The 47,854-nt window shown below is 34.5% G+C and carries 27 protein-coding genes (1 of these 27 running past the window's edge); 2 read left to right on the forward strand and 25 right to left on the reverse strand.

The genetic code is table 11. From position 1 onward, the window contains the following. From EV144_RS23105 to EV144_RS23185, 17 genes are all read right to left on the reverse strand, one after another. Positions 1-501, reverse strand: the start of a protein-coding gene (locus EV144_RS23105) for a glycoside hydrolase family 28 protein (RefSeq protein WP_243854738.1). Its footprint begins 939 nt before the window's first position; 501 of the gene's 1,440 nt are visible here — the first part of the coding sequence; the start codon lies at positions 499-501; the stop codon falls past the left edge of the window. A 178-nt stretch (positions 502-679) separates the two neighbouring features. Next, complete coding sequence (locus tag EV144_RS23110) at positions 680-1,495, reverse strand: SDR family oxidoreductase (RefSeq protein WP_134151511.1); 816 nt, start codon at positions 1,493-1,495, stop codon at positions 680-682. A 268-nt stretch (positions 1,496-1,763) separates the two neighbouring features. Continuing rightward, a complete protein-coding gene (locus tag EV144_RS23115; protein ID WP_243854739.1) occupies positions 1,764-3,326 on the reverse strand; it encodes a glycoside hydrolase family 28 protein in 1,563 nt (520 codons plus the stop codon). 83 nt (positions 3,327-3,409) lie between these two features. After that, on the reverse strand, positions 3,410-5,047 hold the full coding sequence (locus tag EV144_RS23120; RefSeq protein ID WP_134151512.1) for a sodium/sugar symporter: 1,638 nt from the start codon (positions 5,045-5,047) through the stop codon (positions 3,410-3,412). 121 nt (positions 5,048-5,168) lie between these two features. Beyond that, positions 5,169-6,317, reverse strand: coding sequence for an acyltransferase family protein (locus EV144_RS23125; protein ID WP_134151513.1), 1,149 nt, complete (start codon positions 6,315-6,317; stop codon positions 5,169-5,171). A gap of 273 nt (positions 6,318-6,590) precedes the next feature. Then, complete coding sequence (locus EV144_RS23130; RefSeq protein ID WP_134151514.1) at positions 6,591-9,728, reverse strand: glycoside hydrolase family 2 TIM barrel-domain containing protein; 3,138 nt, start codon at positions 9,726-9,728, stop codon at positions 6,591-6,593. A gap of 282 nt (positions 9,729-10,010) precedes the next feature. Further along, complete coding sequence (locus tag EV144_RS23135) at positions 10,011-10,883, reverse strand: inositol oxygenase family protein (protein WP_134151515.1); 873 nt, start codon at positions 10,881-10,883, stop codon at positions 10,011-10,013. 387 nt (positions 10,884-11,270) lie between these two features. Then, on the reverse strand, positions 11,271-15,308 hold the full coding sequence (locus tag EV144_RS23140) for a hybrid sensor histidine kinase/response regulator transcription factor (RefSeq protein WP_134151516.1): 4,038 nt from the start codon (positions 15,306-15,308) through the stop codon (positions 11,271-11,273). Positions 15,309-15,521: 213 nt separating this feature from the next. Then, positions 15,522-17,360, reverse strand: coding sequence for a metallophosphoesterase family protein (locus EV144_RS23145; protein WP_134151517.1), 1,839 nt, complete (start codon positions 17,358-17,360; stop codon positions 15,522-15,524). 60 nt (positions 17,361-17,420) lie between these two features. After that, positions 17,421-18,275 carry a DUF4861 family protein gene (locus EV144_RS23150; protein WP_134151518.1) on the reverse strand — a complete coding sequence of 285 codons (855 nt, stop codon included), beginning with the start codon at positions 18,273-18,275 and terminating at the stop codon, positions 17,421-17,423. Between the two features lie 81 nt (positions 18,276-18,356). After that, positions 18,357-20,153, reverse strand: a complete 1,797-nt coding sequence (locus tag EV144_RS23155; RefSeq protein WP_134151519.1) for a hypothetical protein — start codon at positions 20,151-20,153, stop codon at positions 18,357-18,359. Between the two features lie 84 nt (positions 20,154-20,237). Beyond that, positions 20,238-20,795 (reverse strand): hypothetical protein, encoded by a 558-nt coding sequence (locus EV144_RS23160; RefSeq protein WP_134151520.1) that lies wholly within the window; start codon positions 20,793-20,795, stop codon positions 20,238-20,240. Between the two features lie 6 nt (positions 20,796-20,801). Continuing rightward, positions 20,802-23,072 carry a GH92 family glycosyl hydrolase gene (locus EV144_RS23165; RefSeq protein WP_134151521.1) on the reverse strand — a complete coding sequence of 757 codons (2,271 nt, stop codon included), beginning with the start codon at positions 23,070-23,072 and terminating at the stop codon, positions 20,802-20,804. A 205-nt stretch (positions 23,073-23,277) separates the two neighbouring features. Continuing rightward, positions 23,278-25,581 (reverse strand): GH92 family glycosyl hydrolase, encoded by a 2,304-nt coding sequence (locus tag EV144_RS23170; protein WP_134151522.1) that lies wholly within the window; start codon positions 25,579-25,581, stop codon positions 23,278-23,280. Between the two features lie 256 nt (positions 25,582-25,837). Then, positions 25,838-27,451 carry a RagB/SusD family nutrient uptake outer membrane protein gene (locus EV144_RS23175; RefSeq protein WP_134151523.1) on the reverse strand — a complete coding sequence of 538 codons (1,614 nt, stop codon included), beginning with the start codon at positions 27,449-27,451 and terminating at the stop codon, positions 25,838-25,840. Between the two features lie 18 nt (positions 27,452-27,469). After that, positions 27,470-30,481, reverse strand: coding sequence for a SusC/RagA family TonB-linked outer membrane protein (locus EV144_RS23180; protein WP_134151524.1), 3,012 nt, complete (start codon positions 30,479-30,481; stop codon positions 27,470-27,472). 251 nt (positions 30,482-30,732) lie between these two features. Beyond that, entirely contained in the window at positions 30,733-32,832 is a 2,100-nt protein-coding gene (locus EV144_RS23185) for an alpha-N-acetylglucosaminidase (protein WP_243854740.1), read from the reverse strand. Between the two features lie 475 nt (positions 32,833-33,307). On the opposite strand from EV144_RS23185, the gene EV144_RS23190 reads away from it, so the two are divergent. Then, positions 33,308-34,102 carry a PhzF family phenazine biosynthesis protein gene (locus EV144_RS23190; protein WP_134151526.1) on the forward strand — a complete coding sequence of 265 codons (795 nt, stop codon included), beginning with the start codon at positions 33,308-33,310 and terminating at the stop codon, positions 34,100-34,102. 213 nt (positions 34,103-34,315) lie between these two features. On the opposite strand, the gene EV144_RS23195 is transcribed toward EV144_RS23190, so the two are convergent. The 6 genes from EV144_RS23195 to EV144_RS23220 form a co-directional block, all read right to left on the reverse strand. Further along, positions 34,316-36,724: a glycosyl hydrolase 115 family protein gene (locus EV144_RS23195; RefSeq protein ID WP_134151527.1), complete on the reverse strand. Its 2,409-nt coding sequence runs from the start codon at positions 36,722-36,724 to the stop codon at positions 34,316-34,318. A gap of 196 nt (positions 36,725-36,920) precedes the next feature. Further along, positions 36,921-38,249 carry a hypothetical protein gene (locus EV144_RS23200; protein WP_134151528.1) on the reverse strand — a complete coding sequence of 443 codons (1,329 nt, stop codon included), beginning with the start codon at positions 38,247-38,249 and terminating at the stop codon, positions 36,921-36,923. A 208-nt stretch (positions 38,250-38,457) separates the two neighbouring features. After that, the gene (locus tag EV144_RS23205) at positions 38,458-39,789 is read right to left on the reverse strand and encodes a glycoside hydrolase family 105 protein (RefSeq protein WP_134151529.1); all 1,332 of its coding nucleotides are present in this window, start codon (positions 39,787-39,789) and stop codon (positions 38,458-38,460) included. A 16-nt stretch (positions 39,790-39,805) separates the two neighbouring features. Then, positions 39,806-40,135: an L-rhamnose mutarotase gene (gene rhaM, locus EV144_RS23210; RefSeq protein WP_134151530.1), complete on the reverse strand. Its 330-nt coding sequence runs from the start codon at positions 40,133-40,135 to the stop codon at positions 39,806-39,808. A 265-nt stretch (positions 40,136-40,400) separates the two neighbouring features. Continuing rightward, the gene (locus tag EV144_RS23215) at positions 40,401-42,347 is read right to left on the reverse strand and encodes a RagB/SusD family nutrient uptake outer membrane protein (RefSeq protein ID WP_134151531.1); all 1,947 of its coding nucleotides are present in this window, start codon (positions 42,345-42,347) and stop codon (positions 40,401-40,403) included. A 19-nt stretch (positions 42,348-42,366) separates the two neighbouring features. After that, positions 42,367-45,504: a SusC/RagA family TonB-linked outer membrane protein gene (locus tag EV144_RS23220; protein WP_134151532.1), complete on the reverse strand. Its 3,138-nt coding sequence runs from the start codon at positions 45,502-45,504 to the stop codon at positions 42,367-42,369. Positions 45,505-46,052: 548 nt separating this feature from the next. On the opposite strand from EV144_RS23220, the gene EV144_RS23225 reads away from it, so the two are divergent. Next, entirely contained in the window at positions 46,053-47,105 is a 1,053-nt protein-coding gene (locus EV144_RS23225) for a GntR family transcriptional regulator (RefSeq protein WP_134151533.1), read from the forward strand. Positions 47,106-47,111: 6 nt separating this feature from the next. Here the strand turns inward: EV144_RS23225 and EV144_RS23230 are convergent, their stop codons facing one another. Both EV144_RS23230 and EV144_RS24295 read right to left on the reverse strand, forming a co-directional pair. Next, on the reverse strand, positions 47,112-47,360 hold the full coding sequence (locus EV144_RS23230; RefSeq protein WP_134151534.1) for a hypothetical protein: 249 nt from the start codon (positions 47,358-47,360) through the stop codon (positions 47,112-47,114). A 311-nt stretch (positions 47,361-47,671) separates the two neighbouring features. After that, positions 47,672-47,854, reverse strand: a 183-nt coding sequence (locus tag EV144_RS24295; RefSeq protein ID WP_208326876.1) for a hypothetical protein, incomplete at its 5' end; no start/stop codon positions are given.

A 47,854-nucleotide genomic window follows, 5' to 3' on the forward strand; every position in this document is an offset into this window, starting at 1 on the left:
TATTCTGATGTTTTTTCCGCCAATAATCGTTAACACGTGAGGTCTTGGATCTAAAATAGTAAAAGGTTTTAAAACATAAGAATCTGCTAATTCTTCGCCCATAAACGAAATTCCATTACCGTCTATTTTTCCGTTGCCACTGATAGTGAAATTTTCTACATTTTCGCCTCCAATCCAGATTGTGCCTTCTCCGGGATTGGTCCTAAAAGCACTTTTTGTATATAATTTTTCATCTGGACTTGCTAATAATTTTGCTCCCGCTTCTATATGTAATTCAATATTTGATTTTACATCAAAAGGTCCGGCCAAAAAAGTAAACGGCGCCGGAATCAAAACTTGTCCGCCAGTTTTACTGCAGGCATCTATTGCTTTTTGAATTGCTGTGGCATCGTTGGTTTTTCCGTCTCCTTTGGCTCCAAATTTCTTTACATCATAGACTTTTTGTGCCGAAGCTGTCAGCGAAATACAAAAAATAAATACGGTAATTATTAGCTTTTTCATCATTATGTTTTTTTACTTTGTCTAGTTTTAGAACACGGATTAAACGGCGATTCGCTTTCGCGAAAACGCAGATTTACACTGATTTTTTACATCTAATTTTCACATTCAGTTTTATTCAATATTTAAAGAGAAAAAATCCGTTTAATCCGTGTCATCTGTGTTCTAATTTTACACCATTTTAAACCCCGCTATAAACAGAAAATCCTCCGTCTAAAGTGATTTTTGATCCTGTAACAAATTTTGAGGCGTCGCTTAGTAACCAAACCAAAGCACCAATTAATTCGTCTGGATTTCCAAATCGGCTAAAAGGCGTGTTTTGAATAATTAAATTTCCTCTTTCTGTTAGACTTCCGTCTGTATTGGTTAAAAGTGTTCTGTTTTGTTCTGTCAGGAAAAATCCCGGCACGATTGCGTTTATTCTAATTTTATCTCCAAATCTTTTGGCTGCTTCTACGGCAAACCATTTTGTATAAGAATCAATTGCCGATTTTGCCATACTGTATCCTAAAACTCTGGTTACGGCATGATCTGATGAAACGGAAGAAATATTGACAATACTTCCTGTTCCAACATTTTTTATCACTTCACCAAAAACCTGCGTTGGTAAAATTGTTCCGAATAAATTAAGGTTCATTACCTGCTGTAAAGCTTCCATATTCAATTGAAAAATATCTTTTCCGGGCTGAATCACAGCGTCTGGCATATTTCCTCCTGCGGCATTTACCAATCCGTCTATTTTTCCGTATTTAGAAACTATTAAATCACGTGCGTCAATTAAATCCTGTTCTTTTGTTACATCGGCAATTAAGGCAATGGCTTCTCCTCCATTTTTTACAATTGCCGCTGCTCTTTCTGTGGCTACTTTTTCGTTGCGTCCTAACACACCTACTATGCCGCCTGCCTCTGCAATTCCGTTGATAAAAGCTTCTCCTAATATTCCAGTAGCTCCGGTTACTACTATTACTTTTCCTTTTAATGAAAAATTGTTTTCCACGTGTTGTTTATTTAAAATTTAGTAAATCAGTTTTTTTCAAATTTAAAACTACTTACTGGGGAATTAAAATGTATTTTACTTTGGTTTGTTAACTTTTTAATCTGAATCAATTTTAGACGCGGATGACACAGATTCACTATCGCGAAAACGCGGATTTCAACTGATTTTTTATTCCTGTTTTAATTCAATGCTAAAAAGAAAAATCCGTTTTTTTTCAGCGTCTTTACGAAGTAAATCCGCGTCATCTGTGTTCTTATTCCTCAATCTTTTATTTTTTAGGCAATTCAAATGTATTTTGCTTTGGTTCATTCACTTTTTTCAAACTCTCCGTATCAAGATTGGCAGACAGTACCTCTTTAAAAATAATCTGCTGTATTTTATCCGAGGGAACATTAATATTTTCCATAACCAAATCTTTTACATCATCAAAAACAAAGGCTGGACGGAAATCTTCTTTTTCCAGAATCAATTTTATGTTTTTCATCTGAATACCATTTACGTGGCGAACATAAAATCCCCACGATGGCAATTCTCCAAACATGGTAAATTCCGGATATCCTTTTATATTTTCTAAAACGTCTTTTAATCGGCTTAAAGGCAAATATGCCATTCCTTTTGTGGCTCTTCCGGGATAGGTGATTTCGATATTTTCTAACGTTACATTTTCGATTGAATATCCCGGAATTCCTGCAATAGAAGCCGGAAATGGATTGTGAAAATAATCTACTTCGGGCCCGCGCATATCATAATCGATATCGGGACGACCAAATGGAATCTGAGCTTTTACATCTTTTATACTTACATTCTTGATATAGCCCGGTTTGTCTCCGTTTCGATGTCCTAACCGAATCAAAATTGCGTTTCCTGTATTTACGGCTGTAATATTCGAAACTTTAATATTCTCAATTTCAGCACCATCTACAGATTCAATCGCAATTGCCGATCTAAAAGTGTCAAAAACCTGAATATTTTCTATGGTCACATTTTTAAAACTTCCGTACGAACCTGTGCCAAATTTTAAGGCATTTGCACTCGATCTTACCGTGCAGTTTGCGATATAAATATTGTTGTTCTGCAATCCCGGAGTTTCCGATTTTAAACAGATTCCATCGTCTGCCGAATTTACGTCGCAGTTTGTAATTCTCACGTTTTCGCAACCGTCAATATCAATTCCGTCATTGTTCCAATAGGCTCTGCTGTCTACTTTTATGGCATCAATTACAATATTTTTAGACTGATCAAAACATTGCACCCAGCCGGAACTGTTTTTGAGTGTGATGTTTTTCATTGTTATGGAATCACATTTTACAAACGAAACCAATTTTCCTCTTCCGTCACTTGAGCGAAGTCTTCTATAATTGTAATTCGGATCTATTTTTACTCCTGTATGATGAAGACTGTCGACTGCTAAAGCCAATTCTCTTCCTTGTCCGTCGATAATTCCTTTTCCGGTTATGGCGATATTTTTTGAGGCATTTGAAATAATCAAAGCTCTGATTTCTCCAAACTTTGGATAATCTTCCGGATTTGTACTTCCTAATAAAACTGCATCTTCTTCAAAAAATAAATTGACACCGCTTTTTATTACAATACTTCCAGTTAAAAATTTTCCCTTCGAAAAAACAACTCTTCCGCCTCCATTTTTATTCGCTGCATCAATTGCTTTTTGAATTGCTTTTGTGTTTAATGTTTTACCATCGGCCACTGCACCAAAACTGGTTACGGGATAATCTTTCTTTTTGCCAGCGTACATTTCTACATTGAAACTCAACTGCAAAAGGAAAAGTAACATTACAGCAAACTTGAAAGTTTTATTATTACTACTAATCATTTTATTGTTATTTCTTAATTTAAAAATCCGTGAAAATCCGCGTTTTTGCAAAGCAAATCCGTGTCATCCGCGTTCTAATTATTTTACCAAAACACCGTATATAAAGCAACCAAAATACTGCAGATAATAAAGGAACCAACCACAAATTCTGAAGATACTTTAAACATGGAAGTATCCACTTCTATGGTATGATTTTCATGTTGTTCTTTTGGTTCTGATTTTAACAAACTGACTGCTATCATGATAAAGACTATGATAAAAAAAGCGATTGTCATTCTATCTAAAAACGGATAATCAGGAAAAGCGCCATTGGTCCACATTGGCAGAAATTTTAAAACTGCTGCAATCGGCACAGTCAGCATTGCGCCGGCAAGTCCTGCTGATGCCGTTGTTTTTTTCCAGAACATTCCCAACAAGAAAATCGCCAAAACTCCCGGTGAGAAGAAGCCAACATATTCTTGTATAAATTGATACGCCTGATCTAATGTTTTTAATTGAGGTGCAACAAGCGCAGCAATTATCATACAAACTACTACGCACCATCTTCCGGTAAGCACTAATTTTCTTTCTGATGCGTCTCTGTTGAAATATTTTTTATAAATATCTAATGAAAAAATAGTCGAAATACTATTCGCTTTTCCTGCTAAAGAAGCAACAATTGCCGCTGTTAAAGCTGCTAATGCTACACCTTTTAGTCCCGCAGGCAAAAGATTCATTAAAGTTGGATACGCATGATCTGGTTTTAAAACTCCGGCTGCATCCACCATTTCTCTTTGAAACATTCCGTTTTGGTGCATTACATACATCGCAATTCCGGGTAAAACGGCAATAATTGGCACTAATAATTTTAAGAAAGCAGCAAATAAAATTCCTTTACGGGCCGTTTTTAAATCTGCTCCTAATGCTCTTTGCACAATGTATTGATTACAACCCCAATACGCCAGATTATTAATCAGCATTCCGCCAACGATTACAGAAAGTCCCGGTAATTCTGCATAATGCGGACTTGATTTATCAAATATCATGTGAAGATGATCGGGCGCTTCGTCTTTTATAATAGAAAGCGCTTTTAGAATGTCTTTGCCAAAACCAAATTGTTCTGATAATAAGGTCAGGGATAAATAAGTCGTTACCAAACCTCCCAATATCAATACTACTACCTGAAAAATATCGGTATAACCAATTACTTTCATACCGCCTAAAGTTACTATTACGGCAAATAAACTCAAACCTACAATGCAAAATTCGAAACTAATTGGTGCTATGGATGAAATCGCCAAAGCGCCTAAATAAATGATCGAAGTAAGATTTACAAATACGTATATCAATAACCAAATGATTGCCATTATGGTACTTACGGTGCCGTTGTATCTTTTTGCCAAAAACTGAGGCATGGTAAATATCTTGTTTTTTAGATATACGGGCAGAATAAACATCGCAACCAAAATTAAGGTTGCAGCAGACATCCATTCGTAAGATGCTATGGCTAAACCAAGTGCAAAACCAGAACCGCTCATGCCAATAAAATGCTCTGCCGAAATATTGGATGCTATTAAAGACGCTCCAATGGCCCACCAAGTTAGCGAACCTTCTGCCAGAAAATATTCGTTGGAACTGGTTACTGCATTTTTCTTACTTCTGTAAATATACATTCCGTAGGCTGTAACTAAGATGAAGTAGATGAGGAAAACAATGTAATCTGCGGATTGTAAGACATTCATAATTGGTGTGGTTATAGTTAGTATTTTTAGTTATTTAGAAGAAAATATCCTGACTAAATAAATTTTGAAAGCAAAGGTTTTTTTGTGGTTATTGAGGTTAGAACCTTTTGCGTTTCTATTTTTAAACTTTCAAAAGCAATTTCTTTTTATAGAGAAAATAAAGTAAAATGAGCTGTACAATTGTGACCGAAAGCGTTGTAAAAACGGGCTGCCAAATGATTGGGGCAAATTTGATAAGTCCGCCAAATACAAATCCGGCTGTGTGCGCAAAACTTACTAATCCTTCTGATGCCATATATATTAAAATGGAATTTGAGCCAATTAATATTAAAGGAAATGCCCATTTGTGATATCCTAAAATATCCATTATGACATAAAAAAAGACAAAAAATAAAATACTGCAGCCACCAACAAAACATACAAATGAGCTGGACCACAAATGTTTATTGATCGGGAAATCAAAATCCCAAAGAAGTCCAATTGTTATTAAAATAAGAGCCGAAGCGATTATTATTACGACTTTGTTATTTCTTGAAAAATAAGGACTTTCGGTTTTTAAAAATGTTCCTAAAAACATTCCTAATAATGCTGTGGCAATGGCTGGTATTGTAGAAAATAATCCTTCTGGATCATAGACTACGCTGTGTAATCTTCCCGGCAGGAAAAGTCTGTCTATGTAACCTTCTAACGATCCTTCTTTGGTTAAAATACCGGCTCCAAAACCCGGAACCGGTATTAGTTTCATAGCCAAATAATAACCAATCAAAATACCTATGAACCAAATTATCTGTTTTTTTAAATCGAAATTTAAATAGATTAATCCGGCAAAAAACCAAGCCAGACCTATGCGTCCTAATACGCTGGCAAAACGCGTTTGATCAAAACCGTCAAAACGTAATAATCCGTTTACTATAAAACCCAGTACGATTAAAATACAGGTTCTCTTTAGCATCGATACATATATTTTTCGTTTTTCTTTTGCGGGTAATTCTCTTGGTGTTTTTACTCCTGCTAGAGCCATTTTCTTTTCAAAAGAATACGGCATAGAAACTCCTGCAACGAATAAAAATATCGGAAATATCATGTCGTAAAACGTAATACCTTCCCATTCTGTATGATGCAATTGCGATGACATCCACACAAAAACCGGAATTGGCGCAGCTTTAGCCAAAGCATGAATGATATGCTCGCCGCTCATAATCCAAAACATAACAAAGCCTCGCAGCGCGTCTAAAGAAATTAATCTTCCAGATGTAATTGTTTTACTCATACTTTATTGATTTATAAGCATATTTTTAGTGTTGATGCTTTTTTAAGCATCAATAATTTTGTTGATTTTTTTAATGAAATGTAACGTTGTTTACGCTTCAACTTTGTCAAAGTTTTAAACTTTGACAAAGATTATACGGTTGAATTTTCCATGCATTTTGTCATTTCGACGGAAGAGAAATCTTCACTAGAAGCTCGACAAAGTTTGATTTTGTTAGTGAGATTGCTTCGTTCCTCGCAATGACCAATCTTTGTCAAACTCATAACTCATAATTTACTCTATCGGCTTAATAACAAACCCATAACTATATTCACTTTGTTTTAATAAATAGGGTTCGTGCGGCGGTAATCCCCAGCTGTTGTCGCCGCCTAAGCCGCGCTGCGTAAGGTCAACACAAACTACTACTTCTTTTCTTGGTGTAATATCGCTGGCGTGAATGTTCTTTTTTGATAATCCAGCGTCAAAATCACTTGGATAATTGTTTAAAGTACTTATTCCCAAAGGCTGTAAACCTTTTATTTCTAAGCCTTTTCCGGCATTATTTAAAAGTGTAAACCAGCGAACATCCGTTTTATATCCGTTTTCCTGCGGACGTGTGTACGGCACATATTGATCTGCTACTTTACTTTGATAAATTCCTTTTAATGCCGAAGTATTTCGGTCTGGATAATTTTCTAAAGGGCCTCTTCCGTAATAATCCAGATTTTCTAATGCTTCTTTCAAAGTAAAAATCATTCCGAAACGTGGTATTTCCGATACTTTATTCTCCCCTTTTTTATAAGAAGACTGGATTTCTAAACTCCCATCATTATTAAGTGAATATTTAATCGAATATTCAGAGAAAACATCATTGAGTTTCATTTTTGCAACGACATAACTTTTCCCGTTTTCCTGCACCATTTGAATGTTTTCTACAGTCAAATTATCACCAGCTGTTCGCCAAACATTTGCTTTTATATCCATTTTGTTTCCGTAATCATTATCTGTTGGCGCTCTCCAAAAGTTAGGTTTGGGATATTGTTTAAAATATTCTTCGCCTTTTAAACTGTAATAGGAAATCAAACCAGTCGTTTTGCTAATCTTAACGGTAACATTTGCAGTACTTAAAATAAATTCTTTTTGTTCTTCTTTACTATTTGAAGATGAATTTGCCTGCTCACTTTTTGCAAAATAATTTTCATTTTGAAGAACAAATTGTTCTTTGGCAATTTCAAAATTTTCGGGTATTAATTCTGTACTTGTTTTAGTACAAGCAAAAACATTCAATAAATATTCTACTCCTGATTTTGATGGTAATTGAGGAAGATTAATTTTAAACTGTTTTTTAGATTTTGGACTTAGTACAACCTCAATTGTTCCTTCTTTTATACTTTTTCCGTTTTCTAAAACCTGATATTTGAAGTTGTAATTACTCAAATTTGTAAAACCAAAATCGTTTGTAATTTCGATAAGTCCATTTTTAAGATCTACGGCACTAAACAAAATATCCTGATATACTTTTTTCACTTCAAATGCTCCGGGATGCGGTGTACGATCCGGCCAGACTAATCCATCATTACAACCGTTTTCGTCATTTGTATCATTTTGACCGCCCATATCACCGCCATACGCCCAATATTCGCGTCCGATTTCATCTTTCATTTTAAAACCCTGATCTACCCAGTCCCAAATAAAACCGCCCTGCATATTTTTGCTTCCGCGAATGATATCCCAATATTCCTGAAAATTACCGTTGCTGTTCCCCATTGAATGTGCATACTCACACATAATATACGGACGCGTTACTTCTTTGCGCGCTGCATATTCTTTCATGTAAGCAATTGTCGGGTACATTGGACAGACAATATCAGTGTTTTCATTTTCTTTGGCTTGTTCAAACTGTACCAAACGCGTGTTATCTCTGTTTTTTATCCATTTGTAAGCATCATGAAATACAGGCCCGTTGGCACTTTCATTTCCTAAAGACCAAAGGATTACAGAAGGTGCATTTTTGTCTCTTTCTACCAAACTGTAAATTCTGTCCATGTGAGCGGCATGCCATTCTGGAAGATGACCCGGATTCGTTTTTGGATTCATCCAAATTAGAGGCTGTCCTTCTACTCCCATTCCGTGACTTTCTATATTCGCTTCGTCAACCAAAAAGATTCCATATTTATTACAAAGTTTTACCCATAAAATATTGTTCGGATAATGACTGCATCGCACTGAATTTATATTCAGCTGTTTCATCATTTTGATGTCTTTGATCATCGTCGCTTCGTCCTGATAATGTCCGGTTACAGGATTATGCTCATGAATATTAACGCCATGAATCATTAATCTTACTCCGTTTACGAGTAATTGTCCGCCTTTTAATTCTACTTTTCTAAAACCGATTTCGGTAGAAGTCGTTTCTATTATAGTGCCTTTTTCATTTTTTAAAGTAAGGAGCAGCGTATATAAGTTTGGTGTTTCACTGCTCCATAACTTCGGATTGGAAACGTTTTGAGCAAAATTGACTGTCTGCGTTTTCCCTGAAAAATTTACCGCAATCTCTTTAGTAAAAATATTTTTTCCTGATGCATCAACCAATTTTGCAATTAATTTTTGGTTGTTTACAGCACTTGAAGTAAAGTTTTTTAAACTCACATCAACATTCAAACTTCCGTTTTTGTAATTGGCATCTAAATTAGGTTTTGCAAAAAAATCTGAAATACGAATATCTCCTGTGCTGTACAAATACACATTTCTGTCTATTCCAGAAAGTCTCCAGAAATCCTGATCTTCAAGATAAGAACCATCGCTCCATCTGTAAACTTCTACCGCAAGATCATTTTTTCCGGGTTTTAGGTATTTCGAAATATCAAATTCTGCAGGGCTTTTTGTGTTTTCTGTATAGCCTACTTTTTCTCCGTTTACCCAAATGTACATGGCTGATGTTCCGGCTTCAAAATGAAGGTAAACGTGTCTGTTTTTCCAGTTATCAGGCAGCACAAAATCTTTTTTGTATGAACCGACCGGATTATCCGAATGATTGATAAAAGGCGGATTTCTTTCAAATGGATAGGTAATATTGGTATAAATTGGAATTCCGTAACCATTTAATTCCCAATTTGAAGGTACTTGAAGTTCGTTCCAGTGCAGTGTACTAAAATCGGTTTTATAGAAATCTTTCGGACGCTGGTCTGGTGTTGGCGACCAAGAGAATTTCCATTTTCCATTTAAAGAAAAATAATACGGCGAATTGGCATAATTGTCCTGTACAGCAGCCGTTTCGTCTGCATACGGAAGAAATGATGCACGCGCGGGTTCTCTATTAATCTGAAATACTTCTGGATTTTCCCAATCGTTTCTAGTTTCCTGTCCTGTTACGTTTGAAACGCACAGTACAAGTACACACAATAAAAGTATTCTATTTTTAATTTTTTGCATTTAATTTTATTTTAGATATCTGTTGGGTATATTTTTTTAAACACATAGAGACATAGTTTTTATTGCGTTAAAAAAGGCGTTTTACTTTGCATAAAAACATCCCGATGCTTCGGGACTATGTGTGAGAAACTAGTTTCTTTTGATACTCTTTTTTTAGTTCAAAAAAGAAAATCTATGTTTCTATGTGTTAAAATTTCTCTCCCGCAGATTTAGCAGATTAAGCGGATTTATTTCCTAATCTTTTTAATCTTCAACAACATTCAAAGAAATAATGAAGCTTTATTAAAAGTTCAATTTTTCTGGCAGATATTTCGCAACTAATTCTTTATAATATGGCAATAAAGCTTTTACATCTGGTTTTACAGGAGCTTTTGTATACAAATCGTAAGGGTTGAATTTCTTTACCCATTCAAACATTTCTACGTCTTTCTCCGTCATCAAATGTCTGTAAGCATTTTCTTTGTGTTGTGAGTAAAATGAATGATATCTTATCATATATAAAGCTGGTTCCGGCAAATGATCCTTCATAATCTGATACAAATATTCATCATGTCCCCAGCTCATTTTCACATTATCAAGTCCGCAGTTTTCTGTGTAAACGCCAAACTTGGTATTGAATCTTGGATCGGTGTAATCTGGATTTTCTTTGAAAAATTCCGGATATACAATTTTATCCGAATACGCGCATCCAACCGGAAATGTATCACCTACAACTGCCCATTGAGGCTCGCCAAACAAACATAAAATTTTTCCGAGATCGTGTATAAATCCTGTCAGTACAAACCAATCGGGCTGACCGTCGGCTCTAATAGCTTCTGAAGTTTGCAGAAGATGCTGCGTTTGATCTAAATCGATATCCGGATCGCTGTCGTCAACCAGTGTATTTAAGAAATCAACGGCTTCCCAAATTGACATTTGTTTTTTATTAAACTGCAAAAATTCTTCCTCTTTGCTGCATACAAAATCGTAGGTTTGATAGGTATGGTTTATTCTGTAAAACTCTTTTACGGTTTCTACTCGTTCTGAATCGACGTAATTTCTAAATTCTTCTTTCTCTTTTACGGGTTCAGACGGATCTGGATATCGTACTAACAAATCATCTTCCCATTCATCTAAATTGTGCAACGGATTGTCTGTGTCTATATGCTTTTTCATAAGTGTGAGATTAAAAGTTATAAGACAAAAATAGAATTATACCTGCAATTCAAAATGGACTAATACATCAAAAACATGGATGAATTTTAATTTTAGGTCAAATTTTCAATAAGTTACAGTTAATTCTTGAGGTGCTAAGGTTCTGAGGGACTAAGGTGCTAAGTTTTTTTTAGAAAAAGGTTTTGCCACGAATTGCACAAATTTCACTAATTTTTTTTCTCAAATATATTCGTGAAATTTGTGCAATTCGTGGCAAAAAAACTTTGCGCCTTCACGCCTTTGCGAGCAAATTTAGTCAGTAGATAAAAATAATACCTACAAAGTCAGAAAAAAACCTTGCAGGAAAACTAAAATGAACTTATATCACTTATATGGTTTAAAGAAAAACTAAATTAACTTACTCGGCGGAAAACCAAATTGTTTCTTAAAACACCTGCTGAAATATAAAGGATCATTAAATCCAACCAAATTGGTTACTTCAGAAACATTGTATTTTTTTGTTTTTAAAAGTTCTGCCGATTTTTTTAAGCGAATGGTTCTGATGAATTCGTTTGGTGCTAAATCCGTTAGCTCTTTGATTTTTCTATATAATTTAGATGAACTTACGCCTAGTTTATCGCACAGGAATTCTGTTGATAAATCCAATTCGCTTAAATTATCATTGATTAAATTGGTTACTTTTTGCATAAATTCCTCGTCGATTGGCGAATGCGTGAGCAGGCTTATTTTGCTTTCTACTTCTCCTGAGAATTTTACTTTAAGTTCTCCTCTCGATTTAATGATATTTTCTATAACCGATTTTAATAACGAAGGTTCAAAAGGTTTTACGAGATAACCGTCGGCACCCATTTCGTAACCTTTTACTTTGTCTACATTTTCTGCAAGTGCGGTTAACAATACAACCGGAATATGACTTATAAACTCGTCGCTTTTTAATTCTTTACAAAATTCCAAACCGTCCATAATCGGCATCATGACATCGGCAACGCATAAAATAGGTTTTATTTGTCGGCAGATTTTAAGACCTTCTTCTCCATTTTCGGCATCGTATACTTTGTAATAATCAGACAAATAATCTACCAGGTATTTTCTCAGTTCGCTGTTGTCTTCAATTACTAAAATTTTCTCTTTTAAATCGGTGCTTTGAATGATTTTTTTTGCTGCTTTTTCTGGAATCAGCATACTTAAATTATCATTTTTTAAAGCATATTCAAACACTTCTTTGCTTTCGTAAATGGCGCGATCTATCGGAAGTTCAACTCTAAATGTACTTCCTTTTCCCGGCGTACTTTCTACCGTTATCGACCCTTTATGAATTGCAACTAAAGATTTTACCAATGATAAACCAATACCAGATCCGGTATTATTTTCTTTACTATTTGTTGCCTGATAGAATCTTTTGAAGATTTTTTCCTGACTTTTTAACGGAATTCCGATTCCGTCATCAGTTACTTCAATAATTAGTATTTCTTCTTCTCCGGTTTTCAGTTTTACAAACAAATCTACGTTTCCGTATTTATTGGTAAATTTTAAAGCATTCGACAAAAGGTTATACAGAATTTTATCGTATTTATCATTGTCGATCCAGCCTGTAATATTTTCGTCTTCAGAAATAAAATTTAATTTGATTTTTTTGTTGTACGCCATCTCTTTAAAAGAGTCAAAAATATTCTTAGAATAGGTTAGAATATCTGTTTTTGACACTTTTAATTTTAATTCGCCAGACTGCGCTTTTCTAAAATCCAAAACCTGATTTACCAAGTTTAGTAATCTGCTTGCGTTTTGATAAATAAGATTGTATCTGCTCTTTTCGTATTCGGTTGCGTTTACATTATTTTCATCCAACAATTGTTTTGCAGGCCCAAGAATAAGCGTTAACGGCGTTCTTAATTCATGCGAAATATTGGTAAAAAAACGAAGCTTTTCGTTGTTCAGTTTTACATCATGTTCTCTGTTTACTTTCTCTGTAATTAGCTCTTGTTTAAGGCGGATACGGTTTTTAATTTCTTTTCTAATAAAATAGAAAATCGCAGAAAGCACTACAAAAATCAGTAAAAACCAAAGCGGTGTTAACCAAAACGGAGGCAGGATTCTGATCTTATACGAAACTTCTTTACTCCAGTGACCTTCGCTGTTGCTCGATCTTATTTTAAACACATATCTGCCAGGGTAAAGATTGGTATATTGTACAATTCTGGAACTGCTGTTTACTGTAATCCATTCTTTGTCAAAACCTTCCAGCATATATTGAAACTTATTCAGCTTTTCGTTTGCAAAAGACGGTGTCGAAAACTGAAGCGAAAAATTTCGGTTTTTATAATTCAATTCTACTTCTTTACCATAATTCAGATCTTTTTCAAGCGGAACCTGTCCGTTAATTTCCATTTCTGGAAATACTTCTTCGTTCTGAATTTTAAATTCTGTAATAACCGGCATCGGTGACCAATTATTTCTTTTCATTGCATGCGGAGAATAAGAAATAATGCCATTTTTACCACCCAGAAAAATAGTAGAATTATTGAAATTAAAAAAACCGCTGGGGCTGAAAACGTCAAGCCTGTTACCGCTGTTTACATGATAAATATTAATATCGCTTAAATCCGATTTTACCCACGCAATATTATTATTGTTGATGTTGAGCCATAAATCTCCATTTTCATCAGACAACATATCGGTAATCCATTTTCCCGAAAGCTCTTTGAGTTTTGTAATTGGTGCAAATTTATTTTTGGCAGGATTATACAAACACAATCCAAATCGCGTTGCGGCCCAAATTTTTCCTTTTTTATCTACCATAATATCACTCACATTATCATCGTGGGCAATTGCGTTTTCTTTTTTAGAAAGCGATTCAAAAGTTTCTATTTTCCCTGAAGAAAGATTGTATTTTACAACGCCTGTTTCTGTGGCAAACCACACATTGTTTTTAGCATCTTTTTCTATAGCATCAATCTCAAAACCCGGCAGTAATTTACCTTTTGAGGCATCTACCTGCAATGTTTTGGTATTTAATATTACAGCTCCTTCTCCAAATGAACCCACAATCATAGCATCGTCGCTGATTTTACTAAAGGCAAAAACAGGCGATTTTTCGAATCCTGCTTTTATTTCTTTTGAAGAATTTGAAACATAATTGTACACCAAAATATTTCCATCCCAAAGACCGCAGTAAAAAGTTTTTCCGTCGTAAGAATAAATACTGGCAATTACTTTTCCGTTATTGTGCAGTGGAACAAATCCTTTTGGACTGGAAATAAAAAGACCATTGCGATTGGTTACTGCAATTACTTTTTCGTCGTACGTTTTTGCAAAACCTCTTATTCGCGGTGCCTGATTGCCTATATAACGGGAAATGTCTTTATTGAGTGCAAATTGATTTTCGTACGGATCGTATTTATCCAAACCGTCTTCTGTTCCAATCCATAATACGCCGGATGCATCAAAATACAAAGCCGAAACCAGATTATCGACAATAGAAGTATCGTCTGATAATATCGAATAATACCATTTGTAATCGCCTTTCTGAATGTCTTCTAACTGTTTACAAACCAAAAGTCCGCCCAAAGTTCCTACCCAATATTTACCGTCTGGCGCGCGCGCAACAGAAATAAAATATGGGCCAAGAGCGCCTCTAATTTCTTTGTTTTCAATGTATAAATTATTGAACTGATTGTTTTGTTTGTCTAATTTGTACAAACCTTCTCGGGTTCCCACAAAAATATCCGCTTTTGCATCTTCGTAAATAAAATTGATGTACGGATTTTTGATATTTGAATTTGGAACCGAAAGCGTATAATTATTCATTTTTACGATCGCGCCTTTATTGTCTAAAGTGATTTTTGCTACCGATCCTTTGTCATAACTACCAATCCAGATATTACCGCTTTTGTCTTCAAAAATTTCTTTTACGTATTCAAAACCTTTTATCGGAATTTTTTCGAATCGGTTTTCATTCAAAAAAAACAGATAAACTCCCTGCGTTTTTGTGCCAACCCAAACTCTCTTGAATTTGTCTACGTGTACTGATCTAATTTCTTCTTCTGGCAGGCTGTTTGGATCATTTTTTTGTTTTAAAAAAGTAACAAACTCATGCGTATCCATTTTAAAAAGCGTTAAACCTTTTCTCGTTCCAATCCATAAATGGTTAGAAGCTTCGTCGAGTTCTAAAGCTGTAATATCATCATTGTACAATCTATTTTTGTCTGATGAAGTGCTCATGTAATTTTTGAATTGATAGCCATCAAAACGATTCAATCCAGAGAAAGTACCAAACCACAAAAACCCTTTTTTATCCTGAACGATATGACGCACAGAGTTGTGCGACAAACCGTTGTTGTCATTATAATGTGCAAATTTTATATTCTGCGACTGCGAATAATAAAATGTGATTAAACAAAGGAATAGTATAAAAGGTTTTTGGCTCATAAATAATTATAAATGTAATATAACCCATTTGGTTCAATTAATTTTAACACATAGAAACATAGTTTTTGCAATCTAGAAAAGGCGTTTCACTTATTACAAAACACAGAGCTATGTGTGAGAAACGAGTTTCTTTTTTTATTCTTTTATTTAAACTAAAAAATCTATGTTTCTATGTGTTAAAATATATTGTTTTTTGAATTATACCTAACGGTTTTAATATTGTTTTTTAAGACTTATCCGGTCTATTTTGTTAGTTTTTAAATTGATTTTAAAATGATCTGAAGGCTGGCTGTTCATAGTTTTTTCTACAATTTCTGCCCATAAAACAAATTGGGGATTATTTGATTTTTTAAGCTCTTCGCAGACCATTTGATATTGCTTTAATCTGGATGTTCCAATTTCCGGAACGGCTAATTCATCGGCATTTTTTAATCGATAAAAATCGAAAATCATGTCAAAGCCTGTCCAGGATTCAAATTTATCAAGTGTTAATTTATTAAATAATACTTGTTTTTCAATGTCTAAATTGTTTTTATTGAAAAATAATAAATCCTTGCCCGAAAGATTTTCTATTGAATTTAAAAATCCAGGCGGAAAATCTTCTGGTAAAAACCTCAGACGCACTAATTCTTTTAAATGCCATTGTGTAAATTCTTTATAATCTTTGGCTTTCAGAATGTCTTTATTCCAAATATCAGGACTTTTTGTGTTTTGCAAATGCGCGTATTCATCTTTATAAAAAGGAAATAAACTATTGAATTTCTGGACTTTATCAACTATGATAGTTTCAACCTCAACTTCATCATTAGAATGAATGGTTAATATTTTATAAGCCGGCATATATGCGGCCAAAGATGGCGTTTGAATATTAAATAAAGTATTGCCTTTTGCTGATGTACGAACTCCTGTATCGTTGATGTGCATGTGTCCGCCAAAATGAATCTGAATTCCTGCATCGGCAAACAACTGTGCCACTTCTTCGTTTGGCACTCTTTGTAACTGCATTTTATCTGAACCAAAAAGCTGCTTTAATTCTGGCGTCGCATTATCATTAAAATCAACCATTGGATAATGACTGAATGCAATTAACATTTTGTCTTTTTTCTTGGCTTCCGCCGAAACTTTCCTGACCCATTCTATCAAATGACTTTTATAAATCAGCACGTTATTATAACCAATATTGGCGCCCGAATAATCATGTGGATCTTCTGCCAATCCTGATAATTTCTGATTCGGAACGTAGGCATTTGCATCGATCGCCAAAAGCCAAACACCTTTTATGGGTTCTACCAAATAACTGGCATCGGGAAGGAATAAATTGGTGTTTTTTACTGAATAAGTTCTTTTTGTTAATGGTGATTCTTTTAAAGCTTCTTCAAAATTATAGCTTTCATAATTGTATGTCGAAAAAGGAGTTTCCCAATACAAATCATTTCTTTTAGGAAAAAATCCGAAATCAGCCATTTCCTGAATCGTTTCTTTATATCCCCAATTTTTAATATCGGCTGTAATTATTGGTTCTAATTGATTTTCTTTTTTGATGAGATTTTTAGAACTACTGATAATTTGTTCTTTTCCGTCTTCGCCCAAAAAATCAGTTTTTATGGCATCTTGAGCAAAAGGTCTTACTGCGTCGTGATTTCCTGTTGTAACAAAAAAGGATATGTTGTATTTTTTAGAATATTCGTTTAATATTTTTCTCAATCCTCTTACGTGTACAGGCTGTCCGTCGTCGCTAAAATCTCCGGGAAGTACAACTTGTTTGATACCTTTTTTTGCGATGTCGTTTAAGGCTTCTAAAAAAGCAAAATAATTTTCGTTGAAGATTCTGGTAGAATGCAATTGCGCATTCATAGTACGAATATTGGCGTATTCTCCTGTTTCCGGATTTTTAATTCCCTGATAGTTATTGTCTTCAAATTTCCCGAAAATATCCTGTAAATGAACATCTGCGATAAAAGCGATTTTTACCGGAGCATTTATTGCAATCTCCTGCGATTTGCACCCGCAGAAAGAAAGCAATAATAGCAGTATGCCCGATAATCTTAACATGACTTATTTTCTTATTTAGTACTAGTATCAAACTTGGTCATTGTACCAAATCATAGATAACTATATTGTTTTTATGAAAGCTTCTAATTTATCTAAAGTATTTAATTCTGTTTCTTTTGCGCAAGAAGAAATAATTTTTGTTTCTAAATGTTTTGTTGGTTTAGAGATTAACAAATATTGTGTTCCATCGTCATCTGTTTTTACATAATCTTTAGGATTGTACAGGATGGCTGCTCCAACTTCAATAATTTCTGCTGCTACATCTTCAGGGTGTTTTCCCCATACGGCGATATAGTTAGCTCCTTTTTTATTTTGAAAATCTTTAAAATAATTTACTCCGGTAACAAATTGAACTTTTTCGCCGCTTAAACATTCAGCTTCTACTTTTGCCTCTCTTCTTCCAGAAAATACAGTTACACGAACTAAAATATCTACTTTTTTGCCCTTATAAGGCACTCCTCTTGAAATCATTTCCATCCATGAAGTTGTCTCTGTTTTTCCAACTCTGGCTAAACGATTTGTTACCGGGTTTAATGGCACTACTTTTTCACCATCCCAAAGTTTTACTCCTCCTAAACCGTTGGTTGCTGCAACTTTATAATAATCTGCTCCCCAGCCTTCTTTTTGCTGTTCTGGAGTTGGATACCAATTTGCTTTTCTTAATTCTAAACCTGCTTTTGTTTTATTGTAAACATCAATAGCTACTTTATCACTAAAATAGATCCTTAATCCCATCCACTCGTTTTCGATTGCAGGACCGTGATGCCCGATTGTCTTGTACAAATCGCCTGATTCTGAACCTATATCTGTTAAATAGGTTATTTTATCAGACTTCATATACAAACTCGTGTCTGTATTATTTTGTGCCAAACAAGTAAACCCAAACAGCAAAATGGCAATAAATGATAATTTCATAATTCAATTGTTTATATGATTAATTTAATTTTAGTAAAAATAAAACAACCTTTTAAGAATACAATCCTGCTCTTTATAATATTAAGAAATTATCATTGTATGATGAAATGGCGTAAATCCAGTAATATATACATGTTCTCCGTTGGTTCGCAAACTTCCCTGATGGTAGGTATATTCTTCGCTGTCCAGATTTTCTACATTCAAATGTTCGCATTTTCCGGGGCCAAACTCAATTTTATTTTCTGCTGTAACAACTTCTCCTAAACCTGATTTTAAGAACGAATTCTTTTTTTCATCTGTAAAAACGCCATTTATAACGCTTCCTTCTTTAAAACACATTTCTATTGTAACCTCAACATTTGGCGGACCATCAACTTTAAAATCTAAACTCAGTGATCCGTTGTTTTCTGTGATTTCTATTGTGGTAACCTGCTTTTTTACATTGCTTTTTTTGCGCGAATCAAAATCCATTTTGTTCCAGAATCTTCCGTCTGGCGATGGCGATAATTTATAGTCTCCATTAGATTTACGAAATTCTTCTGCAAGCGGTTGGTAATAATCGGCTTCTTTGGTTTCTTTCAGAATGTATTTATTTCCCTGTTTTACAATGCCTTCACTGCTAAAATAACCCATTCTAAAAAATGAAGTTGATAATCGCATGTATTTTAAAATGGCATCGCCTTTTCTATAGGTTAAAAAATTTGGGTTGGATGATCTTCCCGAAACGATCATTACAGGCTGGTCGTTTCCGCCAAATAATGTCATTGAAACTTTCCCTTTTCTGATTCTTGCAAGATTAGAAACTGCAAAAAACTTTTCGAAATCATTTGTCACATTCCCATCAGCCGGAACTTGTTTTTGGAGTTCTGGATTTTCCATAAAAAATCCTAACGAATTGGAGAGAATACTACTCGTAAATTCAGGCAGTTTTTCTATCGTATTTACCATGTAAACAAACATCGGATTTTTGGTTTTAATCGCCATATATCTGTATTGCAGGTAAAAATTTGACACGTTTAGATTCATAAACTGATCCTGTCTTTTTGAATCTACGGTTACTAAATCGCCGTTGGGTTCTGTATAATAAAAATAGGTTGTCAGGTTTTTGTTTACAATTTCTAATAATTCTGGTCGCTTTAATAATCTTGACATTGTAATTAATGCTTTGTCGATTACCGCTGAGTATATGCCACTTCTTTCTAAAAAGTGTCCGTCTTCATTAAGATCAATTCCTTCTGCTATCCATTCGTCAATTCTTTCTACATATCTCACATTTGGATAAAGCGAATTAATACTCGCCAGCGCTGCACAAATTACCCATCTGTGATTGGGAGTATGCACACCGCCTGTAACCATTGCTTCGCCGGCGTTTAGAATAAACTTTTTTAGTTTGTCTTTTAGTACGGTTAAATTTTGCTGTTTACTGCTGTTTAAAATTTCTGTCGCAGGACAAATTGATTCCAAAATAAAAGCGGTATCTGGCGGCGATTGTCTGTTACCTCCTGCATCCAGCGTTCCGTCTTCGTACTGTTCTTTGAGCATGATATCGATCTGCTCATTTATTTTGTCTGCGAGAACATTCGATTTATAATATTCTGATCCAGAATTGCATAACGAAGCGCTCATAATAAATATAGTGCCAGCAATACCACGGAAATTGGCATCTCTTATATTGGGATCTTTTGGCGCTTTATTTAATATGCTTTTGACTTTTAAATCATTGTTTAAAATGAGTTTTTTCATTAATTGAATATCTTCTTTAGCTTCAATAGTATTAGAAAAAAAATCATTTGCAAAAATGGAATTGCTTACTAAAACTCCTCCTAACGATAAACTACTTAATCTGATAAATTCTCCACGGCTGATTTGATTTTTCATATTATTTTAGGATTTTAATTTTAATAATAGTTTTAGTTTCAATGGAGACCTAACAGGTTTTAAAAACCTGTTAGGTCTAAATAATCAATTATCTACTTTTACTAAAGTCCAATTAATCCCTAATGGATTTTTAGTCACTTTGCAGATTAAAGGAAATTCTGGATTTTTTACAATCCACATTTCGGTTTGGTCAATTTGGGCACTTACGTGAAAAGCTTCCACAGTTTTTCCGTCTATCACAACTTTATCTTCGCTTTTACTTAAAACATAAGTTGTATTGTTATAAACAAATTGGCTGTTTTTTAGTAAATCCTGATACGCAGATTTTGAAATCATAAAGAAAGTTTCATTCGATTTCAATTTTAAAACAGGCGCATATTCCCCTTGATTATAACTTAATGCATTTCCGTTTTTTAAGGCTTCTGGCATTGTTACAATCGTACTTTTTACACCTCTGGTATCTAAATCTAATTTTAGCGTATCGCCGGCAATTTTAGCTGTAAGCGATAAAGTTCTGGTTTGCCCGTGAAGCTTACAGACATAATTTAGTACTGTATTGTTTTTTATTTTAGGAATAAATTCTTGCGCTGAAACGGTTTGAAACAACCCGCATAAAAAGAAGGTTAAAAATATATTTTTCATCTGTTCTTATTTTGTTGGTGGTAAAATTGTCGTTCCCCAAGTAGATGGTTTCGAATCCATTTCGTAAATCAATTCGCCGCCTTTGGCGATATCATCATGTAAAATCCATGCTTTGTTGTACGGTTTCCCGTTTAATAAAGCCGATTTTATGTATTTGTTTTTATCACTCATTTTCTTAGTGGTGATCTTAAATACTTTTCCTTCTGCTAATTGTAAAGTGGTTTCTTTGATTAACGGCGTATTCAATAAATAATACGGCTGTCCGGCATTTGGATATAATCCCATCATGTGGAAAGCTAACCAAGAAGACATTGCTCCAGAATCGTCATTGCCCGGTAAACCTTCGTGCGAAGTATTAAAATTATTGGTAATAATTTCTCTGATTCTGTCACTGCTTAAATACGGTTTTCCGATCCAATGATAAAGACAAGGCGTTAGAAACGAAGGTTCGTTCGCAACGTTGTACAATTTGGTATCAAAAAAAGTATCTAATCTGTTTTTGAAAGCCGTTTCTCCACCTGATTTTTTTACCAATTCCGGAACATCATGCGGAATACTTAATGAATATTCCCAGGAATTGCCTTCGTAGAAAAATACGCACCAATGGCAGACATACCACGGAGATTCTATAATTACAGGCGTATATTTAAAAGTGGGTTTCTGAATTTTTGATTCGCCAAAAACTACATCGTCCAGCCAATTTCCAGAGGCATCTTTTGGCATAATAAATCCTGTCGATCCTGTATTGGTATAATCAGAACGCCAAAGATTTTGCCAGTTGTCGGCTTGCTTGATGTATTGATTGTATAAGTCTGTTTTGTTGAGTCCTTTGGCTACTGTGGCAATATTATAATCGTTGTACGAATAATCTATGGTGCGGTTTCCTGCGCGGTCTGTTCCATAAGGAACGTAACCTAAACGCAGATAATCCAACAGCCCGCCTCTTCCTTCTTTCTCTTCATTTCCTCCTGGCGGAACTGTGGCATCTTTAAGCATGGCTTGCAGTGCCAGCTCGTAATCTATTCCTTTTATCTTTTTTACAAAAGCATCGGCCAGAACAACTTCGGCATTAGATCCACCTTGTGTACGGCCGTTGTCGTTCCCGCTTCTTCCTTCCGGCAGATAACCTTCTCTTTTGTAAATATTAAGCATCCCGTTGACAATATCAACCTGACGTTTTGTATCTATTAATGTGATTAATGGACTTGAACTTCTAAACGTATCCCAAATACAATAGAAATCATCGTAATATGGTTCGTTGTTTGTCCATAATGGGTTTTCTCCTGTTCTATCAACAGGCATAATCATGGTGTGATATAAACCGGTGTAGAACATTTTTTTATAATCGTTTGATGTATCTGGCGAAAGTTGCACTCTGCTTAATAATTGTTCCCATTTGTTTTCTAAGGAAACTAAAACGGCATTAAAATCCCAATTTGGAATTTCTACTTCAATATTGTTTTTTGCTTTTAATTCGCTTAAAAATGAAATCCCAATCTTAACGTTTAATTCTTCTTTTCCTCCATTTCCAAAAGAAAGCAATGCTGCTGTTTTTTTTCCTGAATCAAATTGTGATGCTTGATTGTTGTAAAATTTTCCGTCTTTGTACGTGACATATTTTGCAATTGGCTGATCGAAAACTGCATAAAAATAAACGGTATAAGCGCGACCATTATTCCAACCTCCTCTTATTCTGCTGTATCCTCTAACTTCTTTGTCTGAAACAATTTCTATTTGAGATCCTACAAACTGCTGTGCTTCTCTTCCGTCTGGAATTGCTTCTTCACCAAGAAAAAAACCGGCATCAATTTTTAGTTCTTTTGATTTGTTTTTTGGATAGGTTATGCGATAAAACGAAACTTTTTCGGCTGTTGTGATTTCGGTTTTAATTTGATTTTCTTTGAAAATGGTTTCATAATATCCCAGCTTTACATTTTCTTCGGCTCTGTATGAAGTTTGATCCACTTTGTCTAAAGCTCCGGAAAATGGCATAATAGAAATATTACCATATTTTGGACCTCCGCCTGTACCGCTTACGTGTACCTGACTGAATCCGGTTACTTCTTTTGGCAACGGCAACCAGCCGCTGTTTGGACTCACTGTACAATCTGGACTTGGTTTTACCATTCCGTATGGGCAAGACGGGCCTATAAATACTCTGCCTACGCCTTCGGAACCAATCATTGGGTCTACGTAGTTGTAAACTTTTTGCTGGGCATTATTTGTAATGGTAAATAACGATATTCCTAAGAGTATAATTTTGCTGTATTTTTTCATTGCTTATTTTTTTGCCACAGATTATAATTCTGCATGTTTTTTGGGTCACAGATTTTACGAATTAAACGGATTTTCACTGATCTTTTTTATTGGTGCCGCATATATTTTTGCCACAGATTAAAAGGATTTTTTATAATTATTAAAAGAGAAAAAGATTAAAATAATCAGTGGAAATCCGTTTAATCTGTGAAATCTGTGGCCAAAATTACTTACTCGACATTTCTAGAATTAATTCTCCTCCGCCTGTAATTTCTTTTTGAGAGATATTGAAATCTTTTACTGGAGTATTGTTGAATTTTATTTCTTTTATATAAATATTATCTGAACTATTATTATCGGCTTTGATGATCAACTTTTTGCCTGTGTAATATTTTGGGTTCAGCTCAATTTCTATTTTATTGAATATCGGACTTGATATTTGGTAAACTGGATTTTCTTCTGTTCCTCCATTCATTTGAAATAAACCAATTTTAAGTAAAACGTTTAGACTTCCCATTAATCCTTGATCTTCATCGCCGTTGTAACCTGTTGTTGGCGATAATCCGCTGAAGGTTTCTTTTACTACGTTTCTTGTCCAATATTGTGTAAGATCTGGTCTTCCTAATAAAGTAAAAATATTAGAAGTTTCCATAGAAGGCTGATTTCCGAAGTTTATCGGAATTCTGCTAAACTCTGGGTGCAGTTCTGCGTCGTGAGATGTACCAGAAGTGTAATTTAATTTTTTAGCGGCTTCAAATTGAGTGTTTAATTTTTCGACTGCTTTTTCTTTTCCTCCCATTAATTCCGCCAAACCATTTATATCATGCGGTACAAACCAAGTAGATTGCGCTCCGTTTGATTCTATAAATCCGTTTTCGTATTGGTAAGGATCAAAATCTTCTTTCCAGATTCCTGATGCATTTTTTGGGCGCATCCATCCTGTTGTTTTATCAAATACATTTTTATAATTATTGGATCTATTGATGAAATAATTATAATCTTCCAGATGATTTAATTTTTTAGCCAATTGTGCCAAAGTCCAATCTTGGTAGGCATATTCTAAGGTTTGGCTGGCACCGTCCTGATGACTTCCGAAATCGCCTTCTGGAAGCGGGTACGGAACATATCCTTTTTCTAAATAATATTTTAATCCTCCGCCAATGTCTGTGTTATGCTCATAACCCGCTTTTCCCATAATGCCGTTGAGCATATGGTTTTCTTTTAGCGCTTTGTAAATTCCTTCTAAATCTTCGGTTATAATTCCTTTTTGAATGGCACTTACAATAAATGGTGTTGTTGATGCTCCTGTCATGACATAGGTATCATTACCGCCGGATGGACCACGCGGAATCATTCCTCCATCTTTATAATACTGCATTAACGAGTTTACAAATTCATCCATAATTTCAGGATAAACAAGTCCCCAAAGTGTGTTTATTGTCCATTGTGCGCCCCAAAAAGCATCCGAATTATAATGGTTAAATTTTGGCTTTCCTTTTATATCTAATGGTAATTGTCCTATTCTAAATTTTTCTCGTGTGTTGTCTGGATAAGCGCCATTAGCATCACTGATCATTTTTCTTCCTTGTAATGCATGCCAAAGATCAGTGTAAAATCTTCTTTGGTCTGTTTCTGATCCACCTTGAACTTTTATTCTTCCAAGAAGATTATCCCATTCGTTTTTTGAAGCTGTAACTGTTTTTTCAAAATCCCAATTTGGTAATTCTGTATCAATATTAATTGCAGCATTTTCTATTGAAGTATAAGAAATACCAACTTTCATTAATATTTCTTTTTCTTTTTTATCAAAATTTACCAAATAATTTCCTGTCGCATTATCGCGTTCTATATTGGTTACAGGAACATTTGTTTTGATTTTAAAAAATACGGTCAATGGTTTCGGACGTCTGAAATTGGTACTTAAAACTAATGATCCCGAAAGTTCGTAATCGTTGTTTTTTTCTAATTTCCCTTCTGTGTTTTCACACGGTCCTAAAATTGTGTTTAGATTAAAAAGTACTGCTTTTTCTGCATCAGCTGGAAAGGTATATTTATGAAATCCTACTCTTTGTGTGCTGGTTAATTCTGCTGTTATATTATATCTTTCTAGTTTTAATGAATGATATCCCGGTGTTATTTTTTCTGTCTGATGACTGAATTTTGAATAGAAATCTGTAAAAATTTTGTCTTTGTTTTCTTTTGAAATAGTTACGGGCATTACAGAGACTCCTGACATCTGCCATTCGTGTATGTGGCTGAATCCTTTTACGGTGTCTTTAGAATATTTGTAGCCTCCTCCCCAATCGCCGTTGATTTCGGTATCGGGATTTAAATTTACCATTCCAAACGGACGGCTTGCTGAGGAAAAGAAAAACCATCTTGAATTTTCGGTGTCCAGCAAAGGATATACTTTATCTACAACTGATTTGTTCTGAAATGAAGTATTTTTTTCGGCTTTGCATGACACTAAAAAAATAAGAAGTGTACTTATTCCTAAACGTCCTATTTTATAAATTTTATCTAGTTTCATTTATTCTATTTATAATGGCGGGGCTGCCTATTGGTATGCTGCTGTTTTATTCAATCTATACTTCTAAAAGTATTTACTGAAAACTTATCAAATGTTTTTCTTTCGCTTTAAGCGAAAAAAAGCTGTATGCTAAAATGAAAATGTGAGGTTTTCTAAATCTTGAAATTCTTATTTTAATAAAAAAAGGAGAAGAAATTAATCTTCTTCTCCTTTTCAAAAAACCAAAATCAAATTGTAAATGCTAACTAAATATTTTCTAATATCCTGTAGTCTGAACCAATGCAGGATTTAAAACTAAAGCGTTTGTTGGAACTGGGAAAACTCTGCGATAAGTTTCAGAATTTGTTTTGTAACCCCATTTTCCTTCATATTTTCCAAATCTTATCATATCGTTTCTGTGCCAAGCTTCTTGTGCAAATTCACGGCTTCTTTCTTTATAAAGATCTTCCAGCGTTACGCTGCTCCATGCTGCAGAAGTTGTACGGTTAGAACGAACCATATTTACTAATGCAATTGGTGTTTGTCCTAAAGTTACTCCACCGCCTCTAAGGATTGCTTCTGCTTTCATCAAAAGAACATCTGAATAACGTAAAAATGGTACGTCATTATTTTGATTACGGCTTGTAGAAGTTGCATCTGGATAGAATTTAATATTTCTATACCCCATGTTCCAAGCAATTTCATCATTACCTAAGTCAAACAAAGTAACACTTTGACGAAGGATAATATCTGGTGTTAAGTTTACTTGGTATGTGTAAGCTGCACTTCCGTCTGCTCCTGTATAAAACTGATCGTATCCTTTTTTGGTTGTAGTAACTGTTACGGGAGTTACACCGTCATTCATAAACTGTAAACCTGTTAACCATTGTTTGTTACGAATATCGTTTGCATCATTAAATAAAGCATAAAATTCTGGTATAGTACTTCTAGGTGCACTTGGTGTAAAAGAAAGACCAAATTTTGCTCTTTCAGAACGCGGTACATCATAACGTGAATGATACATTTGACCGTTGAAACCAACAGTTGTAGCAGTAGGATCGTAAGGAACGGCAAAGATGAACTCTTTCATCTGTGGTCCATTATTTGGATAAAACATCTGCAAATAAGTTGCTCTTGGCTCAATATTGTATAAGTTTGAGCTGATTACCTGATCGCAGGCTGCAATTGCGTCATCATAACGCGGTGTTCCTGTATATACTTCTGCATTTAAATACAATTTAGCAAGCAAAGCATTGGCTGTCTGCTTGTTTGGTCTTCCGTAAGTAGCAACTCCAGAAGCTGCATTTAAATTAGGAATTGCTTTTTTTAATTCTTTTTCAATAAAATTAAAAACCTCTTTTCTACTTGTTTTAACATGTGCCGTAAAATCTCCGTAAACGGTATCTAACGGAACATCTCCATAACTGTCCATCATCATAAAATAAGAAATGGCGCGCATGGTTTTAAGTTCAGAAATCAATGTTTTTTTCTCTGCACCTTCCGGCATTGCTGTATTCAAAATAGAAACGGCCTGATTACTGGTTCCAATTACTTTAGAAGTCCAGTCCCAAAGACTTCCGATAATACCATTATCTGGTGTCCAGTCGTGGTAATGCATGGCGATGTAGTTTCTGTTATCAAACCAGTTACCTCCTCTTGCAGGCATGATAGATTCGTCTGTAGATAATGATTGTGACCACCACCATGCAAATGAAAATTCACCACGGAAAGCTGCATAAACTGGCCCAGCTGTCTGAATGTATTGTGTTGAATTTTGAGGGAAAACTTCTGGTGTAAGCTGTGTTGTAATTGGCACATCCAGATCTTCGCAAGAGTACAATAAACCAACCATAAGTACTGGAAGCCCTATATATTTTAATATCTTTTTCATAATGTTACAATTTAATTTTTAGAATATCACATTTAGACCAAACATAAATGTTCTGGTTTTTGGATAGAAATTATTAGAATCTACACCCGGAGCTGTTCCTCCTTGTTCTACTTCTGGATCGATTCCTGAATACTTAGTAATTACGAATACATTGTTTATGGTTTCGTAAATACGTACGCTTTGAATAAATCTGCCCACTTTACCAAAATTATATCCTAAAGTCATGTTGTCTAATCTTAGGTAACTTCCGTCTTCTATAAAACGCGTTGAGTATTTGTAAGCATTAAGGTCATTTGGTGATTCATCTTGTGCATCAACTAAAATGTTACTTGTCATTGCAGTACTTGGTCTGAATAAGTCGGCACGTGTTGCATTGAAGATTTTGTTTCCAAAAACTCCTCTGAAGAAAACACTTAAATCAAATTTCTTGTATTGAAAATTATTTCCCCATCCTAATAATAATTTTGGCTGTGCACTTCCTGCATAATGGTAATCTGTTCCAATTGCCGGTGTAGTTGTCAGGTTGTTGTTTTTATCATAATATTGAGAAACACCTTGCGCATTTTTTCCTGCATATTTAAGAGTAAAGAATTCTCCAAGAGGTTTTCCTTCTTTAAATATTTGTAATGTACTTCCGGTTTGTCCGCCTCCGTCAGGTTGTACTCTGCGGATAGAATCTCCTCCGATAAAGAAAGGATTTGTCAATTTTACAATCTTGTTTTTGTTGCTTGCTAAATTCAAGTTGGTGTTCCAGCTAAAATTGGCTGTTTTTACAGGAGTAGCTCCTAAACTTACCTCGATACCTTTATTAGACATAGTTCCTCCGTTTGCTACAATTGTTCCTACTGGTACAAGTACCGGATTTACTGCATAATTAAAGATCATGTCGGTTGTTTTCTTGTCGTAAACATCAACAGAACCTGTAATTTTTCCTTTTAATAAAGAGAAATCAACCCCGATATTTGTTGTCGCTGTTTTTTCCCATTTCAAATCTGGGTTTGCTGCCTGATTAGGTCCGTAAGCTCCAATTTGTGCTCCGTTGTAATAAAAAGTTCCTAAACTTCCTGAGATAAACTGTGCTGTATAAGCATTAAATCCTGATGAATTTCCTGTTACTCCATAACTTCCACGGAATTTTAAGTCGCTGAAAACGTTTTGATTTTTCATAAAGTTTTCTTTGTCAACTCTCCAAGCCGCTCCTACAGAAGGAAAATACCCCCATTGATTATTTTTTCCAAATACAGAACCACCGTCTCTTCTTATTGTTCCCTGCAAAAGGTATTTGTCTTGGTAATTGTAGTTTAAACGAGCAAATTCTCCAATTAAACGTGTTTTTTGATACGCTCTACTGTCTCCAAAATTTACTACATAACCGTTTACCGAAGTATAGTTACTTAACGCAAGGTTATTATATCCTACATTGTCTACAGGGAAATTAGTTGATGTTGCCTGAAATCCGTCTCCTAATGTATTTTCCTGCCATGAATAACCTAAAACGGCTTTTAATTTATGGCTTCCTAATGCTTTATCCCATGTTAAGAAACTCTCTATGATATTGTTTGTATTTTCGTAGTTGTTTCTTAATGCTGAACCGTTTACACCAAAATTGATTAATGTTTTTGTTAAAGGTGGATCTGGGTTGTTGTAGAAATTGGCACTATTGTATTTTGAATAATAACTGTCATAGAATTCTCCGTGTGCAGCTGTTAACTTTTGGTGTGCAATGTTTAAGTTATAAGTGAATCCCCATGGAAGTTTTACTTCTGCAGTAAGATTACCAACAAGGTTATTTGTTTTTGTTTCGTCTGTTCCGTGATCGATTAAAGCTACCGGATTAAAATATCCTGTGCTGATAAAATTTTCGAAATAACTTCCATCGGCATTTCTTACCGGAGAAATCGGAAGATAACTTACTGATTGTAAAAGTACAGTATTACGTTGTGGTACATTTTGATATTTACTGCTTGAATTGGTAACGTTTAAACCAAATTTTACTTTATCATCAAATGCAAACTGCTCTACAGACAAACGTGCAATTACACGAGAGAAATCACTTTTTTGAAGTACTCCTTCTTTTTCAAGAGAAGTAATACTTGCTGTATAATTTCCGTGCTCACCGCCTCCGCTCATAGATAAGTTATGGCTGCTAGATTGTGCTCTTCCTGGTCTTAAAATTTCTTTCTGCCAGTTTGTGTTTGCTCCTTTGTCATTTTCCGGAGTAAAGTTTAAATTGTTTTTTACTGTAAAAGCTCTCAACTGATCTGCATTCATCATATCAAGCTGGTTGGATACTTCTTCAAAACCAAAATAACCGTTGTATGCAATTTGCGTTCTGTCTTTTCCGCCTCTTTTAGTAGTAACCATAATTACTCCGTTTGCAGCACGGTTACCGTAAATTGCTGTTGCAGCAGCATCTTTTAATACGTCTATCGTAGCAATATCATCTGGGGCAATGATCGAAATATCTACTCCAGGTACACCATCTACTACATAAAATGGTCCTTGTGAACTGTTTAATGTAGAAACTCCACGTAAAACTACAGAAGCTGTTTTTGTTGGGTCACCGCTAGATGAAATGTTAAGTCCTGAAACTTTACCTTGCAGTAATTGTCCAACATCACTAATTGCTCCTCTGTTTAACTCTTCAGCTTTTATAGAAGTTACAGAAGTCGTTAAGTTTTTACGAGATCCTTTTCCGTAACCTACTACAACAACTTGTTCCAAATTAGTCGTATTAGGAACCAGTTTAATAGAATAATTCGATTTTGTTCCGTCTAATTTTAAAGTCAAATCTTGAAAACCAATAAAAGAAACTACTAGTATAGCATTTTTATTAGAAACACTCATTTTAAATTTCCCGTCAAAATCTGTCGCTGCACTATTTGTCGTTCCTTTTTCAAGTAAGTTAGCGGCTGGCAGCGGCATTCCTTTCTCATCTAATACAACACCAGACACATCGGTTTTTTGTGCCCATGTATTAATGGAGATGCCAAGAAAAAAGGCTAATAATAAAAGTTTAAGTTTTTCCATGTTTTTTATTAAGTTAAATTGGTTAATAGTTATGACGAAATTAATATTAAAGAAATGTTAAGAAATGGACAAGTTATTCAGAAACATGGATTTTTTTATAAAAATCAATGATAATAAGGCTTTACGAGTGTTTTTCTTTTTCATTATATAATCAAAATCTTATTAATACAAATCTCGATTTTGGTAATGTGTTTTTTTAACAATCCTTTTATTTTATATACGTACTAATATAAAATGAAGTTAATGTTCTGCTAATTCATTGCTGCACTTTCGCACCATTTGGTTTCCCATTGTTTGATTGTTTCTCTTTCTTTTTCTTCATCAAATGGAGTATTATTTATTGCTGATTGTTTCAATGCCTGCAAAAACATTTTCCATCTCGGCCAATAAAATCCTTTATACATCCCTTTCCAGGATCTGGATGCATAATCATTAAGATGTCCTTCTCCGCCCCAAAGTGTTATTAAGGTTTTAGCATTTTTTATATATAATTTTGAAACGTCTGGAGTAGTACCGTAATCTGAAGCTGTTTTTAACCAATTGTTTAAACTGTTTAAAGGCTGCGCAGCCATTAAATTATCTATAGCTACGGCTTGTTTTTCTATTGATGCAAATAGTTGATCTCCTTTTGTAATGTCTTTTGCCTGATAAGCTTTTACACATTCCATTAAAAATTCATCAATATTTAATGAATAATAATGTCTGGAAAAATCAGCAATATCATAATAGTAGAGGTTTTTCTTGTCGTAGTTTTTTGCTTCTTTTTTCAAAATATCCAAAGCTTGTTTAAGTTTTTCCTTGTCTCCGGGATTTCCTTTAAAGTCTTTTATTGTAATTGTTGGTCTTTTAAAAAGCAGGAACGCTCCAGCCCTATCATTCCACCAACGGGTTTCCCAATATTTTGTACTGTACACAGATTCTATTACCAATTGCCACGCTTGCAAAACAGACGCAGAAGTTTTTCCGTATCTCGCGTTTAGATATTTAATCATCCAATCGTTTACAGATTCTTTTCCTTGATTCCACGGAAGATCATAAATAAATTCATAAACTGCCGAATTATTATTCAATCCTTCCGGCATAACTCCGTAACCCACAACATTTCCTTTGTTTGGATTTTTTAATAAACTTGTAAGTTCATTTTTGTAGAAATTAAAATCTCCGTACACCGGATTTGAACCTCCATAATTATGTACATAACCATACGTCCATTGTTTTCCGTAAAAAGCTTCTTGGTGTTCCCAAACTTTATAGCGGTCGTTTGCATAATCCTGAATAATTAATCTGTCATTTGGTACTTTACTAAGGAAAGCTTTTGTGGCTTCTTTTGTCCAGAATTCTTTATTATCTCCAAAAAGCCATCCCTGCATTACCCAAGCTGCGCCGGAAGAAGCTTCATTTATCGTTTCAAAAATTGCATTTCCGTAATCTGCCAGTTCCTCATATTTATGTTCTTCAGAAACAGGCGGTGTAATTTCATTAAAAGAATCAGCAAGATAAAACTCAGAAGCTCCGTACATTTTGGTATAAAGAGCGATAAAACGTTTTCCCAGTTCTTTAAACATCGGATCTTTGGAGTCTAATAAATAAGTGCTTTCAAAACCGCCGCCAGACCAGGATTTTAATTCGCTGATTTTTGATTCCGGATGTTTTTCGGCAAAAGCCTTCGGAACATAACCGCTAAAAGCCGGAACAACGGGATGCATGCCCAAGGCACGCATTCTTTGCAATATCTTTTGCTGTACCTCTTCTTTTTTGTTGATCCATTCTTGTGGTAATGGACCTTCCAGACTGTTTATATTTCCCATACGCTGCCACGGCAAAAAAGCTGGGCCGGCAAAATGTTCCTGCAATTGAGCATCGGTTAAGCCGTATTCTTTCCATAATTCCTGCCAGACTGCTTCTTGTCCTTCCATTGCTGTCGGCAAATTGATACCGTGCAGTGCCATCCAGTCAATTTCTTGTTCCCAGCGTTTCCAGTCCCACCACGGAGTTGTGTAGCCAAAAGTGCAGGCATTTAAATACTCTCTATATTTAAAAGGTGTTGTTTCTTTTTTAGAAAATTTAGGCCATTTTTTTGGAAGGTTTATTCTATTTCCTTCCCAGCTTACTAAAACAGCGCCAATATCTCTTAGAAAATTATAAGCGGCGTAGCAAATGGCGGTGTTTGAAGTTCCTTTTATTATTACCTTATTATTAGTAGTTAGAATTTCAAACGAATCCGAACTGTTTTGATCTTTATTTTCTAAAATAATCAATTCAAATTCATTGGCGCGATTGCCAATAAGTCTTTCTAATACAGCTGTCGCACTTTTTGTTTTTTCGTTATTTTGACAATACAATTTTGGCATTAAAAAAAACAGTATTACAAAAAAAGGGACACCCTTTTTTAAACAATTCCAATTTTTAATTTCCAGAAACTCTCTTTTCATATTCTTTATATTTAATAAATTATCACTGATAAAAAAAGGGAGATTATGGATATAGTTAATCTCCCTTAAACAAACCAAACAAAATATTTTACATAAAATACATTCTATTGAAACCTTAATAATCAATAAAACCTAAGTAAAACAAACCAAATCGTTAATTAATGATAAAATTATAGTTAATGAAATTTTAAAAGATGGACGTATCAATCAAAATCATAGACATATTGGATTTTCTATTATTTTTGATATAAAACAAACCCGACAGGTTTTAAAAACTTATCGGGTTTAACATTTAAGAACTTAAATTGATTCAAACATTCTTTAAATTCTCTTACATTCGCAAGTACAATAAATAGTCAATGTACTTTTAAACTTCGCATTTAATTTAAATAAAATGAAAACGTATTTTGTTGATTCTTTTACAAATCAAAAATTCAAAGGAAATCCTGCTGCAGTCTGTATCGCAGAAAATGATTTGGATAATATCACAATGCAAAACATAGCTACAGAAATTGGCTTTTCTGAAACTGCATTCATAAAAAATAGAACAGACAATATTTATAGCATTCGATTTTTTACTCCAAAAGCTGAAATTTCTTTATGCGGTCATGCAACATTAGCATCGTCCAAAATAATTTTTGATACTACAAATCTTGAAAATATTATTTTCGTGAATTGCGATAACATTGAATTAAAGATTGAAAAGGCAGCCGATAAAATAGTAATGCAGTTTCCTGTATATGAAACCACAGCAATTGAGGTTCCGAAAGCGGTACTTAATGCTCTTGGAATTGAGAATACAGTAAACACAAGACTTTGTGCCGATCGAAAAATTATTTTGATTGAAATTGATGATTCGGAAAAACTTGCAAATTTAAAACCTGATTTTTCGGCTTTGATTAATTCATACAGCGGTATAAATGGGGTTTTGGTAACTGCGCAATCTAACAACGAGGACTTTGATTTTCATTACCGTTATTTTTGGCCGTGGGCAGGCACAAACGAAGATCCTGTAACGGGTGGCGTACAAACTTTTCTAACCAAATATTGGGCAGATAAACTGAATAAAAATATATTTAAGGCTTTTCAATCGTCTTTGCGAACAGGGACTATGATTACTGAATTAGTTCAGGATAAAGTATTCATTTATGGAGAAGCAGTTACTGTTTTTGAAGGAGAATTGAAATAAATAACGCTTTAATTTTCTTAAAGGCCTTCGCTCCTGCAAGGTTTCCAAAACCTTGTAGGTATAAATAAGCGCATTTTAAAAAATAAAAAAATCTAGCAATAAATTAGACCTACAAGGTTTTGGAAACCTTGCAGGAGCGTAAAACTTGATAGTTTATCAAACCCGACAGGTTTTAAAAACCTGTTCGGTTTAATATTTCCGTAATTTCAAAAACTAAAAACTCACAATCAACAACCTATCAAGCACAATTCCTGTTTGGTTTACTTCTATTTTAATTTTGTGTTTTCCTTTAGAAAGATTTGAAACTGGGAGTTTTACAATAGCACTATTTCGCAGTACATTTTCTTTCCAGGTATTGTCGCGGTCTTTAGTATTTATTTTGAAAAATTGAGCTGGATTTTCGTCAAGCTGTATTCCTATTTCGTGATCAAAATTATTAGAATGTGTTGGCAGTAAATGAACTTCTATTTCATAATTTCCTGCTGATTCTATTTCAAACTCATAGAAAACAGAAGGTTTTTCAGTTTTAAAATAATGTTGTTGAAACGGAAATAAAGTAATCGCATTATTGCTGAAACCCAAACCGTTTATCGTTTTCCATTGATAATCATTTGTTTCTTTTTTTGAAACAAATTGATTGGCTTGAATTTCGATCGCATTTATTGTTTTAACTGAAACTTCTTTTGAAAATGAACTTCTTTTTAAAGAATCAAAAACCGGAAGATTTCTGGGATGCATCGACATTATATAATTCCATTTTTCACCGCTTAATTTTGTATTGTAAAAATCTGTTAGTTCTTCTATTTTCTTATACGCTTTTGAAGATAAAACGGCATATTTTTCTTTTTGATCTGCGTTAGTTGTTATCGCTGCTAAATTCCAATACAAAAATTTATGGTTCATATATGCCGAACCTTTTACTGGATATTCGACCAATTGAAACCACGCGTCTTTTCTTTCTTTCGGAACAAACGTTTCTAAACTATCTACTTTTTTAATCAAAGTGTTATACGACTTTAATCTGTCCATAGATTCTTCAACAGAAAAATCAGAAAGTTTTACAGCTGTCGTCGGTTCGGTTTGACTCCAGCCCATAAATTCTGGTTTCCTTAGAAATGCGAGTCGATAATATTCATTCAAAACAAAACTCAATTCTTCAGAGATGTTTTCACTGAATTCTCTGGAAATCCATTTTTTCAAATAATCGTTAATTCCGTCCCATTTTATGCTGTTGATATTCCAAGCCAAATCCAGAAAAAACTCCGTATCATATTCCGCAGGTTTTATATCACCAACATTTACAATCCACATTTTATTGGCGCCATTTTGGTAGGCTTTTGTCATTTCATACCAAATTAAACCGGGTTGAGTAGTGCTCAACCAAAGATAATCGTGCGGTCTTCCCCAATAACTTATATGATAATAAACACCGCTTCCTCCTGCTCTTTTCTGTTCGTTTTCGTTACTCAAACGACGAATATAACCGTAATTATCATCGGGCCAGACCAAGGTGATATCGTCTGGAATTTTCAATCCATTATCATAGAGTTCCAAAACTTCTTTGTAGGGAATAAACGCCTGCGGAATTTGATTTAAAGGTTTGTTGAAAGTATTAGAAAGCATTTCGCGTTGGTTCAGAATAATTTTTTCGACCATTGCAATCGATTCTTGCAAATCTTTGGCTCCTTCCATTTTACTGTCGTGCACGCCACGCATTCCTAAAGTCATGATAGTTTCAATTTTAGCCGATTTTAATTCGTCTAAACGATCCTGCCAATATTTATCAACCTGCGTTTTATTGGTAAAATAATTATAATCACCGTTAATTTTCGGTTTCCATTCATCAACGTTATTCCGAAGCATGGGTTCTGCATGTGAAGAACCGATAACGATATGATATTTTTGAGCCATTTCTTTATTGCCGTAAATGGTAAAAAATCCTTTTGTTGACGGATGCATCGCTGGCCAAATCGTATTTGCTTTTAATCGGAGTAAAAGCTGAAAGATTTTCTCGTAGGTTTTTGGACCGATATCTCCTGTTTCTTTTTCAAAAGTTTTGGCTGCCCACGGCTGTAATCCCCAATCTTCATCGTTTAGAAAAATACCTCGATATTGTATCGAAGGCGAAGAAATTATCCCGTTTTGAGGAAGTTGTAAAGAAAGCTTTTCTTTTTTTATCGGATTTACATCTGCCCACCATTTCCACGGTGAAATCCCCAATTGTTCAGTGATTTCAAAAATAGCGTAAACAGTTCCTCGTATGTCTGAGCCTGTTATTATTAAATTTTCTTTTTCTTTTTGAATAGAAAATTTTTCCCATTGTCCCGATAATTTTTTTTGATTTGTTTTGTTTTTAAAAAGCGCATCTGAAATTTGGCCAATGTAAATTCCAGATTTTGAAAATGAATTTGTTTGAATTATTTCCGGTCGCTTTCCTGTCAATTCCTTAATATCATCAGCCATTTCATTTACAGCCCACACAATTAATAAATCTGTGTTTTTATCGATATAAATTGTTTGAGTTTTTTTTGAATCTGCAATAGTAAATTCAACAATATTTTTCTCCTGACTGTAGGAGTTTGCTATTGTAATCGCGAAAATGAATACGAGTAGTTTTTTCATTTATAATTCTTTTCTTTTTCTCGCAGATTTTGGAGATTTTACAGATTCATTTGGCTAAAGCCGATTCTATAATCTAAATTTTCTAACCCAGCTGAAGCTGGGGACTATTCAATTAAAATGGCCTCAAAAACTAAAAGCTCTAAGGCTAAAAACCTTAGAATCTTAGAAGCTTTGAAACTTTGAACCTCAAAAAAACCTATCTCCGAAGCCATTCCTTCGGGACATTTACAATACAAATATTCATTGTACGATTGTCTTCAGAAAGCATAGCCGACTGGATTTCGATTTTTGTTCCGTCACGATTAAAAGTCGGATGTACATGATCTGCAGCTGTTGTTTTATGGCCTGTAGTCAGCAAGATCATTTCGTCTGTCTTTCTATCAATTAAATATAAACTTCTCGAAAAATCATCGCCAACAGCCCATTTCCCGTCTGATGAACCGTGAACGTGCCATAAACCGCTTCCACTTTTGGTTTGACCTGCAATAATCATTTCACGAGTTCTTAAATTAACGATAGCTAATCCAGTTGGTTTTTCGCGTGTTCCTGCATTTCCCCAATTGCTTTCCTGACCCGGATTTTCTGGATTTCTAATTTCGCCGTTGGTAATAACTTCAACCGGTTTTTCATTCTGAATATCAATTTTTCGATGTCCCATAATCGCCATAGCAACTTCATCTTTAGAAATTACAGCTTCGTGCGTTACCCATTCATAATCAGCTTCTGGATATAAAGGTCTCAAACCTGTTCCGTCTGCCATTACAGTCCAAGTGCGTTGTGGAGATTTTCCTCCGGTTTCCCAGCAAAAAACCAATTCGCCCGGATTCCAGATATTAGATTGTATATGTCCTACCTGAAACGGAACTGAAATAACATGTTTGATTTCGCCTGTTTTTATATTTATACTGCTAATGCCACCAGGACCTGCGCCCATATTTCGCGGACCAGTACTTTTTTCAATTTTAATATTCGGGTCTAGATATTTTGCAGCTTCTTCTTTTCCAATTCTAAAATAAACTTTGTCTTCATTGGCATCCAAAGCCATGTCGCCAGAGGCTCCCATTTCTGGATTTGTAACGCCGCAAATGCGTTCGTATGCAGTTATAGGTTTCATTTTTCCTTTCTGACTGTCGGCAAAAACAGCTTCAAGATTGACTTCCATAACTTGCATTTTATTTTCGGTCTGACGCATAAAATACAGTTTCATTGATTTCTGAGCCATACAGAGCGTTCCCGAATAACCGCCTTCTGTAACCTGAACCATTACGCCAGATCTTTCATTTACTGCAACTGCATCTCCATTGGCTCTTTTGGTTCTAAAGATCAGCCATTCTCCATCTGCTGTCCATTGTGGATGCGTTGGATATGTTTTAGAATCTCCTGCCGAAGTTGTGGTTAAAAATGTTAATTCGTAGCCTGTAACGCGATCTTTGATAATCTTTTTTTCTGATGGAAATCGTTTTCCTATTTGACTGAAAGTTGTTATTGTACTTAATAGTAAAACGAAATTGAGGATTTTTTTCATGAGATTATTTGGAATTACTTTTTAAGTTAGGAGTTGGCAAATTGATCTCGCAAAGTCGCAGAGACGCAAAGTCTTAAAAATTCTCTCGCAGATTTTGCTGATCTAGCAGATTATTTCAATTAGAAAAAGAAAAAAGTCCCCAAAATCTGCAAAATCTGCGAGAAAAAACTTTGTGCCTTTGTAGCTTAGAACCTTTGAACCTAATAACTCATAACTTAGTCTTCAACTGCAAGGCACTATCATTCATCTCAAACTGATTGTTTTTTAAAAGTAAAATTATTTCTGATCCGGCTAATAAAACAGGGCCATAGCCGTGTGCTGCGAAGACATTTATCGGACGATAATAATAAAACGCGGGATCAAAACCCATTCCGGTTCCTACGCAGGTTCCTTCTACTTCTCCTTTTGCATTTACTTTTGAAGCAACGGCATTCCAAGCCAATAAAACTGCTGGCGAATACGCCATTTTATCGATATAACCACGATTAATGGCTCTTGCAATTGCATAAGTATATATTGCTGTCGCCGAAGTTTCTAGGTACGAATCATTTCGGTCTATTAATTGATGCCAAAAACCCGTTCCGTCCTGATATTGAACTAATCCGGCAATATGTTTTTGAAGCTGCGCTAAAACCTGAGGATATCCGGGATGATTTTTTGGCAGGACTTCTAATAATTCTACCATTGTCATAACTGCCCAGCCGTTTGCTCTTGCCCAATGAAACTGCGGATGAACCTGCATTGATTCTACCCAGCCGTGCATATAAAGTCCTTTTTGGCTGTTGAACATTCGTTCAGAAAATTGATTGACTTGTTTTACTGCATCGTCAAAATATTTGGAATCTCCTGTATAACTTCCCATTTGTGCCAAAGCAGGAACGCTCATAAACAAATCATCCAACCAAAGTGTGTTAGGCAATGGTCTGTTTCTGGCGAGAGTTCCATCTTTAAGACGGTATTCTTTTTCGGTTATATATTTTATGAAATTATTTATTACAGGATCAACATTATCTTTCAGACCGCTTTTTTTTGCTTTTATAAATGCTGCACACAAAGCACCATCATCGTCTAAAGCTCTTGGTTGTAAAACGGTGTGAACTGGCGAATTTTTTAAGTTTTCGCTTTTATAATTTTGTGCAACATCTGAAATTAATTTCAGGCGCTTATTGGTATAATCTGCATATTGTTTATTTCCAGTTGCTTCTGTTGCTAAAAGCATTCCTGCATAAGTTACACCCCACTCGTAACTGGTAAGTCTAAATGCTCCCGGAGAAAATATTATTTTTCCTTTGGCTTTTTTTAAATCTGTTACTTCCGAATTATCGCTTGCATTTAAAACCTTAGAGGCTGTATTTTCTTCTAAGAAAGTATATACTCTGTTTAATACCGATTCTATATTATTTTTTTCTGGAATAACATACGGCGTAACATAATCGGGCTGCATGGCATGTAGCGGTGTAGTTACATCGTTGGTTTGGGCATTTAATGCTGTGCCGATTCCAAAAGCACATAAGGTTATAATTTTGGATGCTTTATTCATGGTTATCGTTTAAAAATTAATCGAGATGAAATACTTCATTTAACGGTATGGCAACTGGAGAATTATCGGGATTTGTATCCATAATATCTGCCATATAAGCCCACCATTTTTTTACTATTGGGTGATTGGGTAAATAATCTTTATCAAAATCCGGACTGATTTTTTGAACTGCAAAAAGTATCAGCGTTTCTTCATCTAAAAAAATACTATAATCTTGTATGCCTGTTTCTGAAAGTAATGTTGCTAATTCTGGCCAGATCGTGGCGTGCCTTTTTTTGTATTCTGCTTCAAAACCTGCTTTTAATTTCATTTTAAAAGCATTGCGAATCGTATTGTTATGCTGCATTTTTAAGATTTTATTTTGCCACAGATTTCACAGATTAAAAGGATTAATCACTGAAATCTATGGCAGATTTATTTTCTTTTGCCACGAATTACACGAATTTACACAAATTATTTTTACCAATCTTGTTCTTACAAGTTTGCCTTCAAAGATTTGAAATTCACTTTAAGGAATCCCGCGTGCGATTTCTCCTTCGTCTAAATGACAAACTATGTGTAAAAAATTCGTGTGAATTAGTGGAATTAGTGGCAAAAAAAATATTATAAGTTTAATAACCAGTATTCTGCATTGCTGCTTTTTCATCTGGAGTTAAAGGTCTTCCGTTTGAATAAATTCCATCTAAGAAAGTCTGCGGAATTGGTCGAAGATTATGAAACTCCTGAATATTAGCTGCAGCTTCAATATTATAAGCTTTTGCTCTGGCTAATAAAGTTTTAGTTCTGCTCAAATCTTCCCAACGGTGAAACTCACCACAAAGTTCTCTTGTACGTTCGTTTAAAATCAAACATAATACGCGATCATAATCTGTACCGTATCCTAATTTTGCAATTACAGCCTGATCTTCTGCCGGTAAAGCAGCAATACTTGTGATTGATAAACTTGTTGCTGCAGTTGAAACGGCAATATTATTAGATTCATAATACGAGTTTTCTGGAATATAAGAAATCGGAATTCCTGCCTGACCGCTTACTGTCCACGCTGCCAAACCATCTACATAAGCAGCACGATTTTCTCCAGCTTTGTATGCAGCACGATTACGTACCACATTGATGTAAGGTAATGCATCTGAGAATGAACCTGATCCTGCTTTTGCCAATTTTGCTTTTGCTTCGGCAGCCATCAAATACGTTTCTGCAGAACGCGCTAGTACCATATCACGTGATCCTTTTGTATTACTTACATCTATTCTGTTTCCGTCAAGATGTTTGTTTAAAGAAGGGAATCTTACATCTGCCATTAATCCAACTTTGTCTGCTGCATAAGCTACAAAAACACTCGGAATTGTTTTTCCTGTTTTTGCGTACACAATTACATCTGCATTTTTTGTTTTGGCAAAACGAGTATCTGTAGCCTTGTTTATAACATACATAATACCTAAATCTCCGTTTGCATAATAGTTTCCAGATTTATTATTGATGATACTTTTGGTTTGAAAGCTTTTCCAAAAACGAGAATCGTTTACATGATCAAATACATCATAAACAAAATAAGTTGGTGCCAAACGGCTGAATGGTCTTCCTCCGGCAAGATTACGTTTCATTTGCGGCAGCTGATCATAAGTAGATAAGAAATGTAAATGCTGCTGATTTCCTCCTGTAGTTAATGTGCTTGCATTAAATTGTGCTGACAAAATTAACTCCGGAAGTTTTTCGTTTGCACCATCTGCAACTGTATAACTCCATAAATTATCATAATTTGCAGCTAATGGATGTGAAGCAATTACCTGATCTGATAAAGTAACTACTTGTTGTAAATCTGCTGTTTTTGTAGATGCATTCCAGCTGTCATTAATTTCGCTGGCTCTTGTTAAATATGCTTTTGCTAAATAATGCGCTGCCGCATCTTTTGTAATTTTAGCCGGCGCACCTGCATTTGATAATAAATTATAAGCTTGAGTAAAATCTGCAATTACTTGTGCTAAAACTTCTTCTGGTTTTGCTCTTGTAAATTCTAATTCAACTGTAGAACTAGTTTTTAATTTTAAAGGAACCCCTCCGTATTGTGTTACTAATTTTAAATAATTAAACGCTCTTAAAAAATAACCTTCGCCCAATGCAGTTTTTTTGATTGCTTCGTTGGTTGAAACAATATTAGTTGCGGCTTCGATTAATTGATTTGCATTTCCAATTCCGATATACAGGTTATCCCAATTGGTATTTGCGGCAACAGTATTTGCATTAGAAACAGTTACAAAAGCTTTAAATCCAGACGAATATGAATTCCATATCCAATTAGAAGGGTCACCTCCCGCGTGAAACTCATCAGTACCCGATTCTGTTGCTGTAAGTGGTACTTCGCTGGAAAATTCTGCAGCAAATACCTGATAGTATGTTCCAACTGCTAAAGCCTGAATTCCTGCTTCTGTTTTGTAATATTCCTGGCTGTAAGCCGTAGTAAGTTCTTCGTCTAGAAAATCTTTGTTGCATGAAGTACTTCCAAGAACCAATGCCGTAATAAGCATTATATTTATATATCGTTTTTTATAATTTTTCATAATGATCATTTTAAGTTAATTAGAATTCTACATTCATCCCTAAAGTTACACCTCTGTTTGAAGCAGTTGTCTGTGTATCCAAATCAGTCCATTTTAATTTAGTGAAAATCATACCTGGGTTACTTGCCTGACAATACAGTCTTAATTTGGTAAGCCCTAGTTTTTGTACTAAATCTTTATCGAAATGATAACCTAATGAAATGTTTCTTATTTTTAAGAATGAACCATTACGATAACCTAATACTGGGAAATAAGGATCTCCTGTTCCTGCTGAATATATTGGTTTTTGATATTCTGCATTAATGTTATTATCCGTGTAATAATCGATTTGTCTTTGGCTTCCTTTTGCTCCTTCGTTTTCTCCTAAAGTATCATATAAGTAGCCCATACGACCATAAACAAAGAATGAAAATTCTACATTTTTGTATACAAAAGTATTTGTTAATCCCACAATATATTTAGGATCTTTTGACCCTATAATAACTCGGTCATTATTAGCATCGATCTTGTAATCACCATTTTGATCTACTGGTCTTGCATTACCAAAAGAGAAAATGTTAGAACCGGCAGCTGCATTAAATTTTGCCATTTCTGCTGCATCTTCAGGTTTCCAGATTCCGTTGGATTCAAAACCATAAATTACATTTTGAGAATCTCCGATAAATAAGTTATTATTGATGTCGTCAAATTTTCCATTTTGTAATGATACAATTTTGCTTTGTTGATAAGAAGCGCTTAAATTAGAACTCCATTCAAAATCTTTTGTCGTTACGTTTACAGTATTCAAAGTAAGCTCAACACCTTTACTTTCTGTTTCACCTACATTTTGATAAGTATCTTTAACACCAATAACTGTTGGCACACTACTTTTTAATAGCAAATCAGTAGTTTTACTTGTATAATAATCTAATGCTCCAGAGATTCTGTTATTAAACATAGAAAAATCGATACCATAGTTAAACTGTGCTGTCTGCTCCCATCCTAAATTAACATTTCCAAGAGAAGTATTATTTACAACACCAGATCCGTTTGGATAAACAATTCCTGTTAATGGAGGCTGTGTTGCGTAAGCTGGTACTGCAGCATTTCCGGTAACACCATAACCTGCTCTTATTTTAAGCTGATTCAACCAAGTAACATTTTCTAAAAATTTTTCTTTGTTGATTACCCACGCTGCAGAAGCACTAGGGAAAAACGCCCATCTGTTTTCTGATGCTAATTGCGAAGCTCCATCAAAACGACCAGAAGCCGTAAGCAGGTATTTATCAGAATAACCGTAATTTACCCTTCCCATATAAGATAACAACCCCGTATCTGTAAGACCAGAAGAATAACCTGCAAGTGTTACATTCGCAGGGTTCAAAGCGTTCCATTTGTTTTCTGGATTTTTAATATCATTGGCAGACATCGCACTTTGCTCATTATGATATTCGGTCTGGCTCATTAATAAAGTCGCTCCAAAATTATGGTTCCCAACTGTTTTGTTGTAGAAAATCAAGTTATCAAGTGTATATGAAATTGTTTGTTCTTTGGCTAAAGAAGCAAAACTTGTCCCAGAACGAATAGCAGATTTACCATCTAAATATACACCGTCGCGAAATGACGTAAGATCTGGACCAAAATTAATACGGTATTTTAAACCATCTAGTGATTTAGATATGCCACCTAAGTCAAACTGCGCGTATAAACTACCAAAAGCACGAATTGTTGCACGCTGATCCTGAGAGTATTTGTATTCATCAACAGGAGTTCTAATCGTAGAATCTCCTCCAGGATTATCAATTCTTACTCCATTGGCGTCATAAGGAACTGCATAAGGAAGATTGGTTCTTGCAGTTGCATAAATTCCTCCAGAAGAGGTAACTGCAGTTCTTCCTACGTTAGATTGTCCATATTCATTTACTCCATAACTTGTATTAAGACTAGCTCCCATAGAGAACCATTTTGTCGGTGTAATATCAACGCTAGCAGTACCGCTGTAACGTCTGTAGCCTTGTCCTAGTAATGTTCCTTCATTATCTAAATATCCAAAAGAACCATAAGCTTTCATTTTTTCTGTACCACCACTTACTGAGATAGTATGCTGTTGTGTTATTCCTGTACGAGTAACAAATTTTGTCCAGTCGGTAGTACCAACTTTAGAACCATCCCATGTTGTAGTTATGTTTCCGTTGGCATCTTTCCATCCTTTTTCAATATTTGCCCATGAAGAAGGATCTGCAGAAGCAAGAAAAATTAATTTATCATTTTCAATATTCGGAGCGTCTCCTTTAGGAAAAGCAGATGGATTAGAATAATATCTTCCCCAACGACGAAATTCTATGTATTGTGCAGAAGTCATCATTGGTGCATTTTCATGAATAGTTTCCATCATGATAGAAGTATCATAGTTTAGCGTAAATTTTCCGTTTTTACCTTTTTTTGTAGTTACGATGATAACTCCATTCGCACCACGAGAACCATAAATTGCAGTTGCAGAGGCATCTTTTAAAACGTCAATCGTTTCAATATCAGTTGGATTCAAAAAATCTATACCACCAGAATTGGCATCAACGCTAATTTTTCCTGTAGAAGCATCAGTTACAAGTCTTGAGTTTAGAGGAATACCATCCACCACATACAATGGCGCATTTGAAGCCGAAATAGAACGTGCTCCACGAATCGTTATACTTCCTACAGTTCCAGGACGTTCGTTTGTAGAAACATCAACACCAGCAGCCTTTCCCTGCATTGCCTGAACGGCATTTACTACAGGTCTTGATGCAATTTCATCTGCACCAACGCTTACAATAGATCCGGTTAAGTCTTTTTTCTTCTTTACACCATATCCAACAACAACCACTTCTTCTAAAGAATTATCGTCTTCTTTTAGCACAATATTGTAGACAGTTCCACTTCCAATAGTGACTTCTTGTTTTTTAAAACCAATAAAAGTATAGACCAGAATGCTTCCCGGAGAAGCACTTATTGAATACGTTCCGTCCAAATCGGTACTCACACCATTTTGACTTCCTTTTGTAGTTACATTCGCACCCGGAATTGGTAGTCCCGCTGCATCTGTTATGGTTCCTTTTACCATTTTGTTTTGCGAATAACCAGATGTGTGCAACAGCGCAAAAATGGCAAAAATCAGCAAAAAATTAAGCTTGTTTTTCATAAAAGTTAAAGTTTGGTTAGTTAATCAGTTTACTCAAATTTATTTAGGGTAATGCTTCCTACTATCCTGTAGTATCCTGCTAAACTTCAATACTTTATTATTATTTGTTGTGATTTTTTTAACAAGAAAACCGCTCAAGCCCTTATTTTACAGTAAAAATCATTGTGAAAAATGTAATTTTGATAATGAAAATTTTATCAATTTATTTTTCAATTATTTTAATTTATTAACTTAAAAATTTATAAATAAAAATATAAACAGGATTTTTTGATAATTATAAATAAATTTCAAAAAGCAGGACGCCACAGGATGGTATTTTCAAAACGTGCAGATAATTTTACAATTGTACAAAGAAATAAATTAAAGTATTTACCTACTAAATAAGAGTATTTGTACCTTCTTATTTTGAAAAAATAAAGTTGAAAAACGTTTAAGAAATCTCACTAAATCTTATAAACAAAATTATATTTCGTGAATGTCTTTTTATGAAAATAACCAAATAATATAAAGAAAATACAGCTTAATAAATCTAAACTCTATGTAAAATAATGGATCACGAACAAAAGATTGACATTAAGATTATTTCACATTCAAGCATTCCTAAATATATACAGGTAGCAGAGTGCATAATAAATGAAATAAATTCAGGCAAGCTGAAAATTGGAGAAAAAATGCCGTCTATTACAGAATTAAGCCAAAAAAGTGCTTTGTCTCGTGATACAATAGAAAAAGCATATAAATATTTACGCAGTAGAAATCTAATCTATTCCGTTATTGGACTAGGTTATTTTATTACCGCAAATGATTCCCCAGACCTGCTTAGTATTTTTTTCTTAATCAACAAGCCCAGTTCTTATAAAATGGAAATTTGCAATGCATTTGTAGATGCAATAGGTGCTAAAGGAAATGTTTCAGTATCACTTTATTATTGTGATGAAAATTTATTTATTGATGCTTTAAAGAAAAATATTGGCTTATTTGATTTTTATGTAATTATACCTCATTTTTCAAACAAGAGCAGCAGGCATCAAAGCAATACAGACAAAGCGTTGAGTGTACTTGAAAGTATGCCCAGAGATAAACTTATTTTATTAGATACAGTAAAAGAAGGAATTACAGGAAATTATGGCGCAGTCTATCAAGATTTTAAAAATGATATCTACGAAGCATTAGAAAAAGCATTAGATAAACTCAAAAAGTATAAAAAAATCATTCTAATATATCCAACTAAAACTGTATTTCCGTATCCTGAACTCATCGCTACTGGATTTAAATCATTTTGTATGACTTATGATTTTAGTTTCGAAATTATAAACGATATTCACAAAAACTTTACATTAGAAAATAATGATGCCTACATTACAATCCATGAATCAGACTTGGTAAATTTAATGCAGCAAATCAAAACTAAAAACTTAGTATTAGGAAAAGATATTGGCGTTATTTCATACAATGAAACACCGCTAAAACTATTACTTGATATTACAGTCGTTAGCACTGATTTTAGAGCAATGGGTGAACTTGCAGCAGATCTGATATTATCTAATAAGAAAGAAACGATTAAAAACGAATTTAAATACATTGAGCGAAACTCTTTGTAATGAAAACTATTTAAAGAGCGTTATTGTATCTGTTAGGTTTTCTGCAGTTATAAACGTTTCAATATATTCTTGCACCGCATTCCTATTTTCAGCTGCAGTTTCAAAAGAATTAATATGATATTCGTCATCCTGATCTAGAATGTGTATTATTTCGGTATAACCTTTTGAAATCAAACTTCCTTTAAGTTTTATTACAGTTGACTGCTGGCGTCCGTCTAAATCTTTTCTCACTTTTAAATGTATAGCTTTTTCCATTGTAAAGATTTTATGTTAGAAGATTCATTTGTATTTCAAAACAAATATATTATTTAGAACCTTACAAACAACGGTGAATAATCACAATTAACATATTACTTATCAACAAGTTATTCTCTAAAAGAAGATCATTAAAAATACAACATTCTCTGCTTCTATCTCAGTATTTAGTAGATCTTACTATAAAATATATAGAGATATAAAATTTATTTACCAAAATAAACTTTATATAAGAGAAAAAGCGAGCTAAATATCCATTAAAAAGAATAAAACAATTATTGGCCAAGTCCTGACTTTTCGCTGTAGTGATTTTAGAAAAAGGTTTTATATAAATAATCACTGTATTTTGATCTAAAAAAAATCCAAACATTTCTAAAAACAAAAAACCCTATCCGATATGGATAGGGTTTTTCAAAGAAAGGCGACGACATACTCTCCCACAATACTGCAGTACCATCTGCGCAGGCGGGCTTAACTACTCTGTTCGGGATGGG

Origin of the sequence: Flavobacterium sp. 270 (genome assembly GCF_004368785.1) — a bacterium.
In the GTDB taxonomy this organism is placed as follows: domain Bacteria; phylum Bacteroidota; class Bacteroidia; order Flavobacteriales; family Flavobacteriaceae; genus Flavobacterium.

What these genes read in the sequence shown, in the direction of transcription:
- EV144_RS23140 (WP_134151516.1), bottom strand. Translation starts at nt 15,308, where the DNA reads ATGAGCCAAAAACCTTTTATACTATTCCTTTGTTTAATCACATTTTAT.
- EV144_RS23150 (WP_134151518.1), bottom strand. Translation starts at nt 18,275, where the DNA reads ATGAAATTATCATTTATTGCCATTTTGCTGTTTGGGTTTACTTGTTTG.
- EV144_RS23200 (WP_134151528.1), bottom strand. Translation starts at nt 38,249, where the DNA reads ATGAAAAAAATCCTCAATTTCGTTTTACTATTAAGTACAATAACAACT.
- EV144_RS23225 (WP_134151533.1), top strand. Translation starts at nt 46,053, where the DNA reads ATGGATCACGAACAAAAGATTGACATTAAGATTATTTCACATTCAAGC.
- EV144_RS23195 (WP_134151527.1), bottom strand. Translation starts at nt 36,724, where the DNA reads ATGAAAAAACTACTCGTATTCATTTTCGCGATTACAATAGCAAACTCC.
- EV144_RS23115 (WP_243854739.1), bottom strand. Translation starts at nt 3,326, where the DNA reads ATGATTAGTAGTAATAATAAAACTTTCAAGTTTGCTGTAATGTTACTT.
- EV144_RS23190 (WP_134151526.1), top strand. Translation starts at nt 33,308, where the DNA reads ATGAAAACGTATTTTGTTGATTCTTTTACAAATCAAAAATTCAAAGGA.
- EV144_RS23230 (WP_134151534.1), bottom strand. Translation starts at nt 47,360, where the DNA reads ATGGAAAAAGCTATACATTTAAAAGTGAGAAAAGATTTAGACGGACGC.
- EV144_RS23125 (WP_134151513.1), bottom strand. Translation starts at nt 6,317, where the DNA reads ATGAGTAAAACAATTACATCTGGAAGATTAATTTCTTTAGACGCGCTG.
- EV144_RS23185 (WP_243854740.1), bottom strand. Translation starts at nt 32,832, where the DNA reads ATGCCAAAATTGTATTGTCAAAATAACGAAAAAACAAAAAGTGCGACA.
- rhaM (WP_134151530.1), bottom strand. Translation starts at nt 40,135, where the DNA reads ATGCAGCATAACAATACGATTCGCAATGCTTTTAAAATGAAATTAAAA.
- EV144_RS23130 (WP_134151514.1), bottom strand. Translation starts at nt 9,728, where the DNA reads ATGCAAAAAATTAAAAATAGAATACTTTTATTGTGTGTACTTGTACTG.
- EV144_RS23160 (WP_134151520.1), bottom strand. Translation starts at nt 20,795, where the DNA reads ATGAAAAATATATTTTTAACCTTCTTTTTATGCGGGTTGTTTCAAACC.
- EV144_RS23135 (WP_134151515.1), bottom strand. Translation starts at nt 10,883, where the DNA reads ATGAAAAAGCATATAGACACAGACAATCCGTTGCACAATTTAGATGAA.
- EV144_RS23215 (WP_134151531.1), bottom strand. Translation starts at nt 42,347, where the DNA reads ATGAAAAATTATAAAAAACGATATATAAATATAATGCTTATTACGGCA.
- EV144_RS23145 (WP_134151517.1), bottom strand. Translation starts at nt 17,360, where the DNA reads ATGTTAAGATTATCGGGCATACTGCTATTATTGCTTTCTTTCTGCGGG.
- EV144_RS23120 (WP_134151512.1), bottom strand. Translation starts at nt 5,047, where the DNA reads ATGAATGTCTTACAATCCGCAGATTACATTGTTTTCCTCATCTACTTC.
- EV144_RS23165 (WP_134151521.1), bottom strand. Translation starts at nt 23,072, where the DNA reads ATGAAAAAATACAGCAAAATTATACTCTTAGGAATATCGTTATTTACC.
- EV144_RS23175 (WP_134151523.1), bottom strand. Translation starts at nt 27,451, where the DNA reads ATGAAAAAGATATTAAAATATATAGGGCTTCCAGTACTTATGGTTGGT.
- EV144_RS23155 (WP_134151519.1), bottom strand. Translation starts at nt 20,153, where the DNA reads ATGAAAAATCAAATCAGCCGTGGAGAATTTATCAGATTAAGTAGTTTA.
- EV144_RS23205 (WP_134151529.1), bottom strand. Translation starts at nt 39,789, where the DNA reads ATGAATAAAGCATCCAAAATTATAACCTTATGTGCTTTTGGAATCGGC.
- EV144_RS23180 (WP_134151524.1), bottom strand. Translation starts at nt 30,481, where the DNA reads ATGGAAAAACTTAAACTTTTATTATTAGCCTTTTTTCTTGGCATCTCC.
- EV144_RS23170 (WP_134151522.1), bottom strand. Translation starts at nt 25,581, where the DNA reads ATGAAACTAGATAAAATTTATAAAATAGGACGTTTAGGAATAAGTACA.
- EV144_RS23220 (WP_134151532.1), bottom strand. Translation starts at nt 45,504, where the DNA reads ATGAAAAACAAGCTTAATTTTTTGCTGATTTTTGCCATTTTTGCGCTG.